We start from the raw sequence: 57,671 nt of genomic DNA on the forward strand, positions 1-57,671 counted from the left end.
TTTCTCTGGATTCATGATTCTTAAATCACTTTGTCGGGTGTTTGGGGGTGTGCAGGCGTGGTCGGAGGGTTACATTTGTATGTTGGATTTACTGAACAAAGCTGAGGGCCATTTCGCAAAATTTGGCAACAAGAAAGCGCAGATGAATTCGGGAACTACGGGTTGCCCGTTTTCTGATCAGATTCTCCTCCCTGCTTTACGCTCGAAGGGTATCTTTATTGATCAAGAAGCGATCGTGGAATAATGCAATTACCTGTTTGAGTAATTAACATTTTGGTGAATGGGTAAAAAATGAACTTTGAATTTGAACCTATCGGCATCATCCACTCTCCCTACAAGGAGAAGTTCGGTATACCGCGTCAGCCAGGTTTGATAAAGGAGGCGCGGGCTGAGCTGGTGTTGTCTGCGCCTTATAATCGGTCAGAGGCGGTGGTGGGTCTGGAGGGTTACTCCCATGTTTGGATTCAATTTGTCTTTCATCAGGCGATACGCAGCGAATGGCAGCCCATGGTGCGTCCACCCCGGTTGGGCGGTAACAAGCGGGTCGGTGTGTTTGCCAGCCGCTCTCCCTTTCGGCCCAATCCGATTGGTCTGTCGGTTGTGAAGCTGGAAGGGGTACGGTGTGAGAATGGCGAGGTGATTCTTGATCTCTCAGGCGTTGATCTACTGGATGGCACGCCAGTAATCGACATTAAACCCTATGTCGTCTATGTCGATAGCATCCCGGATGCCTGTTCCGGTTTTGCGCCGGTCGCACCAGAGGTTCGGTTTAAAGTCCTGTTTTCTGAATTGGCTCAGCAGCAAATCAATTCAAGAGAGAGGCCGATGGAGCTTGTCGCCTTTATCACGCGCTTACTGGAAACCGACCCACGACCGGCCTATTCGGGAGAGTCGTTGCCCGGACGTGTTTATGGTATCCGCCTGTATGATTTTGATTTGCGCTGGGAGGTCACTGGGGATGCGATTAATGTGATCGAACTAACCACTGTAGAAGCCAACTAGTTTTTATTCAGGTGATGCTCCGTGGCTTTGCGTATCTTTTTGATATCGCAGAGTATCCCTTCCAGGGTAGGTATTGTGTCTTCACGTTCAATCATGGTGGTGACGAGGCCGAATCTATCCAGGACTTCCGTATAGAGTTGCCAGATTGGGCCAGTAATGTTGGGGATGTTGTCGCCCCCATTCTCTGCGTTTGCCTCAAAGGTGATGTCGGGGAGATGAACTTGTTGTACCCGACCTGCAGGTATCTGGTTGATATAATCGATGGCACTGAATCCCTGATTTATGCTGCTGGCAAGTAAGTTTCCGATATCAATCAGTATCAGGGAGTCAGAGCGATCAGCCACCTCGCGGATAAATTCAACTTCCGGCATTTCTTGGGTACTCTTCTGCTCAATAGGGACATTTTCTAGCAATATCTGTCTGCCAAGAAAATCCTGAACTTGGTGGATTCTAGAGACCACATGTTCCAGGGTATCCTCTGAATAGGGCAGTGGGAGTAGTTGTCCCTGAACATCATCGGCGCCTTTCCAGCAAAGATGGTCCGAGATCCAGGCGGGGTTAATTCTATCGACTAGCTTTTTCACTTGATCAAGATACGACTGATCAAGTGGCCAAGGGCTTCCTATCGCCAGTGAGATGCCATGCATCACAATAGGATAGCTTGATCTGATCTGCTCAAGCTGATTCAGTGCTTCTTCGCTGGCGCCCAGAAAGTTCTCGGTGATAATTTCAATCCAGTCCAGTTCGGGCTTGTCATTGAGAATACTGTGGAGATAATCGGCGCGAAGGCGTAGTCCAAATCCGAGAGTAGGGAGGGCGATGTTCTGATTCATTGGATTCCTGCATCTTATGCCGAGGTAATACCAATCAGACCATACCCTGCTTATCCTTTATTCAGCAAGGGTTGATTGATCCATGGTTTCATTTCAAATCCATTAGCGTATTCTTGAAAACTTATGAGCTGAACCCATCTTTTATCAGTAATAGCCTTATTTAGGTTTATCTATCGCATTTTATGGAGGAAGAGATGGTGCATGTTGTATGTTCCCATTGCAAAGTGGTGAATCGTGTTCCTGATGCCAAGCTGGGGGATCAGCCCCGTTGTGGTCGCTGTCAGCGCGCCCTGTTTACTGCAGTGCCCTTATCACTTGATCAAGATGATTTTGATCGGTTTGTGAATAAAAGTGAAATCCCCCTGCTGGTTGATTTCTGGGCGCCCTGGTGTGGACCCTGTAGGATGATGGCGCCCGCTTTTGAGCAGGCCTCCAGCCTGCTTGAGCCCAGAGTGCAGCTGATCAAGATAAATACCGAAGAGCAGCAGTCGGTTGCTGCAAAATATGGGATAAGAAGCATTCCAACGCTGATCCTGTTCAAGGCGGGAGCAGAGGTTGCCAGGGTTTCGGGGGCGATGGATTCAAAGGGTCTTGTGGCATGGACCGAACAAAACCTGTGATTTTTGCCCGGAGTTGCATGGACATACCTACTCCGATTCAAGTAGAATCCCCCCGGTTAGCGGTTATGCTGTTCTGTGTGGTCGCTCCCGGAAAATACATTGATTCTTAGCGGGATGGCTCCCTAGAGACTGTCCCGTTTGGCATGCCTGAAGGGGACTGGTTTCTTGAGTAAGCCCGCACTATTGGTCTTGGAGGATGGTACCGTCTTCCGTGGTGATTCCATCGGCGCTGATGGACAAACCATCGGCGAGGTGGTTTTCAATACCGCTATCACTGGATATCAGGAGATTCTGACAGATCCATCTTATTGTCAGCAGATCGTTACCCTGACTTACCCACACATCGGCAATACAGGCACCAATGATGAGGATGAGGAGTCCGACTCGATTTATGCAGCGGGCCTGATCATTCGTGATTTACCTTTGTTATCCAGCAGTTGGCGCAGCCAGCGACCCCTTGACCAATATCTGCGTGACAACAATGTGGTAGCCATCGCTGGTATTGATACCCGCAAGCTGACGCGGATATTGCGCGAAAAGGGCGCGCAGTCTGGGTGCATTATTGCTGGGGACCATATGGACGAGGCCACTGCACTTACGGCTGCCAAGTCTTTCCCGGGTCTTAAAGGGATGGATCTGGCCAAAGTAGTGACCACGGAAAACAGCTACTCCTGGACAAAGGGCACTTGGACGCTGGAAGGTGGCCTGCCCGAATCTCCTCAGGATATCGAAGAGAGTCTGCCGACCCATGTGGTGGCCTACGATTTTGGCATCAAGCGCAATATACTGCGTATGCTGGTGGATCGTGGCTGTCGTGTCACTGTTGTACCCGCGCAGACGCCCGCCAGCACCGTGCTGGAGATGAAGCCCGATGGCGTTTTTCTCTCTAATGGACCTGGAGATCCAGAGCCTTGTGATTATGCCATTGACGCCATCAAGTCCATTGTAGAGGCCGATGTGCCGGTATTTGGTATCTGTCTCGGGCATCAGTTACTGGCACTGGCGAGCGGCGCCAAGACGGTCAAGATGAAATTCGGTCACCATGGGGCCAACCATCCAGTGCAAAGCCTGGAAGACAAGCTGGTGATGATATCGAGCCAGAATCATGGCTTTGCCGTGGATGAGCAGAGTTTGCCGGAAAACCTGGCGCCCACCTATCGCTCGCTATTCGATGATTCCCTGCAGGGGATCCATCGAACGGATAAACCGGCCTTTGGATTTCAGGGACATCCGGAAGCGAGTCCTGGCCCACATGATGTGGCCCCGGTTTTTGATCATTTTATCGAGTTAATGCAAGCCGCGGGATGATGCGGGTTCAACGACAATTGAAGACAAGCCATTTACTGCGGATTTAGAAGCAACCCATGCCAAAAAGAACAGACATTGAAAGTGTACTGATAATCGGTGCTGGACCCATTGTGATCGGTCAGGCCTGCGAGTTCGATTACTCCGGAGCCCAGGCCTGTAAGGCGCTACGAGAAGAGGGATACCGCGTTATCCTGGTCAACTCGAATCCGGCGACTATCATGACCGACCCGGACAGTGCAGACGCTGTCTATATCGAGCCTATCACCTGGCGTACTGTGGCGCGGATTATCGAAAAAGAGCGCCCCGATGTGTTGCTGCCTACCATGGGCGGACAGACGGCACTTAACTGTGCCCTGGATCTGGTGCGCGAAGGTGTACTGGAAAAATACGGTGTTGAGATGGTCGGCGCTTCACGTGAAGCGATCGATAAGGCAGAAGACCGGGATCTGTTCCGTCAGGCGATGCTGAAGATTGGTCTGGATATGCCCAAGGCGGCCGTCGCACACAGTATGGAAGAGGCGTTGCAGGTGCAGGCCCAGATCGGATTCCCCACCATCATTCGACCTTCATTCACAATGGGTGGCTCAGGTGGCGGTATCGCCTACAACCGGGAAGAGTTCGTTGAGATCTGTGAGCGTGGGCTTGATCTTTCACCAACCCGTGAACTACTCATTGAGGAGTCAGCGCTAGGCTGGAAAGAGTATGAGATGGAGGTGGTACGCGACCACAAGGACAACTGCATCATTATCTGCTCCATTGAGAATCTGGATCCGATGGGCGTGCACACCGGTGATTCAATCACCGTGGCCCCGGCCCAGACCCTGACTGACAAAGAGTATCAGATCATGCGTAACGCCTCATTGGCGGTGTTGCGTGAGATTGGTGTGGATACTGGCGGCTCCAACGTGCAGTTTGCCATCAACCCGGATGATGGCCGCATGATTATCATCGAGATGAATCCACGGGTCTCTCGTTCATCGGCCCTGGCATCCAAGGCGACCGGTTTTCCAATTGCCAAGATCGCTGCCAAGCTGGCCGTGGGCTTTACGCTGGATGAGTTGCGCAATGAGATCACAGGGGGTGCCACACCGGCGTCTTTTGAACCGACGATCGATTATGTGGTCACCAAGATTCCCCGGTTTGCATTCGAAAAGTTCCCTACGGCGCCTGACCGCCTGACTACCCAGATGAAATCGGTGGGTGAGGTGATGGCGATAGGGCGCACCTTCCAGGAGTCTTTGCAGAAGGCGTTGCGCGGCTTGGAAACGGGCAAGAGTGGTCTGGATGAGATCGTTGATCTCGAGTCCGAAGATCTCAAGACCATTATGCGTCATGAATTGCGTGAGCCGGGGGCTGAGCGGATCTGGTATGTGGCAGATGCATTCCGGTCGGGCATGTCTCTGGACGAGGTGTTTGAATTAACCAAGATTGATCGCTGGTTCCTGGTACAGATTGAGGAGTTGGTAACAATTGAAGGCGATATTCGGCAGGGAGGTCTAGCGGCGCTGAGTGCTGACCGCATGCGTTATCTGAAACGTAAAGGGTTCTCTGATGAGCGGTTGGCCGATTTGGTCAGTGTCAAGCAGGATGTGATCCGTGAAACTCGCTGGAAAGCCGGTGTAAGACCGGTGTTTAAACGTGTTGATACCTGCGCGGCTGAGTTTTCCACCAGTACGGCCTATATGTACTCCACCTACGAGGAGGAGTGTGAGGCAGCCCCGACGGATAACAAGAAGATTATGGTGTTAGGCGGTGGTCCAAACCGCATTGGCCAGGGTATCGAGTTCGATTACTGCTGTGTCCATGCCGCCTTTGCTATGCGTGAAGATGGCTATGAGACCATTATGGTCAATTGTAATCCAGAAACGGTATCCACAGATTATGACACCTCTGACCGCCTCTACTTTGAACCTTTGACCTTGGAAGATGTGCTCGAGGTGATCGAGGTTGAAAAACCAATGGGCGTGATTGTTCAGTACGGTGGTCAGACCCCACTGAAGCTGGCACGTGCCCTTGAAGCTGCAGGTGCGCCTATTATTGGCACCTCTCCGGATTCCATTGACCTGGCTGAGGATCGCGAACGCTTCCAGAAGCTGGTTGAAAAACTGGGTCTGAAGCAGCCACCAAACCGAACGGCTACAGAAGCTGAGCAAGCGGTTTTGCTGGCGGAAGAGGTGGGGTATCCGTTGGTTGTTCGCCCGTCCTATGTATTAGGTGGTCGTGCGATGGAGATTGTGCATGATGAGGACGACCTGCGTCGCTATATGCGTGAGGCGGTAAGTGTTTCAAATGATTCGCCGGTGTTGCTGGATCGTTTCCTCAATGATGCGATTGAGGTGGATATCGACGCCATCTGTGACGGTACTGACGTGGTCATTGGCGGCATCATGGAGCATATCGAGGAGGCTGGCGTCCATTCCGGTGACTCGGCCTGTTCACTCCCGCCCTATACCTTGTCGGCCGCCATTCAGGATCGTATGCGTGAGCAGATTCGCAGTCTGGCGTTGGAACTGAAAGTGGTGGGGTTGATGAATACCCAGTTTGCCATCAAAGATAACGAGATCTATCTGCTCGAGGTCAATCCCCGTGCTTCCCGAACAGTGCCGTTCGTCTCAAAGGCGACCGGTGTACAGTTAGCCAAGGTTGCTGCTCGCTGCATGGCTGGCGTGACGCTGAAACAGCAGGAGTTCACCGAAGAGGTGATCCCTAAGACCTATTTTGTTAAAGAGGCGATTTTCCCGTTCGTGAAATTTCCCGGTGTTGATACCCTGCTTGGTCCAGAGATGAAATCAACGGGCGAGGTAATGGGTGTGGGTGCCACCTTTGGTGAGGCGTTTGCCAAGGCAATGGAGGGCGGTGGTGATCTGTTACCACGCTCCGGTCGTGCACTGCTCTCTGTGAGGGAGCAAGATAAAAAGCGTGTTGTTTCTGTGGCCAGAGACCTTAGCGAAATAGGCTTCCAGCTCTATGCGACGGGGGGTACCTGGAAAGTAATCGTAGAGAATGGGATTGAATGTGAGCGTGTCAATAAAGTGGCTGAAGGACGTCCGCATATCGTGGATATGATCAAGAATGATGAATTCAGGATGATCATCAACACAACTGAAGGCAAAAAGGCCATTGCTGATTCCGCGGCTATCCGTCGTGCGGCGTTACAACACAAGGTCACTTATACGACAACCATGTCAGGTGGGGAGGCTTTCTGTCTCGCGTTGAAACAGGCGGATAGCACTAATGTAAATCGTTTGCAGGATCTGCACTGATCCGGTGTTATGCATGAATACGGAAAGTAAGAGCGTGAAAAGAGTGAGGTTTTGTCTATGAGTAAAGTACCCCTGACAGTCAGAGGGGCAGAGAGGCTTCGGGCTGAATTGACCCAGTTAAAGCAGGTGGCGCGCCCGAAAGTGATCCAGGATATTGCAGAGGCCCGTGCGCATGGAGACCTGAAAGAGAATGCCGAGTATCACGCGGCGCGTGAGCAGCAGGGTTTCATTGAAGGCAGGATCAAAGATATTGAATCTAAGCTCTCACATGCTCAGATCATTGATGTGAAGACCATCAATGCCGACGGGCGTGTGATATTTGGCGCGACCGTAGATGTCTACGAAGAGGAAGAAGATGCTGAGCATACTTTTCAGATCGTGGGTGATGATGAGGCCGATATCAAGCAAGGACTGATCTCTGTCAGCTCACCTATGGCGCGGGCACTGATTGGTAAGTCGGTGGGTGATGAGGCCGCTGTGCAAACACCTAACGGATTGAGACATATGGAAATATTGGCAGTTCGCTACGAATAGTAATTGATGCAAAAACACAAATAGATGGGGGCGAGAGCCCCCATTTGTTTTTGCAGTGTGGCTTTAGTCGCGAGTCAGGGAGATAACGGGCTTGTCTGCATTACGCCTGAAAAAGGCAGCGACATGGCCAATGGTCTGCACCAGCTCTGTGTTGCATCGGCTGCAGATCTGGTCGATCATCGCTTGGCGCTCTTCGCGATCTCCAGCGTTGAGGCGCACCTTGATCAACTCGTGGGTGTTTAGGGTAGTGTCCAGTTCGTTGATAACCGCATCGGTCAGACCGTTTTGGCCAACAATAACGACCGGATTAAGGTGGTGAACCAGGCTTTTGAGCTGGCGAATCTGCTTTTTTGTCAGAGGCATGGTTGACTCCGGTAGGTCTGGAAAGGCCGCGCATTCTATCGCAGTTGTCGCTTAACCGACAGTGTTTTAGCTAGACTTGAAGCGTTCATATGGTACAGAGTTACCCGAACACAACATGATTCGTCATCTTTAAATTTTTACAGCTATGAAAAAAAGTAAAAGCAGTCATCAGTGGCTCGACCGTCACTTTAACGATGAGTATGTAAAGCGCGCACAAGTAGAGGGCTATCGTTCGCGGGCGTCCTATAAGCTGCTGGAGCTACAGGAAAAGGATCATTTGTTAGCGCCCGGTCAGGTAGTGGTTGATCTTGGTGCGGCACCTGGTGGATGGTCGCAGGTCGCTGAAAAGCTGGTTGGCGAGAAGGGTATGGTGTTTGCGCTGGATATACTGGCAATGGATCCTATCGGTGGCGTCAACTTCATTCAGGGTGATTTTCGTGAAGATGGCGTGCTGGCGCAGTTTCATGCACTGCTCGCCGGACGGCCGGTAGATCTTGTAATTTCTGATATGGCCCCCAATGTGAGTGGTATGAGCGCTGTTGATCAGCCGCGGGCCATGCATCTCTGTGAGTTGGCGCTTGATTATGCAAGGGAAGTGTTACGTCCTGGCGGCAGTTTCGTGGTTAAGGTCTTCCAGGGAGAGGGGTTTGATCAGTACGTGAAGGAGATGCGCAGTTCATTTGCAAAAGTGGTGACCCGTAAGCCGTCGGCATCACGCGCTCAAAGCCGGGAGGTCTATCTTGTGGCGAGGAGCTATAATGTATAGTACTGTTGGCGGTCAGTCTTATTGATAAGCAATTGAATTTTAGCTGGTTCCCAAGGTCAATACTGGAGTGGAACCGGGAAGCGCTGAGTGAATATTCGACTTTTTCTCGGCTTTAGTAGTTTTGTAGAGGGTATTGACCTTGAATGATATGGCAAAGAATCTGATTCTCTGGGTAATCATCGCGATTGTTCTGATGTCAGTGTTCAATAACTTTTCTTCCCAGACGACGCAGTCGAATGCGCTCTCTTATTCCGATTTCATTGCTCAGGTTAAGAGTGGTGCCGTTCAAAAAGTGAATATTGATGGGCGAGAGATCAAGGGTGTGCTCAGTTCTGGCGCCACTTTCTCCACCTACAGTCCTGGGGATGATGGCTTGGTAGGTGATCTGCTGAACAATAATGTGCAGATTGTTGCAACACCTCCGGATAAACCATCCATTTTAATGACCATCCTGATCAACTGGTTTCCGCTGTTCATTCTGATTGGGCTGTGGATTTTCTTCATGCGTCAAATGCAGGGTGGCGGTGGCGGCCGCGGTGCCATGTCATTTGGTAAAAGTAAGGCACGCATGCTGGGAGAAGATCAGGTCAAGGTGACGTTTGCGGATGTGGCCGGCGTCGAGGAGGCCAAGGAGGAGGTCTCTGAGATGGTAGAGTTCCTGCGTGATCCGTCAAAGTTCCAGAAATTGGGTGGCAAGATTCCCAAGGGCGTCCTGATGATGGGGTCACCCGGTACGGGTAAAACACTATTGGCTAAGGCCATTGCGGGTGAGGCCAAGGTGCCATTCTTCACCATTTCTGGCTCAGACTTTGTCGAGATGTTTGTCGGTGTTGGTGCCTCTCGTGTACGGGACATGTTCGAGCAAGCGAAGAAACATGCCCCTTGCATTATCTTTATTGACGAAATTGACGCAGTAGGGCGTCATCGTGGTGCTGGCTTGGGCGGCGGACATGATGAACGGGAGCAGACGCTTAATCAGCTTCTGGTTGAAATGGATGGTTTCGAGGGTAATGAAGGTGTGATTGTCATTGCAGCAACCAACCGTCCAGACGTACTAGATCCAGCATTGCTTCGTCCAGGTCGATTTGATCGTCAGGTCGTTGTGCCGTTGCCCGATGTACGCGGACGTGAACAAATCCTAAAAGTTCATCTGCGTAAAGTAGCTGCTTCTGATGATGTTAAGCCGGGGCTGATCGCCCGCGGCACCCCCGGTTTCTCTGGTGCTGATCTGGCCAATCTGGTCAATGAAGCGGCCCTGTTTGCTGCCAGATCAAACAAGCGCATTGTTGAGATGGCCGAGATGGAGCGGGCCAAGGATAAGATCATGATGGGTGCCGAGCGCAAGTCCATGGTGATGAATGAGGATGAAAAGAAGCTGACGGCTTTCCATGAGGCGGGTCATGCCATCGTGGGTCGTCTGGTGCCTTCCCATGATCCTGTTTACAAGGTCAGTATTATTCCCCGAGGTCGTGCCCTGGGTGTGACGATGTTCCTGCCTTTAGAAGACCGGTACAGCCAGAGTAAAGAACATTTGGAGAGCCAGATATCCAGTCTCTTTGGCGGACGTGTAGCGGAAGAGTTGGTCTTTGGTAAGGATATGGTTACTACCGGCGCCTCGAATGATATTCAGCGTGCGACCGCTATTGCCCGCAGTATGGTGACCAAATGGGGCCTTTCTGACCTGCTGGGACCGCTCATGTACGGTGAAGAAGAGGAAGAGGTATTCCTTGGGCGCTCTGTAACACAACACAAAAATGTCTCGGATGAGACAGCGCATACCATCGATGAAGAGGTGCACAGGTTCATTAATCGTAATTACGATAGGGCAAAGCGTATCATTCAGGAGAACATGGATAAACTGCACATCATGGCCGATGCCCTGATGAAGTATGAAACAATCGATTCTGATCAGATTGACGATATCATGGAAGGTAAGCCCCCGCAGCCTCCTAAAGACTGGATTGATGATTCCGACTCTGAACCTAAATCTGGTGGCGATGGGTTAAAGGCTGATGCATCGGAGGGTAAACCCAAGGGTGACGCAGCTGACGGTATTGGTGGGCCTGCTGGACAGCACTAACAGCTGGCAGCAGTGTTAAACCATGACGCGTCTCGTATGTGGTAGACAATCCATAGATCTGACTCGCCCGCTTGTGATGGGTATTCTTAACATTACCCCCGACTCCTTTTCGGACGGGGGTAATTTCGTTAATCCTGAAAAAGCATTACAACGTGCCCTTGCGATGGTTGCTGAGGGGGCGGATATACTGGATGTTGGCGGGGAGTCTACCCGGCCTGGTGCACAATCGGTCGGTGAGCAGCAGGAGTTGGATAGAGTTATTCCTGTAATACAGGCTATTGCAGCAGAGTTGCCTATTCCCATCTCTGTCGATACCAATAAAGCTGGGGTCATGCGCGAAGCGGTTACGGCAGGTGCTGGCCTGATCAATGATGTGATGGCGCTACAGGGCGAGGGAGCCCTGGAGGTGGCCAAAACGCTGGGTGTCCCCGTCTGTCTGATGCATATGCAGGGGCAGCCCCGTACCATGCAGCATGCCCCTCAGTATCAGGATGTCGTAAAGGATGTGAGGGCTTTTCTGGTTGATCGCATCGCGGCTTGTGTTGAAGCAGGCATGCCTCGAGAAAATTTACTGCTCGATCCAGGATTTGGATTTGGTAAAACACTGGCTCATAATCTCAGGCTATTGCGGGAACTGAGGCAATTCGAGGCGCTCGAATTGCCACTCCTGGTGGGCATTTCAAGAAAATCGATGATAGGTGCTGTGCTGGACGATGCTGCCGTCGATCAGCGGCTGTTTGGTGGGTTGGCTTGTGCTGTCATGGCTGTTGAGCGAGGCGCCGCTATTATTCGCACTCATGATATTAAGCCAACGGCCGATGTATTACGCATGACTCATGCAGTTATGAGTGCCACCTGACGGGTGCATACCTTATTTTGTGTGACACCGGTCCGCGTTTTCGACCATTAATTTATTAGACTCAGCAATTTGCAGGGACCTGAGGGGCAAACCTTGAAGCGGAAATATTTTGGAACAGACGGTATTCGTGGCCGTGTCGGCGAAGGGAAAATTACGCCAGAATTTGTCATGCGGCTGGGTTGGGCGGCCGGTCGTGTATTGGGCAATGGGAAGGGCAGTAAGGTATTGATCGGGAAGGATACCCGGATATCTGGCTATCTACTTGAATCGGCACTAGAGGCTGGTCTGGTAGCGGCCGGGGTGGATATTCACCTCCTTGGGCCTATGCCAACCCCCGGTATTGCCTATCTGACGCGCACCCTCCATGCCCAGGCAGGCATCGTGATTAGCGCATCCCACAATCCCCATTGTGACAATGGCATCAAGTTCTTCTCTTGCGAGGGTAAAAAGCTCCCGGATGAGGTTGAGTTGGCGATAGAGCGGGAGCTCGACAAGCCGATGACGACCGTTGAGTCTGAGCATCTGGGTAAGGCCTATCGGGTCAGTGATGCAGCGGGGAGATATATTGAATTTTGTAAGAGTACTATCCCCTGGACCATGAGTTTCAAGGGGTTGAGAATGGTAGTGGATTGCGCGCATGGGGCCACTTACCACATCGCACCGCATGTTCTCAGAGAGTTGGGGGCGGATGTTATTGCCATTGGTGTCGAACCTAACGGCCTTAATATTAATGCCAATGTGGGTTCTACCCATATTGATACACTTCAAAAGGCGGTGCTTGAGCACTCGGCCGATTTGGGTATTGCCCTGGATGGTGATGGTGATCGTCTCATCATGGTGGATGCAAAGGGGGAAGTACTGGATGGAGACGATATCCTCTATATTATCGCCTGCTCCAGACTGCGTCGCGGCGTACTTGATGGTGGAGTGGTCGGCACCAAGATGACCAATTTTGGCCTGGAGCATGCGCTGAATCAGCACGGCATTGATCTGGTGAGGGCTGATGTCGGCGATCGCTATATTTTGGAACGCCTGCAAATTGAGCGGTGGTCACTGGGCGGGGAGCCTTCTGGCCATATTATCTGCCTTGATCGGACTACTACGGGAGATGGTGTGATCTCCGCCTTGCAAGTGCTTGCCGAAGTGGTTAAAAGTGGGCGCACACTGCATGAGTTGAGGGATGGCTACCAGAAATATCCCCAGATAACCCTCAATGTTAAGTTGGGCACTGCAAATGCCGCGGATCTGATGGAGGCTGAAGTCGTCCAGCAAGCTGTAGAGTCAGTAGTCACAGAGTTGGCTGATACCGGACGTGTCTTGCTGCGGCCATCAGGCACTGAGCCCCTTGTTCGTGTGACTGTAGAAGGTCAGGACAGTCAACAAATTACAGCATTGGCGAATCGCATCGCTAATGTACTGGAATCCATCGTGGCGGGTCAGGCTGGCAGCCGGCAAGTAGCCTCTGTTTGAGTAAATCATAGGCATAATTGATCCCATCTATACCATTTCCTAATTTGATTTCAGTGGTCCCGGTGGATAGACTTTTTAGTTCTGCCTTCATGGGGTTATTTCCCTGTGGATGGTTATCTGTCTAAGGCGAGCTGTCAGGAGATATCAATGCGTCGACCACTTGTTGCTGGTAATTGGAAAATGAATGGCTCTCTTGAGAGTATTAAGTCGCTGCTTGACGGTGTAAAGGCCGGTATGAGCGATGTGAAGCAGGCAGAAGTGGCTGTTTGCGCGCCTGCAATTTACCTTCCTGCAGTGCAACAGCAGCTTCAAGGAAGTGATATTGCCTGGGGTGGTCAGGATGTCTCGGCTGAAGCATCGGGAGCCTACACGGGAGAGATTTCCACGTCCATGCTGAAGGAGTTTGGCTGTAAATACGCCATTGTGGGGCATTCTGAGCGGCGCGCTTACCATGCAGAGAGTGATGATACGGTGGCAAGAAAGTATGCCGCCGCCCGTGCTGCGGGTCTGATTCCCATACTCTGTGTTGGTGAGACCTTGGAAGAGCGCGAGAAGGGTATTACAGAGAGCGTGGTTGCACGACAGATGGATGCGCTTATTAATCTTGAAGGTGTGGCGGCTTTGGCTGACGGAGTGATTGCCTACGAGCCTGTATGGGCTATTGGTACCGGTATGACCGCATCACCTGAGCAGGCCCAGGAAGTGCATGCCTTCATTCGCGGTCGGGTGGCGGCGTTGGATGCAGGTGTAGCAGAAGGTCTGCGTATCCTCTATGGCGGTAGTATGAAGCCCGGAAATGCCCAGGAGTTGATCGCTAAGCCTGATATAGATGGTGGGTTGATTGGTGGCGCGGCACTGGATGCGGGTGATTTTCTTGGGATTTGTACCGCTGCAAACTGATAAGGGTCAGGAAAACTGATTCTTGCCATAGTTTAGGATGATCGTCTGGTAAATTTGCCAGAAAAAATCCGAAAAAAAACCAAATTTGATGTGGATGCGGCTTCTTTCTCGCATACGCATCATGTATAATCCGCGCTTTAATTTTTCAGGTCTAACGGAAGCCCGAATGCAAACAGTTCTGGTCGTAGTTCATCTTTTCCTTGCAATTGGTGTCATTGGTCTCGTGCTAATGCAGCATGGCAAGGGTGCTGATGCGGGCGCAGCTTTTGGATCGGGTTCGTCTGGTACAGTGTTCGGTGCGGCCGGCTCAGCTAATTTTTTGAGTCGAGCAACGGCTTTGCTGGCTACGCTGTTCTTTATCACCAGTCTTGCCATGGCATGGTATGCCATGCAGTCCGTTGAAAAGCCTGCCTTGATTATTGAAGATACCAAACCTGCAATCGAGATACCCGCCGCTGCTCCAGCGCCGGTCTCTGAGGTGCCGTCAGTTCCAGGTGTGGCAGCAGAATCTACCTCTGCAATTCCGATGCTCAATAGTGGTGAAGAGAAACCAAAAGCAGCGGAATAATATGTTGTAATTAGGGATATGATCCCAGAATGCCGATGTGGTGAAATTGGTAGACACGCTATCTTGAGGGGGTAGTGGCGCAAGCCGTGCCGGTTCAAATCCGGCCATCGGCACCATATATGACAAAACGGTGTCACCCGTAAGGGTGATGCCGTTTTTTGTTAATAAAAACAAGCATAAGTAACTGATTATAAAGTTTTTTATTGTCGCTATAAGCTTGACAGATCAGTCTCACTCCTCTACCATTTCGCCCCGTTAAACACACGGCTGGGACCATTAAAAATGAGCACCCGGTGAGAAGGGCGAGGGCACATGTTAGAGAATTATCTACCCGTTCTGGTTTTTATTGGTGTCGGCCTCATTGTTGGGGTTGTCATGGTGTCATTGGGTTTTGTCCTAGGCACACGGCGCCCTGATAGCGAAAAGCTATCCCCCTATGAATGTGGATTCGAGGCATTTGAAGATGCTCGAATGAAGTTTGACGTGAGATATTACCTCGTCGCCATTCTATTTATCATTTTTGATCTTGAGATCGCATTTCTTTTCCCCTGGGCCATTGTCCTCGATAAGATTGGTATGGTTGGGCTAGTCGCCATGACCGTCTTTCTTGGTGTATTGGTTGTCGGGTTTATCTACGAGTGGAAGAAAGGGGCCCTGGAATGGGAGTAGAAGGCATACTTGAAAAGGGTGTCATCACCACAAACGCCGATAAGCTGATCAACTGGGCACGCACTGGCTCTCTCTGGCCAATGACTTTTGGTTTGGCATGTTGCGCCGTTGAAATGATGCATGCCGCCGCTGCGCGCTATGATATGGATCGTTTCGGAATTATTTTTCGACCCAGTCCACGTCAGTCTGACGTGATGATCGTGGCCGGTACCTTGGTTAATAAGATGGCCCCGGCATTGCGTAAGGTCTATGACCAGATGGCAGAGCCGCGCTGGGTGATCTCTATGGGCTCCTGTGCTAATGGTGGTGGTTATTATCACTACTCATATTCTGTAGTGCGTGGCTGCGATCGGGTTGTTCCTGTAGATATATACGTGCCAGGTTGTCCTCCCACTGCTGAAGCGCTGCTGTATGGTGTTATCCAGTTGCAGGAAAAAATTAAACGTACCAGCACTATTGCGCGTCAGGACTAGGTGAGCCAGGTTCATGAACGAAACAGTCAAGACGAAATCACAACAGCGACACGATAAGCTTCAGGCGAATCTCATTGAGCGCTATGAGAGCAAGGGCTGCGTTGTTAGTCAGGCCTTGGGTGAAGTCACAATGGTGATCCCACGGGAGCACCTGATCTCAATCGCTACCGAATTGCGGGATGAAGAGCCGTTTCTGTTTGAAGAAGTGATCGATGTGTGCGGCATTGATTATGCCGGATACGGTGAATCCGAGTGGATGACCAAGCAGGCTTCCGAGAGCGGGTTCTGTCGTGGCGTCGATCGCTATAATATTGATGTCTCGGCACGTGGTGAAAATGATCGCTTTGCGGTGGTTTATCATCTGCTTTCTATGGCGAACAATCAGCGCTTACGGGTACGTACCTTTGTTGATGCGACGCAACCGATTGTTGATTCAGTAGTGGGTATCTGGCGCGGTGCGGACTGGTTCGAGCGCGAGGCCTTCGATCTCTACGGCATCATGTTCAGCGGTCATCCTGATCTTCGTCGTATCCTGACAGACTATGGTTTTGTTGGCCATCCATTCCGAAAAGATTTTCCACTCGAAGGCAATGTTCAGATGCGTTATGACGCCGAATTGGGTCGAGTGGTTTATGAGCCGGTCACGCTTGATCCGCGTGTGCTTGTGCCCAAGGTGATCCGTGAGGATAACCGTTTCCAGTCTGAAAGACTTGAAGAGCAGGACTCCACCGATGCCTGAGATTCGTAATTACACCCTCAATTTTGGACCGCAGCATCCTGCTGCACACGGCGTATTGCGTCTTGTGTTGGAGATGGATGGTGAGGTGATCGAGCGCGCCGACCCGCACATTGGCCTGCTTCATCGGGGAACCGAGAAGCTGGCTGAGAGTAAGCCTTTTAATCAAAGCATTCCTTATATGGATCGCCTCGATTATGTATCCATGATGTGTAGTGAGCATGGGTATGTCATGGCGATCGAGAAGTTGCTCGGTGTTGATGTCCCATTACGTGCGAAATACATCCGTACAATGTTCGACGAGATTACCCGTATTCTCAATCACTTGATGTGGTTGGGAACGCATGCGTTGGACGTGGGCGCGATGACGGTATTCTTGTATGCCTTCCGTGAGCGCGAAGATCTCATGGATTGCTATGAGGCCGTGTCAGGTGCACGTATGCACGCGGCCTATTACCGGGTTGGTGGTGTCTATCGTGATCTACCGGAAGTGATGCCCCGTTATGCTAATAACCAGTTCCGTAGTGATGCGGATATCGCCCGCAAGAATGAGAACCGCCAAGGATCGCTGCTGGATTTCATTGAAGATTTTACGGATCGGTTCCCCGGAAATGTCGATGAGTATGAAACACTGCTGACCGATAACCGTATCTGGAAGCAGCGTACAGTGGGTATTGGCGTGGTTACGCCGGAGCGCGCCAAGCAGCTTGCTTTCACTGGACCGATGATACGCGGTTCCGGTCTGGCTTGGGATCTGCGCAAGAAACAGCCTTACGCTGCATACGATAGAGTCGATTTTGATATACCTGTTGGCGTTAATGGCGATTGCTATGACCGCTATCTCGTGCGCGTTGAAGAGATGCGTCAGTCAAATCGCATTATTAAACAGTGTGTGAAGTGGCTGCGTGAGAATCAAGGCCCCGTGATAGTCGAAGATCATAAGGTTTCGCCACCAGCTCGGGGCGATATGAAAGGTGATATGGAAAGCCTTATTCACCACTTCAAATTGTTCACTGAAGGCTACTGTCCACCTGCGGGTGAGGCCTATGCCGCTGTTGAGGCACCCAAGGGTGAGTTTGGCTGCTATGTCGTATCGGATGGTGCTAACAAGCCGTTTCGTTTAAAGATTCGGGCTCCGGGATTTGCGCATCTTGCCGCGATGGATGAGATGGTTAAAGGGCACATGCTGGCCGACGTGGTTGCCGTTATTGGCACCATGGATGTTGTATTCGGGGAGATTGATCGCTGATGGGTTTCAAAAATCTACCAATGACAACCGTGAAGCCGACAGAGAATAAAGAGAGTCTGTTTTCTGAAAAGGTAAGGGCGGAGATCGATACTTGGGTTGCGAAATACCCGGAAGGTTGGCAGCAGTCTGCTGTGATGGCGGCCTTGCGTATTGTACAAGATGACAATGCCGGTTATCTGACACAGGAGTTGATGGATCAGGTGGCGGCCTATCTGGATATGCCACCGATCGCTGTTTATGAGGTAGCCACTTTCTACTCAATGTATGAGCACAAGAAGGTTGGCAAACATAAAGTATGTGTCTGTACCAATGTCTCTTGCATGATTAACGGTTCCGATAAAATTGTTGACCATATGGAGAAGAAGCTCGGTATTAAATTGGGTGAAGTCACCGAAGATGGCAAATACTCCCTAAAAGAGGTTGAGTGTCTTGGCGCCTGTGGTGGTGCCCCGATGTTCCAGATCGGCACGAAATATTACGAGAATCTGACGCCTGAGCTGGTCGATTCCATTCTGGATGGATTGGAGTAATCGATATGGCAAACGAAGTCTGTCTCAGAAATAATGACCTTGAACGCCCCTGGCTGATGGAAACCTATCAGAGCCGCGGTGGTTATTCTGCATTAAAAAAGATTTTGCAAGAGAAGATCCCTCCCGAGCAAGTCATTGAAGAGGTCAAGTCATCCGGCCTGCGTGGTCGCGGTGGTGCGGGTTTTCCGACGGGTCTCAAGTGGAGCTTTATTTCACGTAATGCGCCGGGTCAGAAGTATGTTGTCTGTAACTCGGACGAAGGCGAACCCGGTACCTTCAAAGATCGCGATATCCTGCGCTATAACCCGCATCAGTTGGTCGAGGGTATGATCATTGCCGGTTATGCAATTGGTGCAACCGTTGGGTACAACTATATCCGTGGTGAATTCTGGGAGCCCTACGAGCGCTTCGAGGCGGCACTGGAAGAGGCGCGAGCTGCTGGTTACCTGGGTAGCAATATACTGGGATCAGGTTTTGATTTTCAGCTTCACTCCCATTTGGGTGGTGGCGCCTATGTGTGCGGCGAAGAGACTGCACTCCTCGAATCCATCGAAGGTAAGAAGGGGCAGCCAAGATATAAGCCGCCATTTCCTGCACATTTCGGTCTCTATGGTCGACCTACGATTATTAATAATACCGAATCACTCGCTTCTATCCCCGTCATCATGGAGAAAGGTGGAGAGTGGTTTAAGCAGCTAGGTGTTGAGAACAGTGGTGGCTCCAAACTGTTTTCCATCTCTGGAAATCTGAATAATCCTGGTGTTTTTGAGATCCCCCTTGGTACGCCCTTTTCTGAGTTACTGGAAATGGCGGGTGGTATGAAAGATGGTCGTAAGATCAAAGCGGTCATTCCTGGTGGCTCCTCTGCACCTATCATTCCGGGTGATCAAATGATGGATTTGACCATGGACTATGATGCGATTGCCAAGGCTGGATCCATGTTGGGTTCAGGCGCAGTGATCGTACTGGACGATACCAATTGCATGGTTAAAGTATTAGAGCGGATGTCCTACTTCTATTACGAAGAGTCCTGTGGTCAGTGTACGCCCTGCCGTGAAGGTACGGGTTGGCTGTATCGTGTAGTAAGTAGAATCGAAAGGGGAGAAGGTCGCCCAGAAGATTTGGCCCTGCTTGATGATGTTACGCAAAAGATTGCTGGACGCACTATCTGTGCGCTGGGTGATGCGGCTGCTCTACCTGTGCAAGGTATGCTTAAGCACTTCAGGCATGAGTTTGAATATCACATTGAACATAAGAAATGCATGGTTGGCTAAGGCTATCCCTGCATTGAACGTTATTAATAGCTACTGGTTAGAGAACTAAATCAATGTCTGAAGACCAGACGATAACAATCGAGATAGACGGTAAAGCGATACAGGCTGCGCCAGGTCAGATGCTGATCGAGGTAACGGATGCGGCTGGAATCGATATTCCCCGTTTCTGCTACCACAAGAAATTGTCTGTATCAGCTAACTGCAGAATGTGTCTGGTTGAGGTAGAGCGTGCACCTAAGCCTCTGCCTGCCTGTGCAACGCCAGTGAATGATGGGATGAAGGTCTTTACCCGCTCACCTATCGCATTGGCCGCACAAAAAGGCACCATGGAGTTTTTGTTGATCAATCACCCGCTGGATTGCCCAATTTGCGATCAGGGTGGGGAGTGTGAACTGCAAGATATCTCTATGGGATACGGCAGTGATATCTCGCGTTTTGTGGAAGGTAAGCGAATCGTCAAGGATAAAGACATTGGTCCACTGATCACGACTGATTTGACGCGCTGTATCCACTGCACTCGCTGTGTTCGTTTTGGGGCAGAGATTGCCGGTATACGTGAGTTGGGTGCGACAGGTCGTGGTGAACACATGACCATCGGTACCTATATTGAGAAGAGTGTTGATTCAGAGCTTTCCGGAAATATCATTGATGTTTGTCCAGTAGGATCATTGACATCAAAGCCTTCCCAGTTCAAGGCACGTGCTTGGGAGATGTTGCAGCGAGATACGATCGCTCCCCATGATTCTGTGGGTTCGAATATCCATGTGCACGTACGTCGCAATGAATTGATCCGTGTGCATCCGAAGGATAACGAGTCGATTAACGAGTGCTGGATATCAGATCGTGATCGCTTCAGTTATGAGGGTGTCTACAGTGATGATCGGTTGACTACACCGATGATCAAAAGCAACGGCGAATGGCGCAATGCTAGCTGGGACGAAGCGTTGGCAATGGTTGTGACCGGCCTGAAAAACGCTGGGGCTGATATAGGCGCACTGCTTTCACCAAATGCAACAGTGGAAGAGCTGTATCTGGCGCAGAAGCTGATTAAGAGTTTGGGTAGTGAGCGTATCGACAGTCGTTTGCGACAGGGTGATTTTCGTGGAGAAGCACCCAGCTATCCTTGGTTAGGTCAATCAATCGAATCACTGGAAAAAGTCGATGCGGCTTTGCTGGTGGGCAGTAGTATTCGTAAAGAACAGCCGATGTTAGCGCATCGTCTGCGCAAGGCTGCACTGGAAGGTGCACAAATCAGTTTTATTAATCCGCTTGAGTTGGACCTGAACTATGCTGCGCAACAGCTGGTTACCACGCCTGCTGGCATGATCACGGAATTGGCCTGCGTAGCCAAAGCAGCAGGTGCCAATGGCGACCTGATTGATCAGGCAGAAGTAACGGAAGTGCATAAACTCCTCGCTGAAAAGCTGAAAGGCGCCGCAAATGGTGCGCTTTTGCTAGGCAATCTGGCAACTGCCCATGCCGATTACTCTATTATCCGTTCCCTGGCCACGGCTATTGCCACGGCCTGTGATTTGAAGCTCGGCTATCTTCCAGAGGCATCTAACAGTATTGGTGCTCATTTGGTCGGCGCAGTTGCATCAACAGGTAATGATGCTCAGGCTATGTTGGAGACGGCATGCAAGGGTTACCTCTTGATGGGAATCGAGCCGGGTCTTGATCTGTGGAATCCTGCCAAGGCGGCTAATGCATTTGAGCAGGCCGACTTTGTCGTTGCGCTGACAGCTTTCCGAAGCGCCAACCTTGAAGCGGCGGCTGATGTGCTGTTGCCAATGGCGTTGTTTGTTGAAACGTCAGGTAGTTTTGTCAATGCAGAAGGTACGCTGCAATCGTTTGCAGGCGTAATCACACCAAGCGGTAATACGCGTCCCGCGTGGAAGATACTGCGCGTGCTTGGCAATCTTTTAGAAGTTCCTGGTTTCGATTATGTGGATACCACGGAAGTGCTTGCAGAAATCACCCAAGCCACTTCTGCCCTGGTACCGAATAATGCGGTATCAAATCAAGTTGCTTCTACTGAAGTTCGTACGGCGAAAAATGGCCTGCAGCGAATAGGCGATGTACCTATCTATGCCTTGGATCCATTGGTTCGGCATGCCCGGTCATTACAGAAAACCCATGATGCTATTCCAGCCGGCGTTTATCTCAATGCCGAAGAGGCGGGCAAACTGGGTGTTACTGAAGGTGATAATACAGTTGTTGTCCAGGATCAGGTCCGGATACAACTGCCTCTCTTTATTGATCCAAATGTGCCGAATGGATGTGCAAGAATTCCTGCCGCGCTGGCGGGTGTTGAGCAGCTTGGCGCACAGTTTGGCGAAGTGACCCTGGAGAAGGTTTAAACGATGGACTCATTGATAGCTCTCTGGGAATGGCTCGGTACCAATCTGATCGTTCTTCAGATCCTGATCAAAATCGTGGTCATTGTTGCACCACTGATGCTTTGTGTAGCGTACTTTACTTACGCTGAGCGGAAGCTTATTGGTTACATGCAGGTGCGTATTGGTCCGAATCGAGTCGGACCAAAGGGTTGGCTGCAGCCGATTGCTGATGCTGTAAAGCTAATGTTCAAAGAGATCGTGATCCCGACCAAGGCCAATAAAGTCTTGTTCCTCATCGCACCGCTATTGACGCTCGGTCCAGCATTGGCGGCGTGGGCAGTATTCCCCTTCTCAGATGGGCTGGTACTGGCGGATTTGAATGCTGGTCTGCTCTATATTTTGGCGCTGACTTCTATCGGCGTATACGGTGTGATCATCGCCGGTTGGGCATCTAACTCGAAATACGCCTTCCTCGGAGCGATGCGTTCTGCTGCGCAAATTGTGGCCTATGAAATAGCCATGGGTTTCGCACTGGTGGGCGTGCTGGTTGCGGCGGGTAGTTTGAACTTGGGTGAAATCGTCAGGGCTCAGCAGAGTGATGCAGGTATCTTTGGCTGGTTCTGGTTGCCTCTATTTCCGCTATTTATAATCTACTTCATCTCTGGTGTTGCTGAGACCAATCGTGCACCGTTTGACGTAGCAGAAGGTGAATCAGAGATCGTGGCTGGTTTCCATGTCGAATATTCAGGCATGCCGTTTGCCGTATTCTTCCTCGGTGAATACGCCAACATGATCTTGATATCTGCCCTGACAGCACTCTTGTTCATGGGTGGCTGGTTGTCGCCGCTCCCTGCAAGTTGGGTTGATGGTGTGTTTTTACTGGGTGATGGTATCCATTGGCTATTTTTGAAAACGGCCTTTGCCGGTTTCTTCTTCCTCTGGTTCCGTGCCACGTTCCCTCGCTATCGCTATGACCAGATCATGCGCTTGGGGTGGAAAGTATTTATACCTATCACGATTGTTTGGATTCTGGTGGTGGGCCTGATGGTGGTTTATCAGTTCGCCTGGTTTAGCTGAGGTTAGATAAAAGATGAAAATGCTAAGCGATTACATCAAAAGTCTGGCCATGCTGGAACTCCTCAAAGGTTTGAGGGTGACCGGCGGATACATGTTCAAAAAGAAATTCACGGTTCAGTATCCTGAAGAGAAGGCGCCAATCTCACCTCGATTCAGGGGGCTGCATGCCCTGCGGCGTTACGAAAATGGTGAAGAGCGTTGCATTGCCTGCAAATTATGCGAGGCAACCTGTCCTGCAGCAGCAATCACTATTGAAGTTTCACCCCCGCTGCCGGATGGCTCACGTCGCACATCAAGGTATGACATTGATCTCTTCAAGTGCATATTTTGTGGTTACTGTCAGGAGGCTTGTCCCGTTGACGCGATTGTTGAGACTCCAATATATGAGTATCACTTTGAAAACCGTGTGGATGCCGTTATGACGAAGAGCAAATTGCTCGAGGTTGGTGATAAACACGAAGCTGAGCTCGCTGCCTGTATTCATGCTGATGGTAAGTACCGATAAAAATGATGACTAAAATTTTAAACTGGACTAACCCATGACATTCGAAAAGTTTGTCTTCTATGTATTCGCTGCCATTCTGGTGTTTGCTGCCACCATGGTGATAACGCGTCGGAACCCGGTGCACTCAGCGCTGTTTCTTGTACTGGCCTTTTTCTCCAGTGCCGGTATTTGGTTGTTGGCAGAGGCGGAGTTTTTGGCGATCGTGCTGATCCTTGTCTATGTCGGCGCAGTAATGGTTCTGTTCCTGTTTGTGGTGATGATGCTGGATATTGACCTGGCTACCTTGAAGGCAGGTTTTATAAAGCATATGCCAGTCGGTGTTTTGGTAGCGCTGGTGATGGCTATTGAGATGTTTATGGTGGTGGGTCCAGCTAACTTTGGACTTGAAAAAGTCCCCGCTCCTGCTGCTCAAGGTGCTGGTTACAATAATACTGAAGAGCTCGGTAGCGTACTTTACACCGTCTATATGTACCCATTTGAAATAGCCGCAGTCATCTTGTTGGTCGGTATTATTGCTGCTATTGGATTGACTATGCGTAAGCGGCCAGAGACCAAGTTTCAGGATCCCTCTGTCCAGGTTCGTGTTAAGAAGGCTGATCGACTGCGCGTGATCAAAATGGATGCTGAGGATTGATTGGAGCCGATATGATTGCACTTTCTGACTATCTGATACTCGGCGCGATACTGTTTTCTCTCAGTGTGACGGGTATTTTTCTAAACCGCAAAAACGTGATCATATTGTTGATGTGCGTTGAGCTAATGCTGTTGGCGGTGAACATGAATTTCGTTGCATTCTCCCACTTTTATGGGGATACAGTAGGGCAGGTTTTTGTGTTCTTTATCTTGACGGTTGCAGCTGCTGAGGCCGCAATTGGTCTGGCGATTCTTGTGGTGCTGTTCCGTAACCGTCGCACCATTAATGTTGAAGATCTCGATACGCTCAAGGGTTAAGCATGGAAAAGATATATCTCCTTATCGTGCTGGCGCCCTTGATTGGCGCAATCATCGCCGGCTTTTTAGGGTCTAAGATTGGACGAGCAGGTGCACATTGGGTGACCAGTGGTGGTGTGGGTCTTTCTGCACTCTTGTCGATCTATGTATTGCTACAGTTTATTAACGGTAGTACTGGAATCTATAACGACAGCCTTTATATTTGGATGGTCAGTGATGGTATCCGAATGGAGGTTGGTTTTCTGGTTGACCAACTGACTGCCATGATGATGGTGGTGGTGACCTTTGTCTCATTCTGTGTGCATATTTATACCATTGGTTATATGGCGCATGACGAAGAAAACTGGCCCAAGGGGAGCCTGGCGGGTACCAACAGCTATCAGCGGTTCTTTAGCTATATATCCCTGTTTACCTTCTCTATGCTGATGCTGGTTATGTCCAATAACTTTCTGCAGCTGTTCTTTGGCTGGGAAGCAGTGGGCCTTGTCTCCTATCTGTTGATTGGGTTTTGGTCTGTTCGTGAGACAGCCATATTTGCAAACCTGAAGGCGTTCTTGGTTAACCGCGTGGGTGATTTTGGTTTCATCCTGGGTATAGCCGCCGTTGCCATGTACACCAACAGCCTGGATTACGCTGAGGTGTTTAAATTGGCGCCGGGTCTGGCGGATACTCAAATCAGTTTGATCGGTGGTACTGAGTGGTCGTTAATGACGGTGATTTGTATCTGCCTATTCATTGGTGCCATGGGTAAGTCGGCGCAGGTACCGTTGCATGTTTGGTTGCCTGACTCAATGGAAGGCCCGACCCCTATCTCTGCACTGATCCATGCTGCGACCATGGTAACAGCGGGTATCTTCATGGTGGCTCGGATGTCGCCGCTCTATGAATTATCCGAAACAGCATTGACTTTTGTATTAGTGATTGGGGCTACTACCGCACTGTTCACAGGTCTGATCGGTGTGGTTCAGAATGACATCAAGCGGGTAGTTGCTTACTCAACTCTTTCGCAACTGGGGTATATGATGGTTGCGCTGGGCGTCTCAGCTTATGCGGCCGGTGTATTCCACCTGATGACCCATGCCTTCTTCAAGGCGCTACTGTTCCTGGCAGCGGGTTCTGTCATTATCGGTATGCACCATGATCAAGATATTCGTAATATGGGTGGTATACGTAAATACATGCGTATCACCTGGATCACTTCGTTGGTTGGTTCACTTGCTCTGATTGGGTTACCTGGGTCATCGGGTTTCTTCTCAAAAGATGCCATCATTGAAGCTGTACATCATTCATCTATTGCGGGTTCTGGTTATGCGTACTTCGCTGTGGTTTCAGGTGTATTTATCACAGCGCTTTACAGCTTCCGTATGTACTTCCTGGTTTTCCATGGTAAAGGCCCGCGGGATGAGCATGCCAAGGCCCATCTGCATGAATCACCCAAGGTTGTAACGATCCCACTGATTCTGCTGGCGATTCCTTCGCTGTTTATCGGTATGTTTACCGTAGGCGATATGGTGTTTGGTGAATGGTTCAAGGACGCAATCTTTGTGCTTCCTGAGCATGACACGCTTTCAGCCATTGGTTTTCATGGCACCTGGGCTTTCTTTACTCACGGTATATTCGGTTTACCGACACTGCTTGCTGCATCCGGTGTGGCGGTTGCATTTGTCTTCTATATCAAGAAGCCAGAGTTGGCAGAGAGCTGGAAGAAACGCTTTGAGAGCGTTGGCATCTATCAGATTTTGGATAAAAAATACGGTTTTGATGAGACCTACCAGGCGTTGTTTGCCGGGGGCAGTCGGGGTATCGGAAAACTGTTGTGGAACGTTGGTGATAAAGGCCTTATAGATGGTCTGATTATTAACGGATCTGCGCGTTCCGTCGATCGCTTCGCTGGCTGGGTTCGTAATATCCAGACTGGTTATCTTTTCCATTACGCAATTGCCATGATTCTGGGTCTGCTTGTACTGCTGACCTGGTTCGTGATCGCTTAAGTTAGGTAGGACGCATCGCATGTTAGCAGACTGGCCCATCCTCAGTTTGACCATCTGGTTGCCAATTATTGGCGGAATCCTGGTGCTCGCAAGTGGCGACAAGGCAGCCAATGCCACGCGCTGGACGGCACTGATTATTGCGGTCCTCACTTTTCTCGTGAGTTTGCCACTCTATTCGGGATTCGACTCAACAACCGCAGGTATGCAATTCGTTGAGCGCGCCCCTTGGATTGAGCTGTTCAAAATTGAGTATTATCTGGGAGTTGATGGCATCTCCATGCCGTTGATTATCCTGACCACGTTTATTTCGATTTTTGTAATTATCGCAGGTTGGGAAGTTATTCAGTACAAACCTTCACATTACATGGCGGCTTTCCTGATCATGGAAGGTGTCATGGTTGGCGTGTTCTCAGCATTGGACGCAATGTTGTTCTATGTGTTCTGGGAAGCGATGCTGATTCCGATGTTCCTGATTATCGGCGTATGGGGCGGTCCAAATCGTGTCTATGCGACGATTAAGTTCTTCCTGTACACCTTCTTTGGCTCGGTGTTCATGTTGGTTGCACTGATCTACATGTATTTCCAGGCCGATAGCTTTGATATTTTGGCGTTCCATGATTTGAAGATGGGTCTGGATGTTCAAATTCTAATTTTCATAGCTTTCTTGATGGCCTTTGCCGTGAAGGTGCCGATGTGGCCAGTGCATACTTGGTTGCCAGATGCACACGTTGAAGCACCTACCGGTGGTTCTGTGATTCTGGCAGCGATCATGCTGAAGATCGGCGGCTATGGTTTCTTGCGCTTCAGTCTGCCGATTACACCCGATGCCAGTAATCATCTCGACTGGCTGATTATTACCATGTCGCTGATTGCAGTGGTTTATATCGGATTTGTAGCCCTTGTTCAGCAGGATATGAAAAAGCTGATCGCATACTCATCAATTGCACATATGGGTTTTGTCACCCTGGGCTTCTTTATAGTCTTTATTATTGCTCAGAATAGCAACACCACAGGTGGCGCGGCCCTCGGCATGGAAGGCGGTATGGTGCAGATGGTGTCTCATGGCTTTATTTCAGCCGCCATGTTCCTCTGTGTGGGTGTGCTTTATGACCGCATCCATAGCCGCAACATTGCAGACTATGGCGGTGTGGTCCATACCATGCCGATCTTTGCTGGATTTATGGTTTTCTTCGCAATGTCTAATGCGGGCTTACCAGGCACTTCAGGGTTTGTTGGTGAGTTCATGGTGATCTTGGCCAGCTTTAGAGCAGATTTCTGGTTCGCATTCCTGGCTGCGACTACGCTGATTATTGGCGCAGCGTATACGCTGTGGATGGTGAAGCGTGTCATCTTTGGCGCAGTTGCCAATGACAAGGTGGCTGCTTTACAGGACATTAACGGGAGAGAGTTCCTGATACTTGGGTCTCTTGCCCTTGCCGTTCTTATTCTTGGTCTCTGGCCGGCGCCGCTGGTCGAAGTGATGGATGCTTCAATTACCAATCTACTGAAGCACATTGCTGTAACAAAAATACCCTAACCGGCCCTATTGAAGGAATTGGTGAGATTCGATGCAATTTGATACATCCATGCTGATACCGGTTTTACCGGAGATCTTTATCCTAACGGCGGCCTGCGTGATTCTGGTGGTAGATCTGTTCCTGAAAGAGGAGCAGCGGGTAATCAGTTACGGCATGACACAGATAAGTCTCCTGCTGGCCATAGTGGTAACACTTATGACGGCCCCTGCAGAGACTCGCATTGTGTTTGATGGGAGCGTGATACGGGATGGTATGAGTGATCTGCTGAAGATTGCTATCTACATTATTAGTGCTGGCGCTTTCCTCTACTCGAAGGACTACCTGAAGGATCGGGATTTGTTTAAGGGGGAGTATTACGTACTGGGCTTGTTTGCCGTGCTTGGTATGATGGTGATGGTCTCAGCCAATACCTTCCTTACGGTTTACCTGGGCTTGGAGCTGCTTGCCCTCTCTCTCTATGCGCTGGTTGCGTTTGATCGTGATTCGGCTAATAGTTCTGAAGCCGCTATGAAGTATTTTGTTCTGGGTGCGCTTGCCTCGGGTATGCTGCTGTACGGTATCTCTATGATTTATGGGGCCACAGGATCTATTGGTTTTCAGGCTATCGGTGAAGGACTGGCCAATCCCGATGTGAACAAGATGGTGCTTGTCTTTGGTCTTGTATTTGTGGTTATTGGTTTGGCGTTTAAGTTTGGCGCGGTTCCTTTCCATATGTGGGTGCCTGATGTTTACCAGGGTGCACCAACCGCGGTTGTTACGTTCCTGGGCAGTACCCCTAAAATTGCAGCATTTGCGTTGGCTATGCGCATGCTGGTTGATGGGCTAGGTGGGCTGCATGCCGACTGGCAGTACATGCTGGTAATACTGGCAATATTATCAATGGGTTTGGGCAACGTGTTTGCTATCGCCCAGGGCAACATCAAACGTATGTTGGCCTATTCAACCATCTCACATGTCGGTTTTATCCTGGTTGGTATTCTTGCGGGTACTACCAAAGGGTACACGGCTGCGATGTTCTACAGCATTGTCTATGCAGTCATGGCACTTGGTGCTTTTGGTATTGTGATTCTGCTGAGTCGTCGCGGCTTTGAGGCTGAAAATCTAGAGGATTTCAAGGGTCTGAATGAACGCAGTCCTTGGTTTGCAGCCATGATGTTGCTGGTGATGTTTTCCATGGCAGGTGTACCGCCTACAGTGGGTTTCTTCGCCAAGATGTTCATACTTGAATCAGTTGTCAGTATCGATATGACTTGGCTTGCCTTGGTGGGTGTGTTCTTCTCCATTATCGGTGCCTTCTATTATTTGCGGATCGTAAAGCTGATGTATTTTGATAAGCCAGTAGACGCTAGTCCGCTTGAGGCTGGTATCGATACGCGCATTGCCCTGTCAGTGAATGGTTTGTCTATGCTGGCGTTAGGCATGTTCCCTGCGGGATTACTGTCGCTCTGTTCAGCCGCGCTTAGTTAGTATATTTCACATCATCATCTCCAAATAAAAAGCCCTGCTTTCACGCAGGGCTTTTTATTTAATGGGTAGGAATGGAGGCCAAAATTCTAAATAGTTGCACGTGTATTTAAAGTTTGGAAATATTTTTTAAAAGAAAGGTTGTAAAACATTATTCATCTGCGTATTATCTGCGCTCCAGATGCGGGGTGGAGCAGTCTGGCAGCTCGTCGGGCTCATAACCCGAAGGTCGTAGGTTCGAATCCTGCCCCCGCTACCAAACACAAAAGGGTCGCCAGTGTGCGGCCCTTTTTTGTACCTAAAAAAACACATTCGAGCCTACGACATTAAAAAAGCTTGGTTCGACAAGCGCCGAAGGCGCGCAGCACGAGCGGAGCGAGCTAATCCTGCCCCCGCTACCAAACATGAAAAAAGGGTCGCTAAAGTGCGACCTTTTTTTGTGCCCAATCAAAGCGCATTCGAACCTACGACATCTAAAAAGGCGGGTTCGACAAGCGCCGAAGGCGCGCAGCACGAACGGAGTGAGCTCATCCTGCCCCCGCTACCAAACATGAAAAGGTTCGCCAAAGTGCGACCCTTTTTTGTGCTCAACCAAATCGCGGTCCCCTTTTGGTGGCCAAATGAAAAAACACTTCCAACTTCGTGGTGTCGCTTGGCTGGTTTATCAGGTTCTGCCGTTGTGCAGGGCGAGGGTTTGAGCTTAATTCCCTCTTTCAACAGAGTATGAGAGCTGTTTCTAAGTTTTGCTTTATTACCACCTTCAGCGTTATTCATATTGCCCTGTTTAAGCTGTTAGGTTGTATTTTTGTTAAAGTTGAATAAAAAATCTGCGGGATGACCCGTAGGTCAATTCGTCCGTAGGCGTGGGCTTTATTTTAACGTCAGTACAAATTGCATGGTGCTGGCAGTTGCTATATAATGCTCCCGTTTATGTAGGGTTGCGGTTCCTTAAAATGTCCGTTGTGCTTGTGGACACTATAAGGATTGCTTCCTTTGCGTTTAGGAGCCCCCTACAGTGGGGTTTTTTTATTGGCGCTGCCATCGCGGGCCGGTATTAAGCGACGTACCTGAGTCTTAGGTGCATTTAGAAGTGGGCCAATGGCCCTTTTTTTGTTTCCGGGTTTTATCTACGAGCATGGCTGTTGCGTCAGAAAAATTGATTGAAATAGTCCGGGGGGCGGTTGAGCCACTGGGTTATGAGTTGGTGGGTGTTGAATTTCTGAGTCAAGGACGAGGCGGGAGTCTGTTGCGTATCTACATTGATCATGAAAATGGTATCGGTGTGGAAGATTGCGCCAAGGTCAGCCATCAGGTGAGCGGTGTCTTGGATGTGGAAGATCCTATTCAGGAGAACTACAGTCTAGAGGTTTCGTCCCCCGGCCTTGATCGGCCGCTGTTTTTTGAAAAGGATTATGTGCGTTTTACTGGCCATAGAGTGGCTGTTCGATTACGCACAAAGCTGCATGACAGGAGGCGCTACGAAGGCGTCCTGATGGGCATGCGAGAAGGTAACGTTCTGGTGTTGATGGATGGCGAAGAGGCCTCCCTGCCACTGGATTTGATTGATAAAGCGCGATTAGTGCCTGAATTCTGATTGGGTTGAGACAGATGAATAAAGAGATTTTACTTGTCGTTGATGTCGTGTCCAACGAAAAAGATATTGAAAAAGAGGTCATATTCGAAGCAATCGAATACGCACTGGCTTCCGCTACCCGTAAAAAGGCTGGCGGTGATATCAGTGTGCGTGTTCAGGTTGATCGCGTGACGGGTGACTACACCAGCTTTAGACGCTGGGAAGTGATCTCTGAAGTGGAGCCGGACGAAGAGTTTAATCCAGAAAAGGAGATTATGCTCGATGAGGCTCAGAAAATAGTGCCGGAGATCCAATCGGGAGAATTCATTGAAGAGCCGATGGAGTCCATTGCATTTGGCCGTATTGCCGCTCAGACCGCAAAGCAGGTTATTGTTCAGAAAGTCAGAGAGGCGGAGCGGGCCAAGGTTGTTGAAGCCTATCAAGAGCGGATCGGCGATCTAGTTACTGGCATTGTAAAGCGGGTGGATCGTGGCAACGTGACGTTGGATCTGGGTGGCAACGCAGAGGCGATTGTTCTGCGTGATCAGATGATTCCCCGTGAACCTGTTCGTAGTGGTGACCGCCTACGCGGCTATCTCTATGAGGTTCGTTCAGAGCAGCGAGGACCGCAGTTGTTTGTTAGCCGTAGCTGCCCTGAATTGCTTATTGAGCTGTTCAAGTTGGAAGTGCCTGAAGTTGGCGAAGGCCTGATTGACATCAAGGGCGCTGCGCGTGATCCAGGTTTGCGTGCAAAGATTGCAGTGAAAACCAACGATTCGCGAATTGATCCTGTGGGTGCCTGCGTCGGCATGCGCGGCTCGCGTGTCCAGGCTATTTCCAATGAGCTGAACGGTGAACGTGTTGATATCATTTTGTGGAATGATAATCCCGCACAATTCGTTATCAATGCCATGTCACCTGCTGATGTTGCGTCAATCGTTGTAGACGAAGATTCTGGCAGTATGACGGTGGCGGTAAGTGAAGAGAATTTGTCACAAGCGATTGGTCGTGGCGGCCAGAATGTTCGTCTCGCCAGTGAATTGACGGGTTGGGAATTGAATGTGATGAATGAAGCCGACGCAGAAGCTCAGAGCGAAGCCGAGGTTCGTGAGTATGTCGAAAACTTCATGGCTCAGCTTGATGTGGATGAAGAAGTTGCGATGATTCTGGTTCAGGAAGGTTTTTCTACCTTGGATGAAGTCGCGTATGTTCCGATCAGTGAGATGCTGGAGATTGAGGAGTTTGATAAGGATATCGTTGATGCCCTGCGTGACAGAGCAAAAGAGATTCTGTTAACTCAAGCGATTGCCAAAGAGGAGGCAATGGGCGACGGACCTGCTGAAGACCTTCTCTCGATGGATGGAATGGATTCGGATTTGGCCTATGAGTTAGCCAGTCGGGAAATATGCACCATGGAAGATTTGGCTGAGCAGTCGGTTGATGAATTAATGGTAATTGATGGTATGGACGAGGAGAGAGCGGCTCAGTTGATTATGACTGCCCGTGCTCCCTGGTTTGCAGATGAGCAGCAGAGCTAAGGTTGCCGGAGGTACTATCCTATGAGTGATGTAACGGTAAGGCAGCTCGCCAAAGATGTTGGAATTGAAGAAGAGCGCCTGCTTACCCAGCTGAAAGATGCGGGTGTTATAAAGAGCAGTGCTGATGACTTAATCAGTGTGTCGGAAAAAGCTAAGCTTTTGGGGCATCTGCGTGAGAGTCATGGTAAGAAAGACGATAACACCACGACCAACGGGCCAAAAAAGATTACGCTGAAGCGTAAGACTGTCAGTGAGCTGCAACAGCCCGCAGCGGGTGGTCGTGGCCCTGGTAGCCGAGGAGCGGCGCGTGCTGTAGGGAAAACGGTCAGTGTGGAAGTCAGACGTAAACGTACTTATGTTAAGCGTGGTACGACTTCGGAAGATGAAAAGACTTTACTGGATGCGGAAGCTGCAAAAAAGGCGCTTGAAGAACAGGCCAATAAGCGTCTACAGATTGAAGCGGATGATCAGGCGCGTCGAGCGGCAGAGGATGCCCTGAGGCAAGCGGAACTTTCCGAAATATTGAAGGCTAAGGAAGAAGCAAAGCGCCTGGAAGAAGAGGCGCGACAAAGAGAAGCTGAAGAGACAAAGAGTCAGGTAGAAGAAGTGCCTGAACCTCTCCAGACCGAACAAGAGCCAGTGACTCCTGTTCAGGAAGAGGTAGCACCTGAGGTGCAATTACCTGAGGTTGATGTAACCGTGCCGGTTGTTGAAAAAGCGGCTGTTGCGCCAGCGCCGGATGAACGCAGCGGAAAACGTGCAGGTCACAAGAAAGAGAGTCGTGCGCATTCTGGTAAATCCAAGAAAGAAGGGAATGATGACAATGACAGTCGCACAAAACTGCATGTGTCAGCAGACAAACGGGGACGTAGAAAAGGTAAGTCGGCGCGTGGTCGGGCGGCGGCACCTACGCAGTCAGATTCACAGCATGGATTTGTTAGACCCACTGCGCCAGTAGTCAAAGAGATTGAAGTTCCGGAGAGCATTACGGTCGCGGATCTCGCCTCCCAGATGTCATTGAAAGCGGCCGCAGTTATCAAAGAGCTGATGAAGATGGGTATGATGGTAACCATCAATCAGCCGCTTGATCACGATACCGCTACGCTGGTTGTGGAAGAATTGGGTCATGTGGCGGTAACCAAAAAAGACACCAGTATCGAAACCCAGGTGATGAACTCACTTGATGTCATACAGGGTGAGCAGATTCATCGTGCACCTGTGGTGACCATCATGGGTCATGTCGATCACGGTAAAACCTCTCTGCTGGATTATATTCGCAGCAGTCGAGTGGCCGCTGGTGAAGCGGGCGGTATTACCCAGCATATTGGTGCCTACCATGTTGAAACCGATCACGGAATGATCTCGTTTTTGGATACTCCGGGACATGCGGCGTTCTCCGCCATGCGTGCTCGTGGCGCCAAGGTAACAGATATTGTCGTGCTGGTTGTTGCTGCAGATGATGGTGTGAAGCCACAGACTATTGAGGCAGTACAGCATTCCAAGGCGGCCGGTGTTCCTATGATCATCGCTGTCAATAAGATGGATAAAGAGGATGCCAATCCCGACCGGGTTAAACAGGAACTCTCTCAGCATGAAGTGATACCTGAAGATTGGGGTGGTGATGTTCAATTCATCGAGGTATCAGCAAAGACCGGTGCTGGTGTAGACGCGTTACTCGATGCTATTTTGCTGCAGGCTGAAGTCCTTGAGCTGACTGCTGTTGCCGATGGTCCTGCGCGAGGCATTGTTGTTGAGTCAAGTCTGGATAAAGGACGTGGTTCTGTCGCTACGATCTTGGTCCAATCGGGCACCCTCAAAAAAGGCGACATGCTAGTGTGTGGCCAAGAGTTTGGTCGCGTTCGTGCCTTACTGGATGAGAATCGTCAGCCGATTGAAGCGGCGGGTCCCTCCATACCTGTTGAAGTGCTAGGCCTGTCCGGCGTGCCCAATGCGGGTGATGATGTTATTGCTGTTGCTGATGAGCGCAAGGCACGTGAACTGGCCGCCATGCGTCAGGAAACAAATCGAGATAACCGGTTGGCCGCACAGAAGGCAGCCAAGCTGGATGAATTCTTTGCCAAGATGTCTGAAGGTGATGTCGGTATTATCAATCTTATTATCAAGGCTGATGTACAGGGTAGTGTCGAGGCATTACGTGAATCGTTGCTTAAACTCTCTACAGATGAAGTGAAGGTAAAAGTTGTTGCTTCAGCGGTAGGTGGCATTAACGAAACAGATATTAATCTCGCCGCCACGTCAGATGCCTTTGTTATCGGCTTCAATGTGCGTGCGGATTCAGCTGCACGTCGTGCTGCCGAAGATCGTGGTCTGGACATTCGTTACTACAGCATTATCTATGAAGTGATTGATGACGTGAAGAAGGCCTTGTCGGGTCTGCTTTCACCAGAGGTTCGAGAAGAGATTGTTGGTTTGGCTGAAGTGCGTGATGTATTCCGTTCATCCAAGCTGGGTGCGATTGCAGGTTGTATGGTCGTTGAAGGTACAGTGAAACGAAACTTGCCAATTCGTGTATTGCGCGAAAATGTTGTGATCTATGAGGGTGTACTTGAGTCCCTACGCCGAGTTAAGGATGATGTCTCCGAAGTTAAATCGGGTACTGAGTGTGGTATCGGCGTGAAAAATTACAATGACGTTCAGCCTGGCGATCAGATCGAAGTATTTGAGCGCACTGAAATTGCACGTCAACTTTGATCTTGAGCAGAAGCGCTGATGGCTCGTGAGTTTAAAAGAACGGATCGAATCGGCTCGCAGATTCAGCGGGAACTGGCCGAATTGGTGCGTACCAGTTTTGATGTGCGGAAGATTGGGATGGTGACGATACAGGCGGTGCAGGTCGTTCGTGATTTTTCCCATGCCAAGATCTACTTTACATTTTTTGGTGGCGAACTGGATCAACAGGGCGTCACCAAGATGCTCAAGCAGGCGGCGCCCAAATTACGTCATGAACTGGGACAGAGAATGCGCATGCGAATTGTACCTGAGTTGCATTTTTTGTATGACGAGTCGATCGAGCGCGGCAGCCGTATCTCCAGTCTGATTGAGCAGGCCGTTCAGTCTGATCATCATGATTCAGATGATGAACGGAATGACTGATGGGACGTAGGCGTCAACGTGGGCGAAATGTCCAAGGTATTCTGCTGTTTGATAAACCACTGGGTGAGAGTTCCAATAAGGCGCTACAGAAGGTCAAGCAGATTTATTACGCTAATAAAGCGGGTCATACGGGAAGTCTTGATCCGCTGGCGACGGGTTTGTTGCCGATCTGTTTTGGCGGGGCGACCAAGGTTTCAGCTTTTTTGCTGGATGCGGACAAACGCTACTGGGTGCGGATAAAACTCGGTGAGACCACGGCTACCGGTGACTCGGAAGGTGAGCTGCTCCAACAGCGTGCTACCGAATCTGTCACTCAAGCTGTTTTGCTATCAGTTATCGAAGCATTTATAGGCACTATTCAGCAAGTGCCACCGATGTATTCGGCGCTTAAGCATCAAGGTGAGCGGCTTTATAAACTGGCTCGAGAGGGTGTGGAGGTCGAGCGTGAACCGCGTCAGGTAACGATTCACGCGATCAAGCTCCTGAGTTGTGAGTTACCTGAGTTTGAACTGGAAGTTCATTGCAGTAAAGGTACTTACATAAGGACTCTGGCTGAAGATATTGGTGAAAAGCTGGGTTGCGGTGCGCATGTGATTGGTTTGAGGCGTACCCAGGTAGGCCCCTTCTCTGGGGAAAACATGATCGATCTGGCTGGGCTTGAAGCCTTAGCAGCGTCAGGAAAAGAGGCATTGGATGCTCTGTTGTTGCCGGTGGATTCGGCCATTAAAGATTGGCCTGAAGTCCATTTGAACAGTGATTCAGCGTTTTATCTGGGTCAAGGGCAGCCGGTCATTGTACCGAAGGCACCGACTGAAGGTCGGGTCAGAATTTATGATCACACCGATAAGTTTTTAGGTGTGGGTGAGATTTTAGATGATGGGCGGGTTGCTCCCAAACGGATGATATAGCCTTTTAATAGCTGAATAAGTCGCAACCATTTGATTGACGACACAAAACCCATCATAATTCCACGTTTACTGATCCTGAGCGGCCCTGTCAGGCTGCGAGGTGATCGAAACCACCCGCTTTTGCGGGTATTGTCCGCCGTCTGATCCCACTTGTCGGGCGCGGATATTTTATTATGTAACAGTGAGGAAATTAACATGACATTTAATGCAGAACAGAAAAAGGCGATTGTTGAAGAGTATGCACAGGCTGCGAACGACACCGGTTCCCCTGAGGTCCAGGTTGCCCTGTTGACCGCGCGCATCAACCAGCTTACAGAGCATTTCGCTGCCCACAAACACGATCATCATTCCCGTCGTGGATTGGTGCGCATGGTGAACTCTCGCCGCAAGCTGCTGGACTATCTGAAGTCCAAAGATGTAGAACGTTATCGCTCATTGATTTCACGTCTAGGCCTGCGTCGTTAATCTGAACCTGAACCAACTTTGAGGACACGAATGTGACCCCCATTAAGAAAGTATTTCAGTACGGCGAACATACCGTATGCCTGGAGACAGGGGAGATCGCCCGACAGGCTGACGGTGCGATTATGATTGATATGGCTGGAACCGTGGTGCAGTGCACCGTGGTGGGTGCCAAGTCAGCAATGGAAGGCCGGGATTTTTTCCCGCTGACCGTTGACTATCAGGAAAAAACTTACGCAGCAGGAAAAATTCCCGGTGGTTTTTTCCGTCGTGAAGGACGTCCGGCAGAAAAAGAGATTCTTACCTGTCGTTTGATTGATCGTCCTGTTCGCCCGCTGTTCCCTAAAGGTTTCACCAATGAAGTACAGATCATCTGTACTGTTATGTCACTGAATCCTGCGGTCGATCCGGAAATTCCCGCATTGATCGGTGTGTCTGCGGCGCTCTCTATCTCAGGTCTCCCATTCCAGGGACCGATCGGTGCGGCGCGCGTAGGCTATAAAGATGGTAACTACATCCTGAATGCCTCCAGCACGGGTCTTAATGATGAGAGTGACCTGGATCTGGTTGTGGCTGGTACCGAACATGCGGTATTGATGGTTGAATCAGAAGCTCGTGAACTTTCAGAAGAAGTGATGCTGGGTGCTGTGCTGTTCGGTCACGAACAGATGCAAACTGTCATTACCGCGATCAAGGAACTGGCTGCCGAGATTGGCAAGCCGATCATGGAATATACCGTTCCCGTTGAAGATACAGCACTCACTGAAGCTGTGGCTGCGGCTGCCAGTGATGCGATCACCCAGGCTTACTCGGTTGCAGACAAGATGGAGCGTTACGCGTTAGCGGATGCTGCCACCGCAGCAGCTGTTGATGCACTCTGCTCCGGTGACGATGCTAAGTGGAGTGAAGGTGAAGTTAAGGACGCTATTGGCAAGCTAAAGAAGCGTGTGGTTCGTGGCCGCATTCTTTCTGGTGAGCCGCGTATCGATGGCCGTGACACCAAGACGGTTCGCCCCATCACTGTGCGTACCGGTGTGCTTCCCCGTACCCATGGCTCTGCGCTTTTCACCCGCGGTGAGACTCAGGCCCTGGTTGTGACCACTCTGGGTACCGAGCGTGACTCGCAGATTATTGATGCCCTTGAAGGTTCCTACCGTGAGCCCTTCATGCTGCACTATAATTTTCCTCCCTTCTGTGTCGGTGAAACCGGCCGTGTAGGTTCTCCCAAGCGTCGTGAAATCGGTCATGGCCGTCTGGCGAAACGTGGTGTCCTCTCCTGTATGCCGACCCTTGAAGAGTTCCCTTACTCGATTCGGGTTGTATCAGAGATTACTGAATCCAATGGGTCAAGCTCAATGGCTTCGGTATGCGGCACCAGTCTGGCGCTGATGGACGCTGGCGTACCACTGAAAGCACCTGTTGCCGGTGTGGCCATGGGTCTGATCAAAGAAGATGATGCGTTTGCTGTTTTGACTGATATCCTGGGTGATGAAGATCATCTGGGCGATATGGACTTCAAGGTTGCTGGTACTAAGAACGGTGTTAACGCGCTGCAGATGGATATCAAGATCGATGGTATCACCAAGCAGATCATGGAGATCGCTTTGGCCCAGGCTAAAGACGGTCGCTTAACCATTCTTGAAGAGATGAACAAGGCCATTGCCAGTCATCGCGAAGAGATGTCTGAGCATGCGCCGCGCATCATCACGATTAAGATTGATCCAGACAAGATTCGTGATGTGATCGGTAAAGGTGGTACTACTATCCGTTCTATTACTGAAGAGACTGGTGCTACGGTTGACGTCACCGATGACGGCGTAGTCAAGATCTTCTCTGTCGATAAGGCAGCGGGTGAAGATGCCAAGAAGCGTATCGAGCTGATCACTGCAGATGTAGAAGTCGGTGCGATCTATGAAGGCAAGGTAGCACGCCTGATGGACTTCGGTGCCTTTGTGACCATTCTACCTGGTCGTGATGGTCTGGTGCACATCTCTCAGATCTGCGAAGAGCGGGTTGAGAAGGTGAGCGACAAACTTTCCGAAGGTGATGTGGTCAAGGTCAAGGTTCTGGAAGTTGACAAGCAGGGTCGTGTTCGTCTGAGTATGAAAGCCATTACCGAGGGTGAAGGCTGATTATTCACTGATCATCTGATCTGAAAGGGGGCTTCGGCCCCCTTTTTAATGCCGGCTGTTAATGTTCCTGCTTTGCGTAGAGTGATGCATAAAGCCCTTGATTGTTGATCAGCTCATCATGGCTGCCCTGCTCAATAATCTTTCCATCTTCAAACACCAGGGCACGATCGGCCTGTTTAACTGCACTCAGTCGATGTGCAATAATCAAGGTCGTACGTCCGCTTAAAAATGTCTGTAACGCTTCATGCAGATGTTGTTCAGTCGTTGTGTCCAGGGCGGATGTTGCTTCATCCAATATAACGAGTTTGGGATCGCTAAGAACCATCCGGGCAATCGCCAGGCGCTGTCGTTGTCCACCAGAGAGTCGTATCCCATCACGACCGATGAGTGTATCAAGCCCCCGCTCAAGATCGTGAATGGTCTGATCCAGTTGGGCGATCTCAAGCGCCTGCCAGAGTTTTTCGTCACTATAGGGCTTTCCCAAGGTTAGATTCATGCGAACGGTATCGTTAAACAGAGCGGGTTGTTGCAATACTGTGGCAACATGTGCTCTGACCTTATCCATGCCGATTTCTGTAACCGGTATGCCATTAAAAAAGATCAAGCCTGACTCTGGTGGGTAAAGGCCGAGAATTATCTGTACCAAGGTGGTTTTACCGCCACCACTGGCACCAACCAGGGCGACCTTCTCCCCTGGCTTGATAGTGAGAGAGAGATTGTCCAGCACCAAAGGGCCATCGCCGTAGCGAAAGCAGATGTTTTGTAAGCGGATATCGGTTGTGATGTTGTTCGCAAAGGGATCTGCCCGGTGCGGATAGCGCGGTTCCAGGTCAATCTGAATCAGTTGATTGATCCGCTCAAGTGCGGCCTTGGCCGCATTGTAGGAGTACTGGATGGCCAGGATCTCCTGCAAGGGTGCCATCATGAACCAGAGGTAGGCGTAGACCGCCAGCATCTCGCCAATACTCAGGTTCGAGAAGAGCACCATCACCATGCTGAGGGCGCGAAAGAAATCAAAACCAAACAGAATGGTGGTGAAGGAGAGCCGCTGAGCGGCATCGCTCTTCCAGGTAAAGGCTGCGGAGTGCTGACGAATATTATCGGCCTTGTCGATAATGCGTTTGATATAGTGTTTTTCACGATTGCTGGCACGGATCTGCTGAATCGCGTCCAGGGTTTCCGCAAGACTCTCCTGGAATGCCTGATAGGCGCTATTTTCACTGCGTTTCAACGCCTTTACCCGGTGTCCAAATACTGTAGTTATCCAGATCACAATGGGATTAATCAGCAGGATAAATATGGCCAGCTGCCAATGCATCCACAACAGTACCGCTGCCGTACCTATGATACTCAAGACCGCCACAAGAAATTTGCTGGTAGCTACGCCAAGAAAGCTGTCAACAGCATCAATATCGGTCACAAGATGGGAAGCGACAGTACCGCTGCCAAGGGTTTCGTACTCTGCCATTGAGACCCTTTCTAGCCTATGTAGCAGGCTGCGCCTTATTCTAAAGGTGACATCCTTGGAGATGATAGTGAACTGCCTCATCTGCCAGACACCTAGGACAAGTGATGCGAGTCGCATCAGCATAGTCAGTAGGAGTATTGCCCCTATATAAAGCAGGGGTGAGTGCCAGGATTGGGGAAACAGGCTGTTGATGAAAGGGACGCTGGGTCCTGGCTTGTGCAATAGCACTTCGTCTACCAATAGGGGGATTAATAGTGGGATAGGTACCGTGATGATGGTTCCCAGGATGGCGATAATATTGGCCTTGATCAGTTCACTGTGGTGTTGGAACACCATGTCAACTACCTCAGGCCAAGTGTAGTGCCTGTTTCTGATCTGCTCTGCTGTAGCTTGATTATCTGTCATTTAACTACTTTGTTTGGGAACGTATGACGAGTTTTATAGTCAGAAGTATGCCGAACATCCTTTGTTTTTAGCATAATTTCATGATTAACTGGCACTCCAAATGGCATGATGGTTGGGTCTGTCCCGTAAACTGTATCCTGCCTAGATGCCTCTGTTTATGTTCAGTTTAGTCTTTGAACAGTTCTTCATCTAAATGTTGTAAATAAGATAGCCTACAATGAAACGGATTCTTAACCACTTTTTCAGTCTGCTTTTTTTTACCGGATTGTTTTTATCTACATCGGTTTTTGCTAATTACACCCTTGACGGGCGCTATGTGCAGGGTGGACTGCTGGTTGGCAAAACGTTACCAGGTGCGCAAGTCAAACTTGATGGAATGACTATTCAAGTATCAGATCAGGGGTTCTTTGTCATAGGCTTTGATCGTGATCATGGCGCTGAGAGTAGACTCCAGATGACTTACCCTGATGGCCGGATTGAAAAGAAGATCCTCAAGATTGCCAAGCGTGAATATGACATACAACGGATCGACAATTTGCCGAAACGAAAAGTGACGCCTGAAAAGATGGATCTGGTTCGGATTCGTAAGGAGTCTGCCTTGGTTAAAAAGGCGCGAAATAGAGATGATCCAAGAACGGATTATCTGTCTGGTTGGCAATGGCCAGTTAAGGGACGCATATCAGGTGTTTATGGCAGTCAACGAATACTCAATGGAAAACCTCGACGCCCCCACTTTGGTGTTGATGTGGCAGCTCCAACTGGAACGCTTGTGCGCTCACCTGCCGATGGCATTGTGACTTTAGCCCATCCAGATATGTTTTTTTCCGGGGGTACTCTGATCCTGGATCATGGCCAGCACCTCTCCTCTTCGTTTCTTCATCTGAGCAAGATATTGGTCAAAAAAGGTGATCGAATAAAGCAGGGTGATCCGATAGCGCATGTTGGGGCTACTGGGCGGGTGACCGGGCCACATCTGGACTGGCGTATGAACTTCCATAAATTCCAGATCGATCCTCAACTCCTGGTACCTCCTATGGAAGAATAAGCCGCCAGATCAATATTACTTAGTGATATAATTCTTTAATTGCCGATTCTGTAGCAGGATTAAATATGAAAAAGTTGTTGTTACCTTTGCTTTTGGGGCCATTGTTGGGGGTCTCTAGCGTAAACGGGGAGAATCTTGTTCAGGTCTACGAGCTGGCGTTGCAGCATGATCCACAGCTTCGAGCAGCACTGGCGACCCGAGATTCAGCGCTGGAAGCTCGGCCACAGGCTGAATCACGCTTTCTACCCAGCGTTAACCTATCAAGTAATGCCAACCTCATCCGTTCAGATGTGCATAGCTCGGCATCAGGCTCAAGCCTGAATCATTATGGGACAGCCAGTCTGTCACTTAATTTGTCCCAGTCAGTTTATCGAAAAGAGTACGGGATTCAGCTGGATCAGGCCGATAAACAGATTGCACAAGCTGAGGTCACTTATGCCGCGGAGGAGCAGGATTTAATTCTTCGTGTGGCCCAAGCCTATTTCAATGTGCTGTCGGCCCAGGATATGTTGGAGTTTGCCAAGGCTGAAAATGCAGCGATTGCGCGGCAGCTTGATCAGTCGAAGCAGCGGTTTGAGGTCGGCTTGATCGCCATCACCGATGTACATGAGGCGCAAGCGGCCTTTGACCAATCCAGGGCGGACCTGATACAGGCAGAGAATGTCCTGGATAATGCCTGGGAGGCTCAGCAGGAGATTATCCTGCAGTCAGTTAATCAGTTGGCACCCTTGACGGCTGATCTGCCGCTGAATCCACCGAACCCACAGAATCCGGAGCAGTGGGCAGAGACAGCCCAGACACAAAACCTTGGACTGCAGGCCACTCAGTTTGGAGTGGAGATTGCGCGAATGAATATTGATGTGCAGGATTCCGGCGACTCCCCAACACTGGATATCGTCGGTTCGCACGCGCTTAATCTGAGCAGCAGTGCTACGGGCTCTGACGCACAGACCACTACGGTTGGCTTACAGTTGAATGTGCCACTCTATACAGGCGGTGCAGTCAATTCACGTACCCGTCAGGCGCGTTACGATTATGAGGCGACACAGCAGAACCTGGACAAGCAGCGGCGTTCGGTAAATCGTACGGTGCGCGATGCCTATCGTGGTGTCATGTCGAGTATCAGTACGGTTGAAGCGCTGAAGGCCAGTACCATCTCCGCACAAAGCGCTCTGGAAGCTACTGAGGCAGGTTTTGAGGTGGGTACGCGTACCATGGTGGATGTCTTGAATGCACAGCGCGATTTGTTTCGTGCCCGCAGCAATTATTCAAAAGTGCGCTATGACTTTATTCTCAGTGGCTTACAACTGAAGCAGGCAACAGGTACGTTAACCAAAGAAGACCTGATGCAGGTCAATAGCTGGTTGCAATAAGAAGGAGCCGGGTCGTGACCTCGTCATCATGCCGGCATGCCCCGATACTGAATACGCGAAACTATTATGTCTGGAAATAGCTACGGAAAACTCTTCACGGTTACCTCGTTTGGCGAGAGTCATGGCCCTGCGATTGGTTGTATCGTGGATGGTTGTCCTCCAGGATTGCCGCTTTGCGAGGAAGATCTCCAGGCTGATCTGGATCGTCGCAAGCCGGGTACGTCACGCCACACGACACAACGCCGGGAAGCCGATCTTGTGCAGATTCTGTCGGGTGTTTTTGAAGGAAAGACCACGGGCACCCCGATTGCGTTGATAATCCAGAATACCGATCAGCGGTCCAAGGATTATTCCAAGATCATGGATCGTTTCCGTCCCGGTCATGCGGATTACACCTATACCAAGAAATACGGTTTCCGCGACTATCGTGGGGGTGGTCGGTCTTCGGCGCGTGAGACGGCGATGCGGGTTGCGGCAGGCGCCATTGCCAAAAAATATCTTAAGGCACAGCACAATGTTGAGATTCGGGCCTACCTCTCGCAATTAGGCCCTGTCTGCATAGAAAAGCTCGATTGGAATCAAGTGGAGCAGAATCCCTTTTTTTGTCCTGATGCAGAAAAGGTTCCAGAGCTGGAACAATACATGGATGCCTTGCGCAAAGAGGGTAACTCTGTCGGTGCGCGGATTAATGTAGTGGCAACCAATATCCCGGTGGGCTTGGGTGAGCCGATATTCGACCGACTGGATGCCGATATTGCCCACGCCATGATGAGCATCAATGCCGCCAAGGGCGTAGAGATTGGTGCGGGTTTTGATTGTGTAGACCAGAAAGGCACCGAGCATCGCGATGAGATGACCCCGGAAGGCTTTCTCAGTAATCATGCCGGTGGCATCCTGGGTGGTATCTCCAGTGGTCAGGACATCCTGGCAAGCGTCGCCTTCAAACCCACTTCCAGTTTACGTTTGCTCGGTCGTAGTGTGAATCTGGCTGGTGAACCTGTCGAGGTGATCACGGAAGGGCGGCATGATCCCTGTGTCGGTATTCGGGCTACCCCAATTGTTGAGGCGATGTTGGCGTTGGTATTGATGGATCACCTGTTGCGTCATCGCGCCCAGAATGGGGATGTTGAGTGCGCCACGCCCGATATTCCCGCATCACCCTAAATCGCTGGGCAGATCTCATGTGATCTGTCGCCTTTTTTGATTGCAATACTGCATTGAACGCTATGCCATACTGGCGCCTGTCGGGCTTCTATTTTTTCTATTTTGCAGCCCTGGGCGTGCTGGTGCCTTACTGGGGGCTCTATCTCAAGAGCCTTGGTTTTAGCGCGTTACAAATTGGCCAGTTGATGGCTATCCCCATGGTAACCAAGTTTGTCGCCCCCTTTGTTTGGGGTTGGCTAGGAGATCATCTCGGCTATCGGATGGCGATTGTGCGTCTGGGTGCATTGCTGACCAGTATCATCTTTGTCTCCGTGTTCTGGTTACAAGGTTTCTGGGAACTCGGTCTGGCCATGGTGCTGTTCAGTTTTTTCTGGAATGCCGTATTACCACAGTTTGAGGCGGTGGTGCTCTGCTACCTGGGAGACGATATTACCCGCTATGCACAGATACGCTTATGGGGTTCTGTCGGCTTTATTGCCACGGTCTTGGTGCTGGGTTTATTGGTCGATCTTCAGGGGCCAGCAGCCGTATTGCCTGTCCTGTTTTCAATCTATGGTGTGATCTGGTTTACCAGTCTGCTGATTGCGGACCCCACACAAAAGCCGCATCCGGTTGAACAGCCGGGCATTATCTCCGTATTACTAAAACCCAGCGTCATGGCCTTTCTGGTCGCTTGCTTTCTACTTCAGGCCGGGCACGGTGTCTATTACGGTTTCTACTCCATCTACATGGAAGAGCTGGGTTACAGCAAAACAGTGATTGGTCAGCTCTGGGCATTGGGTGTTATTGCTGAAGTGATTGTGTTTATCTTCATGCATCGGTTACTGAAAACAATGGGTGCCCGTAATGTACTGATGCTGAGTCTGCTGCTGGCCGCATTGCGCTGGTATCTGATTGGACACTTCAATGATTCACTGGTGATCCTGTTTTTTGCGCAGACCCTGCATGCCGCGACGTTTGGAACATTCCATGCGGCTGCGATACATCTTGTGCATCATTACTTCACCGGGCGTCATCAGGGTAGGGGGCAGGCGCTCTACAGCAGTCTAAGTTTCGGTTTTGGCGGCGCCTTGGGAACCGTGTTGAGTGGCTACCTCTGGGAAGATGCCGGAGCGACGGTTGTGTTTAATATCTCTATAGCCGTTTCGCTGCTTGCTCTGATTATTGTATGGCGCTGGGTGGTCAATGACCTCAACTTACCTCGCCAGACTATTCCCTCCGGTGATATGTAACCTGTCAGTTTTTCAAAAACGTGTTAATGACATCTGCCGTTGCTTGTGGATTCTCCATATGCAGGTGATGGCCCCCTGTTAGCAGTACCACCTGCAGTTCTTTGATCAACTTTTTCCGCTCCTTCCAATTGTAATGCTTGGGTACTTCGCGCTCGCAATCACGAATAAACAGTGTTGGCGCGGTGATGCCTTTCAAAAAGGCTTGTGCCTGCTCTTCGGTAATATAGATAGGAGAACGTATCCTGAGTCGGGGATCAGTTCTCCAGCTGATGCCCTTGTCGTCCTGGATGGTATTTCTGGTAACCAGCAATTGTGCGGACCGCTCACTGATGCCGCCCGTTTTCATTCGGGCAGCAACGGCATCTTCCAGCTTTTTATAATGGTGAGTCTGTTTGGGATTGAGGCTCAAAATCTGATGGGTCGCTTCTGCCAGGTGCACGGGGGCCTTTGCTGGATTCTCACCCCAGGGACCCAGACCTTCAATCAGGATCAGCTTCTCAATGCGCTCAGGAAAGCTGGCGGCTATCAATGAGGCGATACCCGCCCCCATGGAATGGCCGAGCAGAATAAACTGCTCCCATCCTAGTGCGTCCGCAGCCGCAATGACATCCGCTACAAAATCAACAAAATGATAGTGTTGCCCGGGTGAGCGATGGTCAGAGTGGCCGTGTCCGGGTAGATCCAAAGTGACCAGCTCTACATCTTCCAAATGCTCGGCCAGCGGCAAAAAACTGGCGGCATTGTCCAGCCAGCCATGCAAGGCGAGTACTTTGCGGCAGTTTCCGGTACCCCACTGCAATGTGCTGAGATTGAGCCAGCGAGTGCTCAGTTTCTGTTCGGTAACAGCTAATGGTTTGGACATAATGCCTCTATCCGCCTTTTGAGGAATAATCTGATAATTCCTGAAATGTGAGCTGCTAGACAGTTCCGATAAGAACTAATCTACGAACTTTACTTCGTATTTCCACTGAATATAATTCTCATCCAGCGTGTCGATAGGTATAGAGTTCTCTGCAGTTGCCTATCATAACCCAAACCCCGTGCATGCTTTGTATCTCAACTGGATAACCAGAAGCTGCCTCTCTCAACAGGCGGTGTGGGATTTGTGCGTCTTGAATAATTAACTGGCAGGGATAGGTGTGTTGTCGGATCGTTTTCTATTACAACAGCGTTTAATTGTCGCCCTGATACTGGGTGGCTTTTGCCATGTGCTTTTCGCTGATCTCTCCGATCCCGGTGCGATAGCTCGTGAGCTGCAACAGCAGCAACAACGTGATCAGGCACTGCGTCAACAGCGGCACCCATCAGCACCTGATGCCCGATTGCTCTCAACACCCAGCGGGTCGGTGATTGTGTTTCCGGATGAGACGCCCTGTTTCCCAATAAGCCGGGTAGTGTTACTGAGTGATGAGGAAACCTTGGATACATTACTCGGACCTATTGCCCGTCAGGGTGAGGGGGCGTGTCTGGGAGTGGCCGGAATCAATCTGTTGATGGGACAGATGCAGAACCGCTTGGTCGATGCGGGGTATGTAACCACCCGTGTGCTTGCCGCACCACAGGATCTGAGTCAGGGAGAACTGGAATTAAGGGTCGTAAGCGGTCGTGTCGGTCGGATTCAGTTGACCGATAGCGGAGACAGGCAATTGGATCTGGCCAGTCTGCTTCCGGCTGAGCCCAATGAACTGCTGGATCTGCGTGACCTGGAGCAGGGACTAGAAAACCTGCAGCGGCTACCGGGTACCGAAGCGAGCTTCAAACTGGTCCCAGGGGAACTGCCGGGTGAAAGTGATCTGCTGGTCAGTTGGAAGCAGGAGAAGACGTGGCGGGTCTCTGTATCGCTGGATGATTCAGGTTCAGAGTCGACGGGTAAAAAACAGGCGGCCACAACACTGTTTCTGGACAACCCCCTGGGCAAGGGCGATCTGTTCTATCTCTCCCGTGGCATGGATGTGCTTAACCCAGGCCCACTGGGCAGTGACAGCGTTCAACTCCACTACTCGATTCCCTACGGCTACTGGCTGTTTGGTCTCAACCTGAGTCAATACGGTTATCACCAGACCGTCTCGGGTGGGGTGGTGGATTACGAGTACCGCGGTGAGAGCCGCACCGTCACGCTGGATATCGATCGGGTGATCTATCGTGACGCCAAGGGCCGCACCACGCTGAAGTTCCAACTCGGTCGTCGTGCCAGCAGTAACTTCATTGACGACATTGAGATTGCTCTGCAACGTCGCCGCACCACCTACGCCGAGCTGGGCATCCGGCATCGGCAGTTTATTGGACAGGCCACCCTGGACTGGGGGCTCAGTTACCGCACAGGCCTCAAGGGATTGGATGCCGAGCCGGCAGCGGAAGAGGCGAGTGGTGGGGCCTCGGCGCGCGCCGCGTTCTGGCAGGCACGGCTTGATCTCTCCCTGCCGTTTGAGTGGCAGCAGCAACGCTTCCGTTATCGCGGCAGGCTTAGAGGCCAAGTGGCACAAGCCGCGTTGACGCCTCCGGATCAGTTCGCCATTGGCAACCGTTGGACGGTGCGCGGCTTCGATGGCCAGTCAACGCTGGCGGCGGACAATGGCTGGTATCTGAGCAATGAACTGGCATGGCAGATACCGCGCCAGCAGTCCGAACTGTTTCTTGGTCTGGATATCGGGCGCGTCTCAGGTCGTGGTAGTGAGTATTTATCCGGCCAATCCCTGGCCGGCGCGGTGATCGGTGCACGCGGCAACTGGCAAAAGCTCTCTTACGAGCTGTTCGCCGGTACGCCGCTGTACAAACCGTCGCGTTTTCGCACCGACAACACCAGCTTCGGCTTCAGCCTGAACTGGCAATGGTGATATGACAATGAAACAGAAGGAACTGCGAATCGTCATGCCCCAACGGGGCGATGTGGTCAACGAAGCCGAAGTGCTGGGGGCGTCTGTCTGGCTTTGGATGCACTCAAATCGTCACCGGCTGATGACGCTACATCATCTCAACCAGATGCTGCTGCCCGTTATTCGCCAGGGCCAGTACGTGCTGGCGTTCGAGGCCGGAAAACCAGTGTTTTTCTTCAGCTGGGCCTATTTTGATGTGGCCGCCGAACAGCGCTGGTTGGCCGACCCCGACCGGCTGTTTGAGGAAGCGGATTGGAACAGCGGTGATCGCGCGTGGCTGATCGACTGGGTAGCACCCTTTGGTCATAGCCGCCGTATGCGCTATCTGCTGGATGAAGCGTTGTTTCCTCATAGCTGTATCCGCCTGCTTTCGCGCAACGCCAGTGGCTGCCGTGCGCGGATACTGCAACATCGCGGCCGCAAGGTAACGCGTGATGAAGCGCGCGCCTACTTTGCCGCCCGCCCTCTGCCCCTCCCCGGCATGAACACCTTTGCACGAACCGTCAACACAGGACATCAAGGATGAACAAGCACCGCTACCGTCTGGTCTTCAACAAAGCCCGTGGCCTCTGGATGGCCGTGGCTGAAATCGTCAAAGCGTGCGGCAAGGCGGCCTCGCCGGTGGTGGGCTCAACGCCAAAGCGGAGCGATGGCAGGAGTCTGCAGTGTGTGATGCGACCGCTGCGCCTGGCACTGCTGGCGGGCTGGGGTGGCCTGCTGGTTGCACAACCACTGCAAGCGGAGATTATGGCCGATCCCACCGCCGCTGCGGGCCAGCGCCCCGAAGTGACGCAGGCGGCCAACGGCGTCACCCAGGTGAACATCCAGCGGCCCGGTGCCAGCGGCGTATCGCACAACATCTATCAGCGCTTCGATGTGGACACCAGCGGTGCGGTGCTCAACAACGCCCGGGTGCCGGTCAAGACCAACCTGGCGGGTTGGGTCAATGGCAATCCCAGTCTGGTGGGCGGCACGGCGCGTATCATTCTCAATGAGGTGAACTCGGCCGATCCTTCGGTGCTGCGTGGCTATCTGGAGGTGGCCGGTGACCGTGCCCAGGTGATTGTCGCCAATCCCGCCGGTATCACCTGTTCCGGTTGCGGCTTCATCAATGCCACCCGTTCCACCCTGACCACCGGCCGGCCGCAGTTCGACAACGGCAGCCTGAGTGGGTTTGATATTAATGCGGGTGAGATCCGTATCGAGGGTGATGGCCTGGATGGTCGGCAGAGTGATTACACCGATCTGCTGGCTCGCGCTGTGATCGTCAATGCCGGTATCTGGGCCAATGAACTGAATCTGGTCACCGGTAGTAACCGGGTGGCAGTGGATGGTTCTCTACAGCAGACAAAAGCCGGCAGCGGAATGGCACCCGCCTTTGCCCTGGATGTCAAAGCACTCGGTGGCATGTACGCCGGGAAGATCACCCTGGTGGGTACCGAGAACGGTGTCGGCGTGCGCAATGCCGGACAGATCGGCGCACCGGCAGGACAACTGCAACTGAGTGCTGATGGTCGTTTGGAAAATCAGGGTGTACTTGCCGCCCAGGATCTGCACCTGCAAATGACCGATGATATCGACAACTCAGGCATACTCTCGGCCGAGCGTGATCTGCAGCTGACCACCCAGGCGACCTTCGATAACCAGGGCACGCTCTATGCGGTGCACGATGCCGTACTCAACGCGGGAACGGGCCTCACCAACCGGCAGGATAGCCAGGGCCTGGGCGGGGTCATCAGCAGCGGTCATGACCTGCAGATCATCGTGCAGCAGACCGGTGCACGGCTCGACAACCAGACCGGGGCAGTGCTGGCGGCTGGTATCGAGGTAGACGGCACCCAGGGCAGCACCGGTTCACTGCGGGTGAACGTCAATGGTGCGTTTTTGGGGCAAGGACGGCAGTCGGCTGCCGAGCAGCTCACGCTGCAGGCCACCAGCCTCACGCTCGACAATGGCCAGACCCGGGCTGGTGCTATTCAGCTGCAGGCCAGCCAGGGCGATATCAGTAACAAAGCCGGCGAACTGTATGCCGACGATCGGTTGGCAATCACCGCCGACACCCATGCCACCCAGACCCTCGACAATAGCCGTGGAAAGATCAGTGCCGGCCAACTGCAGATCAGCGTTGGCCAGCTCTCCAATGTCGACAGCGAATTGGTCAATACGGATAGTGCCGATAGCCGAGTCACGGTGGCCGGTACGCTGGATAACCAGCGCGGCCTCATTGCGTCCAACAGCCAAAATCTGGCGGTGCAGTCTGGCCGTCTTGACAACAGCCTGGGCAGTCTGGCGCATGCGGGAACTGGCACTTTGGGCCTTCAGTTCACCACCCTGCAGGGCAGTGCGGGCACGCTGGCCAGCAACGGCCAGCTGACCATCAGCGCCACCACCTTGACCCTGGATGATGCCACTACCTCGGCACAAGTCATGGCTATTCAGGCCGGTCAGTTCAGTCATCAGCGTGGCAGCCTGGTGGCCAATGCCGGCGCGTCGGTGCAGGCCGTGTCGGTGGATAATCGTAACGGCCTGATGGCCGCACGCCAGGATGATCTGACCCTGACCAGCGGTGGCCTACTGCAGAACGGGCAGGGACGCATCGAGTCGGGCAATGCATTGCAACTGACCAGTGGCATCCTCGATAACCAGCAGGGCGAGCTGCTGGGTGATTTCGTGGTGGTCGATACCCAGCAACAAGCGTTCGACAACCAGGCAGGCAAGGTGGTCGCTGATCAGACCTTGACCGTGAACAGCGGTGCCCTGAACAACCAGGGTGGTTTGTTGCAGTCCGGCAGCGCCATGGTCGTGGATACCCATGGGCAGCGACTGGACAACAGCGCCACCGCAACCAGCGGTGGACTCAACAGCCAGGGAACGCTCACCCTGCGCAGCGGTGATCTGAATAACCAGGCGGGCTATCTGGGCGCCAGCGGCGCACTGGCTATTCAGGCGGCTGCTGTGGATAACCGCAGCCAAGGGGTGCTGCTGAGTGAACAGCAGCTTGGCCTCACCGGCGCCAGCCTCGATAACCGTCAGGGAGCCGTGCAGTCGAAGGGGAACCAGAACCTGAACCTGAGCGGTACGCTGAACAATCAGGCCGGCTCCCTGCTAAGCGAAGCGCAACTGACGCTGCAGGCCGATGTGCTGGATAACCGCAGCACGCAATCGGGTGTCCAGGGGTTGCAGGCAAAGAGCGCTACCGTCAGTGTCAGCCGACTGCAGAACGACGCCGGTCGTCTGCTGGTCGACCAGGCCCTGCAGATCACAGCCAACAACCGGCTCGACAATGTGGATGGCCAGCTCTCCGCCGGCCAGACACTGCTGGTGACTACCGCCCGCCTGGATAACACGCGCGGCAGTGTGCAGTCGGGTGATCAACTCACCCTGACCGCCACCGACCTGGTCAATGCCAATACCCAGACCGGCCGCCAGGGATTGCAGGCGGAGCGCATCGATCTCGCCTTTGTCAATCTGGACAATCGTCAGGGGCGGCTGCTGGCCAATCGGCAACTGACCCTGCGCGGCAACGGCCAGCTGGATAACCGCAACGGTCTGCTCTCTTCACAACAGGCATTGCAGGTCAGCGACAGCCAAAGCCAGCGCACCCTGCGGGTACAGAACCAGCAGGGCCGCTTGGTCTCCGGCACACAGCTGCAACTCAGCAGCTACAGCATCCAGGGTGATGGTGAGCTACTGGCCCTGGGCGATATCAATCTCTCCCTGTCGGGTGGCCTGAGCCATCAGGGCGATCTCATCACCAACGGTGATCTGAACATCGCCCTGGCCGGTGACCTGAGCAACAGCGGCAAGCTGGCCGCTGCCGGCACCCTGACCCTGGCTGCCGTGAATATCGATAACCTGGCCGGGTCGGAGATCAGCGCTCCCATCAACTTCATCCAGGCCAATGGCACCCTGAGCAACCAGGGGCTGATCGACGGTAGCCAGACCCGTATTGTCGCCGGTACCTTGGATAACTTCGGCACGGGTCGTATCTACGGTAATCAACTGGCCATTCAGGCCGCCACGCTGAACAACCGTGATCACAACCAGCGCGCCGCCGTGATTGCCTCACGGGGCGATCTGGATCTGGGCATCACCACCCTCGAGAACCGCAATGGTGCCTTGATCTTCAGCGCCGGCGACCTGCGCATCGGTGGCATGCTGGATGCCAATGACCGCGCCACCGGCAAGGCGGGGCAGCTGAACAATCGCAGTGCCGGTATCGAGACCCTGGGCAAGCTGGCCATCACGGCCACTCAGTTGCTCAACCAGGACACGGTGTTCCGGATCGACACCCTGCACACCCTGGTTGATGAATACCATCGAGAGTTGCGCTGGGTTAACAGCGAGGATTATTACGAGCGCACCTACCTGCGTAATGGATATGAAGAGGTGATCGGCGCCAGTGATCCCGGACGTCTGCTTTCCGCCGGCGATATGACGCTGAACATTGATCAGATCACCAATGATAAGAGCCATATCCTGGCCGGTGGTACCCTGACTCTGAATGCCGTGCAGGTGGATAACCTGAATGCCACGCTGGAGAAACGTCAGGAGGATGTGGGGCAGGAGCGTTTCAGCTGGATTGAGTATTGTAGACTGGGCAAGAGCAAGTGCCGCCGCTATACCCCCTACACCCCCTACCAGCCGCCGGCACAGATCACCACCATTCCGGTCACTCTGGCGCGGGTGGAGCAGCAGGGCAGTGTATCGGTCAATGATCCGGGGCTGACGGCGCATCAGCCGGACAGCACCCATCCCACCCTCGCATCGGCCGACAGCAATACCGACAGCGCCCAGGGCATGAACCAGACCCCGGGCCCGCAGCAGTCGCTACAGCTTACCGCGCAGGCTGTTAACCAGTCCGGGACGAACAGTCCTCAGGTGGTACGCAGTGGCGGGCTGCTGGTTCAGCTGCCCAACAATGCGCTGTTCAACTACCAGACCAGCCCCCAACACTCGGTGCTGATCGAGACCGATCCGCGCTTCGCCGACTATCGCCACTGGCTCAGCTCCAACTACATGCTGGACCAACTGGGTCTTGATCCGGCCAACGTCATGAAACGCCTGGGCGATGGCTTCTACGAACAGCGGTTAGTGCAGCAGCAAATTACCCAGCTCACCGGGCAGCGTTACCTGGCCGGTTACCAGAGTGACGAAGAGCAGTTCAAGGCGCTCATGAACGCCGGTGTGACCTTCGCACTCGCCTATGACCTGACACCGGGCCTGGCCCTCACCACCGAACAGATGGCGCACCTCACCAGTGACCTGGTGTGGCTGGTGGAGCAGACCGTGGTGCTGAGTGATGGCAGTCGACACAGCGTGCTGGTACCGCAACTCTACGCCGTGCTGGAGCCGGGCGACATCAACGGCCAGGGTGCCCTGCTGGGCGGCGAACAGGTGGCCCTCAACCTGAGTGGCGACTTGCTCAACCAGGGCTCCGTGCAGGCGGTGGACCGTCTCAACCTGAGTGCCGTCAATATCCACAACCGGCGCGGTAGCTTCAGCGCACGCTCAACGGAGCTGAGCGCCACTCAGGATATCGATAACCAGGCGGGCCTGATGCAGGGCCGTGATCGGCTGGTGGTCCAGGCCGGGCGCGACTTCACCGTGCGGGCCGCCACCCGCGAAGGTTTTAACCAAGTGGGTGACAGCCAGTTCGAGCGCATTCATCTGGATGGCATCGGCACCCTGCAGGTGCTCAACCCCGAAGGGCAACTGGCCGCTTCAGCCGGTCGCGATCTGACCCTGACCAGTGCAGCCGTCATCAACGAAGGTGAAAACGGTACCACTGAACTCAGCGCCGGTCGTAACCTGCAGCTGGAGACCACCCAGACCCGGATGCGCGATGCCATGGTCTGGGACAGCCGCAACTACCGCACCGAGGATCTGCAGCGTGAGATCGGCACCGCCATCCAGACCGAAGGCGACCTGACCTTCAGCGCCGGCAAAGACCTCACCGCCCGCGCTGCGCAGATCAGCAGCAACGGCCATCTGCGGGCACTGGCCGAAGGCAATATCGCCATCGACCACGGCATCAACACGGATCACAACGCTCGCCGTCAAGTGATTAACTCCAAGGGTTTCCTCTCATCCAAAACCACGATCGACGAGTCACGATCAACCACTCGTTCGGTACAGGGCAGCCTGCTCAGCGCCCAGGATATCACCCTGCAGGCGGGTCAGAATCTGACTGTGTCCGGTTCGCAGGTGGTGGCCACCGAGTCGGTCAATCTCAACGCCGGGGGTGATCTCACTATCCAGAGCGGGCAGCAGACCAGCGACAGTTATAGCTACCATCAGAAAAAGAGATCCGGCCTGCTCACCGGCGGTAGCGGCTTTGGCATCACCATCGGTAAGATGCAGAAAAGCGACCAGGTGGAGCAGCGCCAAGTCACCCAGGTCAGTAGCACCGTCGGTGCCCTGAATGGTGATGTGACCCTCAACGCCGGACAGGATGTCACGGTCAAAGCCTCCGACCTGCTGGCCCGCCAGGGCAACATCCACGTCGAAGGGGCCAACATCACCCTCGACAGCGCTGATGACACCCTGGGCCGGCAGGAAGCGCACAAGTTCAAACAGAGTGGCCTTACCCTGGCAATCTCCGGTGGAATCGTCGACACCCTGCAGACTATAAAGAGCAGTGTGGAACGTATCGACAGTACGGAAGATAGTCGCCTCAAGGCGCTGCACGCCTGGCGTATTGGGCGTATTGCCAAGAATCTGCCCGATCAGTTCGACAAACTCGATCACCTGGATCAGGATATCGCGAACCCGACCCAGCCGAGCTCGGTCGATGGCGAGGAGGTACGGCCCAGCAGTGGCATCAACCTCAGCCTCAGTCTTGGCAGTAGTGCCAGTGAACAGCAGATCAGCCAACGCAGCCAGACCGCACTGGGTAGCAGCCTGATCGCCGATCAACAGATTCAGATTACCGCGCGGGGACGCTCGGGTACTGAAAATCCGGGCAGCCCGGAAGAAGAGCTCAGCGGTGGTGATATCAATCTGCGAGGTGCCCTGCTGGAAGCGGATCAGATCACACTGAACGCAGCGAACGAACTCAATCTGACCAGCGCAGAAAACCATAACGACTACACCGAGACCAGCAAAAGCAAAAGCTCAGGCATAGGTATCTCCATCGGTAGCGATGGGCTGTTGTTCTTTGTTGAGGGGAGTCGTTCCCGTGGCCTAGTCAACCAAAGTGATGACCGCTACCTCGAAACACTCATAAACGCCAAAGAAAAGGCCACCCTCATCTCCGCTAGCGATACCACCTTACAAGGGGCACAAGTCAACGCCAAACGCATTGAGGTGAACAGTGGCGGTGATCTCAACATCATCAGTCAACAGGATAAAGAACACTTCAAAAAGCGTACTCAATCAATTGGTGGGCGTATCGGTATTGGCTACGGAAGAATGAGTGTCAGCATTAACGCCAGCAAACTCAAGGCCGACTCAGACTACGTTGCAGTACAGGAACAGTCTGGCCTGTTCGCCGGAGAAGGCGGCTTTGATGTCCAGGTCGCCCAACACACCGACCTGCAAGGCGGTGCCATCGTCAGCGAAGCTGAGCCCGACTACAACCGCTTCAGTACAGACACCCTGAGTTACAACGCCATCGACAACCATGCCAAATACGACGTCGAATCGAAGAGTATCAGCTTCAGCACCAGTGGCGGCCTCGGCGGCGGCTTCTCAGACGACAGTGGAGAAGCCCAAAACACCACCTACGCCGCCATCAGTGATGGCGATATCACCGTGCGTTCCAACCCCGGCCAGAGTCTGGATGAGATCAAGCGAAGCCGGGAAGAGGCCCATCAAGTGCTGGGGCGGATTTTTAGTGAAGAGATGGTTCAGCAGATGCAGGAGGAGGTTGAGTTTACGCAACTGCTGAGTGAGGAAGGCCCAAAAGCGATTGGAGATTACGCCGACAGCCAACTAAAAGCGGCCAATGAGCTGCGTCATCGTGCGGACAGTGCCGAAGCCTCAGAGCGCGATACACTAAATGCAGAAGCTGATCGGATTGAAGCCAACTGGAAAGAGAACGGCCATCTACGCATTGCCCTGCATGCCTTTGTTGGTGGGTTAGGAAATGGATTGGAGGGTGTGGTCGGTGCAGGGATAACGGCCAGCGCCATTCCGCATATTGATGGTTTGCTTGAGAAGAGCGGTGTGTCGAAAGAGACGCGCAAGGCGATCCTGATAGCGGCCAGTGCAGGTGTGGGTGGATTGGTTGGTGGGCAACCGGGTGCGCTTGCCTCCATGGGGCAGACAGTCAACAACTATCTCAGCCATCTTGAGGCTACGCGCCTCAATGAACTGAAAAAGCATCTCCTCACCTGTGAAGCCGATTGCAATATCGATGCAGTACGCGCAGAGATCAAAGCGCTTGAGGGACTAGACCGCCACCGGGATGAGTACGCACGTATTGTTTGTGCACTCCCAACCAGTGCGGCTTGTGGTCAGGTTATTGGACAGATGCAGGCGTTTAGAGAGGGGTACCTGGCTGCCGGGCCGTTGTCGATGCTCAGTCGCCAGAAAACCGAATCGACCCAACTGGCAGAGCAACTCTTTACCTACAGGCAACGTGCCGCAAATCCGGAGATCTACAACACCGTTAAGGGTGTAGGCACAAGTATCGGCGCAGGCATCGAAGGAACCCTAGACCTGGGTTTGTTGGCAGGTAATGCCGCGCTCGGAGACGAACAATCGCAAGCGATGTTGGTGCAGCTTGCCGCTGCGACCAAAGCATTCCTTGCACACCCGGTGGACAATACAGAGAAAGCCATCAAGACCAAACTGGATGAGATTGATCGCTTGGAAAAGAGTGGACAGACTGATCTGGCCCATCAGAAACGTGCCGAGCTCTATACCTCGGGGGCATTTACGATTACCGGTGCGGGAGCGCTGGCGATTACCGGAGGCAAAGTGGTGATTGCCGGGTCGAAGTTGGCTGTATCCGGATCAAAGGCCCTGGTAACCAGTATTAAAAACGTCGCTGGTTCAGCTGCGGACAAGTTTAATC

The 57,671-nt window shown here is 52.0% G+C and carries 44 protein-coding genes and 2 tRNA genes (2 of these 46 cut by a window edge); 42 read left to right on the top strand and 4 right to left on the bottom strand.

Going from position 1 to position 57,671, the window contains the following annotated elements:
* Positions 1–244, top strand: the 3' portion of a protein-coding gene (locus FHP88_RS14470) for a hypothetical protein (protein ID WP_144359804.1). The gene continues 200 nt to the left of window position 1, outside the view; only the last 244 of its 444 coding nucleotides appear in the window; its start codon lies off the left edge, out of view; the stop codon is at positions 242–244.
* Positions 245–291: 47 nt separating this feature from the next.
* A complete protein-coding gene (tsaA, locus tag FHP88_RS14475; protein ID WP_144359805.1) occupies positions 292–1,002 on the top strand; it encodes a tRNA (N6-threonylcarbamoyladenosine(37)-N6)-methyltransferase TrmO in 711 nt (236 codons plus the stop codon).
* Here the strand turns inward: tsaA and FHP88_RS14480 are convergent.
* A complete protein-coding gene (locus tag FHP88_RS14480; RefSeq protein WP_144359806.1) occupies positions 999–1,835 on the bottom strand; it encodes a DUF692 domain-containing protein in 837 nt (278 codons plus the stop codon). The genes tsaA and FHP88_RS14480 overlap by 4 nt on opposite strands.
* Positions 1,836–2,029: 194 nt before the next feature.
* Between FHP88_RS14480 and trxC the strand changes: the two genes are divergently transcribed.
* The 4 genes from trxC (at position 2,030) to greA (ending at position 7,560) form a co-directional block, all read left to right on the top strand.
* Positions 2,030–2,455 carry a thioredoxin TrxC gene (trxC, locus tag FHP88_RS14485; RefSeq protein ID WP_303777312.1) on the top strand — a complete coding sequence of 142 codons (426 nt, stop codon included), beginning with the start codon at positions 2,030–2,032 and terminating at the stop codon, positions 2,453–2,455.
* 165 nt (positions 2,456–2,620) lie between these two features.
* Positions 2,621–3,763, top strand: coding sequence for a glutamine-hydrolyzing carbamoyl-phosphate synthase small subunit (carA, locus tag FHP88_RS14490; protein WP_144359808.1), 1,143 nt, complete (start codon positions 2,621–2,623; stop codon positions 3,761–3,763).
* Positions 3,764–3,819: 56 nt separating this feature from the next.
* Entirely contained in the window at positions 3,820–7,026 is a 3,207-nt protein-coding gene (gene carB / locus FHP88_RS14495) for a carbamoyl-phosphate synthase large subunit (RefSeq protein WP_144359809.1), read from the top strand.
* A 57-nt stretch (positions 7,027–7,083) separates the two neighbouring features.
* The gene (gene greA, locus FHP88_RS14500; RefSeq protein WP_144359810.1) at positions 7,084–7,560 is read left to right on the top strand and encodes a transcription elongation factor GreA; all 477 of its coding nucleotides are present in this window, start codon (positions 7,084–7,086) and stop codon (positions 7,558–7,560) included.
* A 63-nt stretch (positions 7,561–7,623) separates the two neighbouring features.
* On the opposite strand, the gene yhbY is transcribed toward greA, so the two are convergent.
* On the bottom strand, positions 7,624–7,923 hold the full coding sequence (gene yhbY / locus FHP88_RS14505; protein ID WP_144359811.1) for a ribosome assembly RNA-binding protein YhbY: 300 nt from the start codon (positions 7,921–7,923) through the stop codon (positions 7,624–7,626).
* A gap of 145 nt (positions 7,924–8,068) precedes the next feature.
* Here yhbY and rlmE point away from each other — a divergent pair, with 145 nt between their 5' ends.
* The 29 genes from rlmE (at position 8,069) to pnp (ending at position 39,089) form a co-directional block, all read left to right on the top strand.
* Entirely contained in the window at positions 8,069–8,689 is a 621-nt protein-coding gene (gene rlmE / locus FHP88_RS14510) for a 23S rRNA (uridine(2552)-2'-O)-methyltransferase RlmE (protein ID WP_144359812.1), read from the top strand.
* A gap of 148 nt (positions 8,690–8,837) precedes the next feature.
* The gene (gene ftsH, locus FHP88_RS14515; RefSeq protein WP_186297740.1) at positions 8,838–10,769 is read left to right on the top strand and encodes an ATP-dependent zinc metalloprotease FtsH; all 1,932 of its coding nucleotides are present in this window, start codon (positions 8,838–8,840) and stop codon (positions 10,767–10,769) included.
* Between the two features lie 22 nt (positions 10,770–10,791).
* Positions 10,792–11,628 (top strand): dihydropteroate synthase, encoded by an 837-nt coding sequence (gene folP, locus FHP88_RS14520; RefSeq protein WP_186297741.1) that lies wholly within the window; start codon positions 10,792–10,794, stop codon positions 11,626–11,628.
* Positions 11,629–11,721: 93 nt separating this feature from the next.
* A complete protein-coding gene (glmM, locus tag FHP88_RS14525; RefSeq protein ID WP_144359814.1) occupies positions 11,722–13,098 on the top strand; it encodes a phosphoglucosamine mutase in 1,377 nt (458 codons plus the stop codon).
* Positions 13,099–13,245: 147 nt separating this feature from the next.
* On the top strand, positions 13,246–13,998 hold the full coding sequence (gene tpiA, locus FHP88_RS14530; RefSeq protein WP_144359815.1) for a triose-phosphate isomerase: 753 nt from the start codon (positions 13,246–13,248) through the stop codon (positions 13,996–13,998).
* A 166-nt stretch (positions 13,999–14,164) separates the two neighbouring features.
* Positions 14,165–14,566: a preprotein translocase subunit SecG gene (secG, locus tag FHP88_RS14535; RefSeq protein WP_144359816.1), complete on the top strand. Its 402-nt coding sequence runs from the start codon at positions 14,165–14,167 to the stop codon at positions 14,564–14,566.
* A 31-nt stretch (positions 14,567–14,597) separates the two neighbouring features.
* Positions 14,598–14,682, top strand: a tRNA-Leu gene (locus FHP88_RS14540).
* A gap of 196 nt (positions 14,683–14,878) precedes the next feature.
* Complete coding sequence (locus FHP88_RS14545) at positions 14,879–15,235, top strand: NADH-quinone oxidoreductase subunit A (RefSeq protein ID WP_144359817.1); 357 nt, start codon at positions 14,879–14,881, stop codon at positions 15,233–15,235.
* On the top strand, positions 15,226–15,708 hold the full coding sequence (locus tag FHP88_RS14550) for a NuoB/complex I 20 kDa subunit family protein (protein ID WP_144359818.1): 483 nt from the start codon (positions 15,226–15,228) through the stop codon (positions 15,706–15,708). Before FHP88_RS14545 ends, FHP88_RS14550 begins: the two co-directional genes overlap by 10 nt.
* Positions 15,709–15,721: 13 nt before the next feature.
* The gene (locus tag FHP88_RS14555) at positions 15,722–16,447 is read left to right on the top strand and encodes an NADH-quinone oxidoreductase subunit C (RefSeq protein ID WP_144359819.1); all 726 of its coding nucleotides are present in this window, start codon (positions 15,722–15,724) and stop codon (positions 16,445–16,447) included.
* Positions 16,440–17,693, top strand: coding sequence for an NADH-quinone oxidoreductase subunit D (locus FHP88_RS14560; RefSeq protein ID WP_144359820.1), 1,254 nt, complete (start codon positions 16,440–16,442; stop codon positions 17,691–17,693). Before FHP88_RS14555 ends, FHP88_RS14560 begins: the two co-directional genes overlap by 8 nt.
* Positions 17,693–18,223 carry an NADH-quinone oxidoreductase subunit NuoE gene (gene nuoE / locus FHP88_RS14565; RefSeq protein WP_260843324.1) on the top strand — a complete coding sequence of 177 codons (531 nt, stop codon included), beginning with the start codon at positions 17,693–17,695 and terminating at the stop codon, positions 18,221–18,223. The genes FHP88_RS14560 and nuoE overlap by 1 nt, the downstream gene beginning before the upstream one ends.
* Positions 18,224–18,228: 5 nt before the next feature.
* Positions 18,229–19,497 carry an NADH-quinone oxidoreductase subunit NuoF gene (gene nuoF, locus FHP88_RS14570; RefSeq protein WP_144359821.1) on the top strand — a complete coding sequence of 423 codons (1,269 nt, stop codon included), beginning with the start codon at positions 18,229–18,231 and terminating at the stop codon, positions 19,495–19,497.
* A 53-nt stretch (positions 19,498–19,550) separates the two neighbouring features.
* Positions 19,551–21,857: an NADH-quinone oxidoreductase subunit NuoG gene (gene nuoG / locus FHP88_RS14575; RefSeq protein ID WP_144359822.1), complete on the top strand. Its 2,307-nt coding sequence runs from the start codon at positions 19,551–19,553 to the stop codon at positions 21,855–21,857.
* Positions 21,858–21,869: 12 nt separating this feature from the next.
* Complete coding sequence (gene nuoH, locus FHP88_RS14580; protein WP_420493006.1) at positions 21,870–22,913, top strand: NADH-quinone oxidoreductase subunit NuoH; 1,044 nt, start codon at positions 21,870–21,872, stop codon at positions 22,911–22,913.
* Positions 22,914–22,926: 13 nt separating this feature from the next.
* Positions 22,927–23,418, top strand: coding sequence for an NADH-quinone oxidoreductase subunit NuoI (gene nuoI / locus FHP88_RS14585; protein WP_144359824.1), 492 nt, complete (start codon positions 22,927–22,929; stop codon positions 23,416–23,418).
* 34 nt (positions 23,419–23,452) lie between these two features.
* A complete protein-coding gene (locus tag FHP88_RS14590; protein WP_144359825.1) occupies positions 23,453–24,052 on the top strand; it encodes an NADH-quinone oxidoreductase subunit J in 600 nt (199 codons plus the stop codon).
* A gap of 11 nt (positions 24,053–24,063) precedes the next feature.
* Entirely contained in the window at positions 24,064–24,369 is a 306-nt protein-coding gene (gene nuoK / locus FHP88_RS14595) for an NADH-quinone oxidoreductase subunit NuoK (protein WP_144359826.1), read from the top strand.
* Between the two features lie 2 nt (positions 24,370–24,371).
* Positions 24,372–26,360 carry an NADH-quinone oxidoreductase subunit L gene (gene nuoL, locus FHP88_RS14600; protein ID WP_144359827.1) on the top strand — a complete coding sequence of 663 codons (1,989 nt, stop codon included), beginning with the start codon at positions 24,372–24,374 and terminating at the stop codon, positions 26,358–26,360.
* Between the two features lie 19 nt (positions 26,361–26,379).
* The gene (locus tag FHP88_RS14605; RefSeq protein WP_144359828.1) at positions 26,380–27,897 is read left to right on the top strand and encodes an NADH-quinone oxidoreductase subunit M; all 1,518 of its coding nucleotides are present in this window, start codon (positions 26,380–26,382) and stop codon (positions 27,895–27,897) included.
* 31 nt (positions 27,898–27,928) lie between these two features.
* On the top strand, positions 27,929–29,365 hold the full coding sequence (nuoN, locus tag FHP88_RS14610; protein WP_144359829.1) for an NADH-quinone oxidoreductase subunit NuoN: 1,437 nt from the start codon (positions 27,929–27,931) through the stop codon (positions 29,363–29,365).
* Positions 29,366–29,544: 179 nt separating this feature from the next.
* Positions 29,545–29,621: transfer RNA gene (locus tag FHP88_RS14615), tRNA-Met, on the top strand.
* Positions 29,622–30,497: 876 nt separating this feature from the next.
* Positions 30,498–30,956 carry a ribosome maturation factor RimP gene (gene rimP, locus FHP88_RS14620; protein ID WP_144359830.1) on the top strand — a complete coding sequence of 153 codons (459 nt, stop codon included), beginning with the start codon at positions 30,498–30,500 and terminating at the stop codon, positions 30,954–30,956.
* Between the two features lie 14 nt (positions 30,957–30,970).
* Positions 30,971–32,473, top strand: a complete 1,503-nt coding sequence (nusA, locus tag FHP88_RS14625; protein WP_144359831.1) for a transcription termination factor NusA — start codon at positions 30,971–30,973, stop codon at positions 32,471–32,473.
* Positions 32,474–32,494: 21 nt separating this feature from the next.
* Positions 32,495–35,185, top strand: a complete 2,691-nt coding sequence (gene infB, locus FHP88_RS14630) for a translation initiation factor IF-2 (RefSeq protein WP_144359832.1) — start codon at positions 32,495–32,497, stop codon at positions 35,183–35,185.
* Positions 35,186–35,203: 18 nt separating this feature from the next.
* Positions 35,204–35,587, top strand: coding sequence for a 30S ribosome-binding factor RbfA (gene rbfA, locus FHP88_RS14635; RefSeq protein ID WP_144359833.1), 384 nt, complete (start codon positions 35,204–35,206; stop codon positions 35,585–35,587).
* Positions 35,587–36,495 (top strand): tRNA pseudouridine(55) synthase TruB, encoded by a 909-nt coding sequence (gene truB, locus FHP88_RS14640; RefSeq protein WP_144359834.1) that lies wholly within the window; start codon positions 35,587–35,589, stop codon positions 36,493–36,495. The genes rbfA and truB overlap by 1 nt, the downstream gene beginning before the upstream one ends.
* 195 nt (positions 36,496–36,690) lie before the next feature.
* Positions 36,691–36,960, top strand: a complete 270-nt coding sequence (gene rpsO, locus FHP88_RS14645; RefSeq protein WP_144359835.1) for a 30S ribosomal protein S15 — start codon at positions 36,691–36,693, stop codon at positions 36,958–36,960.
* A gap of 32 nt (positions 36,961–36,992) precedes the next feature.
* Positions 36,993–39,089 carry a polyribonucleotide nucleotidyltransferase gene (pnp, locus tag FHP88_RS14650; protein WP_144359836.1) on the top strand — a complete coding sequence of 699 codons (2,097 nt, stop codon included), beginning with the start codon at positions 36,993–36,995 and terminating at the stop codon, positions 39,087–39,089.
* 58 nt (positions 39,090–39,147) lie between these two features.
* Here the strand turns inward: pnp and FHP88_RS14655 are convergent, their stop codons facing one another.
* The gene (locus FHP88_RS14655; RefSeq protein WP_335341592.1) at positions 39,148–40,962 is read right to left on the bottom strand and encodes an ABC transporter ATP-binding protein; all 1,815 of its coding nucleotides are present in this window, start codon (positions 40,960–40,962) and stop codon (positions 39,148–39,150) included.
* Positions 40,963–41,179: 217 nt separating this feature from the next.
* Here FHP88_RS14655 and FHP88_RS14660 point away from each other — a divergent pair, with 217 nt between their 5' ends.
* The 4 genes from FHP88_RS14660 to FHP88_RS14675 all read left to right on the top strand — a co-directional run bounded on the left by FHP88_RS14660 (position 41,180) and on the right by FHP88_RS14675 (position 45,776).
* The gene (locus FHP88_RS14660) at positions 41,180–42,007 is read left to right on the top strand and encodes a M23 family metallopeptidase (RefSeq protein ID WP_144359837.1); all 828 of its coding nucleotides are present in this window, start codon (positions 41,180–41,182) and stop codon (positions 42,005–42,007) included.
* Between the two features lie 65 nt (positions 42,008–42,072).
* Positions 42,073–43,380 carry a TolC family outer membrane protein gene (locus tag FHP88_RS14665; protein WP_144359838.1) on the top strand — a complete coding sequence of 436 codons (1,308 nt, stop codon included), beginning with the start codon at positions 42,073–42,075 and terminating at the stop codon, positions 43,378–43,380.
* A 66-nt stretch (positions 43,381–43,446) separates the two neighbouring features.
* Positions 43,447–44,544, top strand: coding sequence for a chorismate synthase (aroC, locus tag FHP88_RS14670; protein WP_144359839.1), 1,098 nt, complete (start codon positions 43,447–43,449; stop codon positions 44,542–44,544).
* A 62-nt stretch (positions 44,545–44,606) separates the two neighbouring features.
* The gene (locus FHP88_RS14675) at positions 44,607–45,776 is read left to right on the top strand and encodes an MFS transporter (protein ID WP_144359840.1); all 1,170 of its coding nucleotides are present in this window, start codon (positions 44,607–44,609) and stop codon (positions 45,774–45,776) included.
* 4 nt (positions 45,777–45,780) lie between these two features.
* On the opposite strand, the gene FHP88_RS14680 is transcribed toward FHP88_RS14675, so the two are convergent.
* Entirely contained in the window at positions 45,781–46,638 is an 858-nt protein-coding gene (locus tag FHP88_RS14680; RefSeq protein WP_144359841.1) for an alpha/beta fold hydrolase, read from the bottom strand.
* Between the two features lie 280 nt (positions 46,639–46,918).
* On the opposite strand from FHP88_RS14680, the gene FHP88_RS14685 reads away from it, so the two are divergent.
* The 3 genes in view from FHP88_RS14685 to FHP88_RS14695 are tightly spaced (at most 7 nt apart) and all read left to right on the top strand, a layout consistent with a single transcriptional unit that may run on beyond the window.
* Complete coding sequence (locus FHP88_RS14685) at positions 46,919–48,610, top strand: ShlB/FhaC/HecB family hemolysin secretion/activation protein (protein ID WP_144359842.1); 1,692 nt, start codon at positions 46,919–46,921, stop codon at positions 48,608–48,610.
* Positions 48,611–48,617: 7 nt separating this feature from the next.
* Positions 48,618–49,175 (top strand): toxin-activating lysine-acyltransferase, encoded by a 558-nt coding sequence (locus FHP88_RS14690; RefSeq protein ID WP_144359843.1) that lies wholly within the window; start codon positions 48,618–48,620, stop codon positions 49,173–49,175.
* On the top strand, positions 49,172–57,671 hold the 5' portion of the coding sequence (locus FHP88_RS14695) for a hemagglutinin repeat-containing protein (protein WP_144359844.1). 488 nt of this gene lie beyond the right edge of the window; 8,500 of the gene's 8,988 nt are visible here — the first part of the coding sequence; it begins with the start codon at positions 49,172–49,174; its stop codon lies beyond the right edge, outside the window. The genes FHP88_RS14690 and FHP88_RS14695 overlap by 4 nt, the downstream gene beginning before the upstream one ends.

Source organism: Sedimenticola selenatireducens, assembly GCF_007625115.1.
In the GTDB taxonomy this organism is placed as follows: Bacteria; Pseudomonadota; Gammaproteobacteria; order Chromatiales; family Chromatiaceae; genus Sedimenticola; species Sedimenticola selenatireducens_A.

Coding starts and splice junctions, on each gene's coding strand:
- tsaA (WP_144359805.1), top strand. CDS start 292: ATGAACTTTGAATTTGAACCTATCGGCATCATCCACTCTCCCTACAAG.
- FHP88_RS14480 (WP_144359806.1), bottom strand. CDS start 1,835: ATGAATCAGAACATCGCCCTCCCTACTCTCGGATTTGGACTACGCCTT.
- trxC (WP_303777312.1), top strand. CDS start 2,030: ATGGTGCATGTTGTATGTTCCCATTGCAAAGTGGTGAATCGTGTTCCT.
- carB (WP_144359809.1), top strand. CDS start 3,820: ATGCCAAAAAGAACAGACATTGAAAGTGTACTGATAATCGGTGCTGGA.
- greA (WP_144359810.1), top strand. CDS start 7,084: ATGAGTAAAGTACCCCTGACAGTCAGAGGGGCAGAGAGGCTTCGGGCT.
- yhbY (WP_144359811.1), bottom strand. CDS start 7,923: ATGCCTCTGACAAAAAAGCAGATTCGCCAGCTCAAAAGCCTGGTTCAC.
- rlmE (WP_144359812.1), top strand. CDS start 8,069: ATGAAAAAAAGTAAAAGCAGTCATCAGTGGCTCGACCGTCACTTTAAC.
- ftsH (WP_186297740.1), top strand. CDS start 8,838: ATGGCAAAGAATCTGATTCTCTGGGTAATCATCGCGATTGTTCTGATG.
- folP (WP_186297741.1), top strand. CDS start 10,792: ATGACGCGTCTCGTATGTGGTAGACAATCCATAGATCTGACTCGCCCG.
- tpiA (WP_144359815.1), top strand. CDS start 13,246: ATGCGTCGACCACTTGTTGCTGGTAATTGGAAAATGAATGGCTCTCTT.
- secG (WP_144359816.1), top strand. CDS start 14,165: ATGCAAACAGTTCTGGTCGTAGTTCATCTTTTCCTTGCAATTGGTGTC.
- FHP88_RS14545 (WP_144359817.1), top strand. CDS start 14,879: ATGTTAGAGAATTATCTACCCGTTCTGGTTTTTATTGGTGTCGGCCTC.
- FHP88_RS14550 (WP_144359818.1), top strand. CDS start 15,226: ATGGGAGTAGAAGGCATACTTGAAAAGGGTGTCATCACCACAAACGCC.
- FHP88_RS14555 (WP_144359819.1), top strand. CDS start 15,722: ATGAACGAAACAGTCAAGACGAAATCACAACAGCGACACGATAAGCTT.
- FHP88_RS14560 (WP_144359820.1), top strand. CDS start 16,440: ATGCCTGAGATTCGTAATTACACCCTCAATTTTGGACCGCAGCATCCT.
- nuoE (WP_260843324.1), top strand. CDS start 17,693: ATGGGTTTCAAAAATCTACCAATGACAACCGTGAAGCCGACAGAGAAT.
- nuoF (WP_144359821.1), top strand. CDS start 18,229: ATGGCAAACGAAGTCTGTCTCAGAAATAATGACCTTGAACGCCCCTGG.
- nuoG (WP_144359822.1), top strand. CDS start 19,551: ATGTCTGAAGACCAGACGATAACAATCGAGATAGACGGTAAAGCGATA.
- nuoI (WP_144359824.1), top strand. CDS start 22,927: ATGAAAATGCTAAGCGATTACATCAAAAGTCTGGCCATGCTGGAACTC.
- FHP88_RS14590 (WP_144359825.1), top strand. CDS start 23,453: ATGACATTCGAAAAGTTTGTCTTCTATGTATTCGCTGCCATTCTGGTG.
- nuoK (WP_144359826.1), top strand. CDS start 24,064: ATGATTGCACTTTCTGACTATCTGATACTCGGCGCGATACTGTTTTCT.
- nuoL (WP_144359827.1), top strand. CDS start 24,372: ATGGAAAAGATATATCTCCTTATCGTGCTGGCGCCCTTGATTGGCGCA.
- FHP88_RS14605 (WP_144359828.1), top strand. CDS start 26,380: ATGTTAGCAGACTGGCCCATCCTCAGTTTGACCATCTGGTTGCCAATT.
- nuoN (WP_144359829.1), top strand. CDS start 27,929: ATGCAATTTGATACATCCATGCTGATACCGGTTTTACCGGAGATCTTT.
- rimP (WP_144359830.1), top strand. CDS start 30,498: ATGGCTGTTGCGTCAGAAAAATTGATTGAAATAGTCCGGGGGGCGGTT.
- nusA (WP_144359831.1), top strand. CDS start 30,971: ATGAATAAAGAGATTTTACTTGTCGTTGATGTCGTGTCCAACGAAAAA.
- infB (WP_144359832.1), top strand. CDS start 32,495: ATGAGTGATGTAACGGTAAGGCAGCTCGCCAAAGATGTTGGAATTGAA.
- rbfA (WP_144359833.1), top strand. CDS start 35,204: ATGGCTCGTGAGTTTAAAAGAACGGATCGAATCGGCTCGCAGATTCAG.
- truB (WP_144359834.1), top strand. CDS start 35,587: ATGGGACGTAGGCGTCAACGTGGGCGAAATGTCCAAGGTATTCTGCTG.
- rpsO (WP_144359835.1), top strand. CDS start 36,691: ATGACATTTAATGCAGAACAGAAAAAGGCGATTGTTGAAGAGTATGCA.
- FHP88_RS14655 (WP_335341592.1), bottom strand. CDS start 40,962: ATGACAGATAATCAAGCTACAGCAGAGCAGATCAGAAACAGGCACTAC.
- FHP88_RS14660 (WP_144359837.1), top strand. CDS start 41,180: ATGAAACGGATTCTTAACCACTTTTTCAGTCTGCTTTTTTTTACCGGA.
- FHP88_RS14665 (WP_144359838.1), top strand. CDS start 42,073: ATGAAAAAGTTGTTGTTACCTTTGCTTTTGGGGCCATTGTTGGGGGTC.
- aroC (WP_144359839.1), top strand. CDS start 43,447: ATGTCTGGAAATAGCTACGGAAAACTCTTCACGGTTACCTCGTTTGGC.
- FHP88_RS14675 (WP_144359840.1), top strand. CDS start 44,607: ATGCCATACTGGCGCCTGTCGGGCTTCTATTTTTTCTATTTTGCAGCC.
- FHP88_RS14680 (WP_144359841.1), bottom strand. CDS start 46,638: ATGTCCAAACCATTAGCTGTTACCGAACAGAAACTGAGCACTCGCTGG.
- FHP88_RS14690 (WP_144359843.1), top strand. CDS start 48,618: ATGAAACAGAAGGAACTGCGAATCGTCATGCCCCAACGGGGCGATGTG.